The organism is Paenibacillus sp. FSL K6-0276 (genome assembly GCF_037977235.1).
Classification (GTDB): Bacteria; Bacillota; Bacilli; order Paenibacillales; family Paenibacillaceae; genus Paenibacillus_AQ.
Genome location: NZ_CP150276.1, coordinates 4,321,404 through 4,379,074, shown reverse-complemented (window position 1 = coordinate 4,379,074; position 57,671 = coordinate 4,321,404). Strand labels below are relative to the sequence as shown.

Annotated in this window: 56 protein-coding genes and 5 pseudogenes (1 of these 61 only partly in view); 46 read left to right on the top strand and 15 right to left on the bottom strand. The window is 44.4% G+C overall.

What is annotated here, in order from left to right:
• The 7 genes from recN to MHH52_RS20680 form a co-directional block, all read left to right on the top strand.
• A protein-coding gene (gene recN / locus MHH52_RS20710) for a DNA repair protein RecN (RefSeq protein WP_313641105.1) crosses the window boundary here: on the top strand, positions 1 to 709 show its 3' end. Its footprint begins 1,019 nt before the window's first position; the window shows 709 of its 1,728 coding nt (coding positions 1,020–1,728); its start codon lies beyond the left edge, outside the window; the stop codon is at positions 707 to 709.
• Between the two features lie 114 nt (positions 710 to 823).
• Positions 824 to 1,960, top strand: coding sequence for a SpoIVB peptidase (gene spoIVB / locus MHH52_RS20705; RefSeq protein WP_313641104.1), 1,137 nt, complete (start codon positions 824 to 826; stop codon positions 1,958 to 1,960).
• 199 nt (positions 1,961 to 2,159) lie between these two features.
• On the top strand, positions 2,160 to 2,975 hold the full coding sequence (spo0A, locus tag MHH52_RS20700; RefSeq protein WP_042129795.1) for a sporulation transcription factor Spo0A: 816 nt from the start codon (positions 2,160 to 2,162) through the stop codon (positions 2,973 to 2,975).
• An 887-nt stretch (positions 2,976 to 3,862) separates the two neighbouring features.
• The gene (locus tag MHH52_RS20695) at positions 3,863 to 4,099 is read left to right on the top strand and encodes a hypothetical protein (protein WP_340004265.1); all 237 of its coding nucleotides are present in this window, start codon (positions 3,863 to 3,865) and stop codon (positions 4,097 to 4,099) included.
• Positions 4,100 to 4,294, top strand: coding sequence for a hypothetical protein (locus MHH52_RS20690; RefSeq protein WP_340004264.1), 195 nt, complete (start codon positions 4,100 to 4,102; stop codon positions 4,292 to 4,294). It begins immediately after the preceding gene.
• On the top strand, positions 4,248 to 4,508 hold the full coding sequence (locus MHH52_RS20685; RefSeq protein WP_340004263.1) for a phage holin family protein: 261 nt from the start codon (positions 4,248 to 4,250) through the stop codon (positions 4,506 to 4,508). The genes MHH52_RS20690 and MHH52_RS20685 overlap by 47 nt, the downstream gene beginning before the upstream one ends.
• A gap of 348 nt (positions 4,509 to 4,856) precedes the next feature.
• Positions 4,857 to 5,051 carry a hypothetical protein gene (locus MHH52_RS20680; protein WP_313641100.1) on the top strand — a complete coding sequence of 65 codons (195 nt, stop codon included), beginning with the start codon at positions 4,857 to 4,859 and terminating at the stop codon, positions 5,049 to 5,051.
• Positions 5,052 to 5,726: 675 nt separating this feature from the next.
• Here the strand turns inward: MHH52_RS20680 and MHH52_RS20675 are convergent.
• Positions 5,727 to 5,858: a hypothetical protein gene (locus MHH52_RS20675; RefSeq protein ID WP_313641099.1), complete on the bottom strand. Its 132-nt coding sequence runs from the start codon at positions 5,856 to 5,858 to the stop codon at positions 5,727 to 5,729.
• 710 nt (positions 5,859 to 6,568) lie between these two features.
• On the opposite strand from MHH52_RS20675, the gene MHH52_RS20670 reads away from it, so the two are divergent.
• The 5 genes and pseudogenes from MHH52_RS20670 to MHH52_RS20650 all read left to right on the top strand — a co-directional run bounded on the left by MHH52_RS20670 (position 6,569) and on the right by MHH52_RS20650 (position 9,153).
• Positions 6,569 to 7,036 (top strand): hypothetical protein, encoded by a 468-nt coding sequence (locus tag MHH52_RS20670; RefSeq protein ID WP_340004262.1) that lies wholly within the window; start codon positions 6,569 to 6,571, stop codon positions 7,034 to 7,036.
• Positions 7,037 to 7,222: 186 nt separating this feature from the next.
• A pseudogene (locus MHH52_RS20665) lies at positions 7,223 to 7,318 on the top strand (sporulation initiation factor Spo0A C-terminal domain-containing protein); the annotation flags it as partial.
• 640 nt (positions 7,319 to 7,958) lie between these two features.
• Entirely contained in the window at positions 7,959 to 8,357 is a 399-nt protein-coding gene (locus tag MHH52_RS20660; RefSeq protein ID WP_340004261.1) for a helix-turn-helix domain-containing protein, read from the top strand.
• 20 nt (positions 8,358 to 8,377) lie between these two features.
• Positions 8,378 to 8,578 carry a hypothetical protein gene (locus MHH52_RS20655; RefSeq protein WP_340004260.1) on the top strand — a complete coding sequence of 67 codons (201 nt, stop codon included), beginning with the start codon at positions 8,378 to 8,380 and terminating at the stop codon, positions 8,576 to 8,578.
• Between the two features lie 140 nt (positions 8,579 to 8,718).
• Positions 8,719 to 9,153, top strand: coding sequence for a DDE-type integrase/transposase/recombinase (locus MHH52_RS20650; RefSeq protein WP_340004259.1), 435 nt, complete (start codon positions 8,719 to 8,721; stop codon positions 9,151 to 9,153).
• Between the two features lie 75 nt (positions 9,154 to 9,228).
• On the opposite strand, the gene MHH52_RS20645 is transcribed toward MHH52_RS20650, so the two are convergent.
• Entirely contained in the window at positions 9,229 to 10,968 is a 1,740-nt protein-coding gene (locus MHH52_RS20645) for an ATP-binding cassette domain-containing protein (RefSeq protein ID WP_340004258.1), read from the bottom strand.
• A 513-nt stretch (positions 10,969 to 11,481) separates the two neighbouring features.
• Here MHH52_RS20645 and MHH52_RS20640 point away from each other — a divergent pair.
• Positions 11,482 to 11,783, top strand: a pseudogene (locus tag MHH52_RS20640) (IS30 family transposase); the annotation flags it as partial.
• A gap of 97 nt (positions 11,784 to 11,880) precedes the next feature.
• Here MHH52_RS20640 and MHH52_RS20635 read toward each other — a convergent pair.
• Positions 11,881 to 12,357, bottom strand: coding sequence for a hypothetical protein (locus tag MHH52_RS20635; protein WP_340004257.1), 477 nt, complete (start codon positions 12,355 to 12,357; stop codon positions 11,881 to 11,883).
• A gap of 428 nt (positions 12,358 to 12,785) precedes the next feature.
• On the opposite strand from MHH52_RS20635, the gene MHH52_RS20630 reads away from it, so the two are divergent.
• Positions 12,786 to 13,454: a hypothetical protein gene (locus MHH52_RS20630; RefSeq protein ID WP_340004256.1), complete on the top strand. Its 669-nt coding sequence runs from the start codon at positions 12,786 to 12,788 to the stop codon at positions 13,452 to 13,454.
• Positions 13,455 to 13,726: 272 nt separating this feature from the next.
• On the opposite strand, the gene MHH52_RS20625 is transcribed toward MHH52_RS20630, so the two are convergent.
• On the bottom strand, positions 13,727 to 13,978 hold the full coding sequence (locus MHH52_RS20625) for a hypothetical protein (protein WP_340004255.1): 252 nt from the start codon (positions 13,976 to 13,978) through the stop codon (positions 13,727 to 13,729).
• 286 nt (positions 13,979 to 14,264) lie between these two features.
• Between MHH52_RS20625 and MHH52_RS20620 the strand changes: the two genes are divergently transcribed.
• From MHH52_RS20620 to MHH52_RS20600, 5 genes are all read left to right on the top strand, one after another.
• Positions 14,265 to 14,564, top strand: coding sequence for a DUF2089 family protein (locus tag MHH52_RS20620; RefSeq protein ID WP_313641939.1), 300 nt, complete (start codon positions 14,265 to 14,267; stop codon positions 14,562 to 14,564).
• Between the two features lie 4 nt (positions 14,565 to 14,568).
• Entirely contained in the window at positions 14,569 to 14,856 is a 288-nt protein-coding gene (locus MHH52_RS20615) for a hypothetical protein (protein WP_313641940.1), read from the top strand.
• 759 nt (positions 14,857 to 15,615) lie between these two features.
• Positions 15,616 to 15,732, top strand: coding sequence for a cyclic-phosphate processing receiver domain-containing protein (locus tag MHH52_RS20610; protein ID WP_340004254.1), 117 nt, complete (start codon positions 15,616 to 15,618; stop codon positions 15,730 to 15,732).
• Positions 15,728 to 15,916, top strand: coding sequence for a cyclic-phosphate processing receiver domain-containing protein (locus MHH52_RS20605; RefSeq protein WP_340009756.1), 189 nt, complete (start codon positions 15,728 to 15,730; stop codon positions 15,914 to 15,916). The genes MHH52_RS20610 and MHH52_RS20605 overlap by 5 nt, the downstream gene beginning before the upstream one ends.
• Positions 15,917 to 16,130: 214 nt before the next feature.
• Positions 16,131 to 16,526 (top strand): DUF488 family protein, encoded by a 396-nt coding sequence (locus MHH52_RS20600; protein ID WP_340004253.1) that lies wholly within the window; start codon positions 16,131 to 16,133, stop codon positions 16,524 to 16,526.
• A gap of 101 nt (positions 16,527 to 16,627) precedes the next feature.
• Here the strand turns inward: MHH52_RS20600 and hmpA are convergent, their stop codons facing one another.
• Complete coding sequence (gene hmpA / locus MHH52_RS20595) at positions 16,628 to 17,809, bottom strand: NO-inducible flavohemoprotein (protein ID WP_340009754.1); 1,182 nt, start codon at positions 17,807 to 17,809, stop codon at positions 16,628 to 16,630.
• A gap of 145 nt (positions 17,810 to 17,954) precedes the next feature.
• Between hmpA and MHH52_RS20590 the strand changes: the two are divergent.
• A pseudogene (locus MHH52_RS20590) lies at positions 17,955 to 18,380 on the top strand (Rrf2 family transcriptional regulator); the annotation flags it as partial.
• A 16-nt stretch (positions 18,381 to 18,396) separates the two neighbouring features.
• Here MHH52_RS20590 and MHH52_RS20585 read toward each other — a convergent pair.
• Positions 18,397 to 18,816, bottom strand: a complete 420-nt coding sequence (locus MHH52_RS20585) for a hypothetical protein (protein WP_340004252.1) — start codon at positions 18,814 to 18,816, stop codon at positions 18,397 to 18,399.
• Positions 18,817 to 19,206: 390 nt separating this feature from the next.
• Here MHH52_RS20585 and MHH52_RS20580 point away from each other — a divergent pair, with 390 nt between their 5' ends.
• From MHH52_RS20580 to MHH52_RS20525, 12 genes are all read left to right on the top strand, one after another.
• Positions 19,207 to 22,881, top strand: a complete 3,675-nt coding sequence (locus tag MHH52_RS20580) for a nitrate reductase subunit alpha (protein ID WP_340004251.1) — start codon at positions 19,207 to 19,209, stop codon at positions 22,879 to 22,881.
• The gene (gene narH, locus MHH52_RS20575; protein ID WP_340004250.1) at positions 22,871 to 24,442 is read left to right on the top strand and encodes a nitrate reductase subunit beta; all 1,572 of its coding nucleotides are present in this window, start codon (positions 22,871 to 22,873) and stop codon (positions 24,440 to 24,442) included. Before MHH52_RS20580 ends, narH begins: the two co-directional genes overlap by 11 nt.
• Positions 24,435 to 25,001: a nitrate reductase molybdenum cofactor assembly chaperone gene (gene narJ, locus MHH52_RS20570; RefSeq protein ID WP_313639778.1), complete on the top strand. Its 567-nt coding sequence runs from the start codon at positions 24,435 to 24,437 to the stop codon at positions 24,999 to 25,001. Before narH ends, narJ begins: the two co-directional genes overlap by 8 nt.
• The gene (gene narI / locus MHH52_RS20565) at positions 24,998 to 25,684 is read left to right on the top strand and encodes a respiratory nitrate reductase subunit gamma (RefSeq protein WP_340004249.1); all 687 of its coding nucleotides are present in this window, start codon (positions 24,998 to 25,000) and stop codon (positions 25,682 to 25,684) included. The genes narJ and narI overlap by 4 nt, the downstream gene beginning before the upstream one ends.
• 51 nt (positions 25,685 to 25,735) lie before the next feature.
• Complete coding sequence (locus MHH52_RS20560; RefSeq protein ID WP_313639780.1) at positions 25,736 to 26,194, top strand: GAF domain-containing protein; 459 nt, start codon at positions 25,736 to 25,738, stop codon at positions 26,192 to 26,194.
• An 11-nt stretch (positions 26,195 to 26,205) separates the two neighbouring features.
• Positions 26,206 to 27,237 carry a sensor histidine kinase gene (locus tag MHH52_RS20555; RefSeq protein WP_340004248.1) on the top strand — a complete coding sequence of 344 codons (1,032 nt, stop codon included), beginning with the start codon at positions 26,206 to 26,208 and terminating at the stop codon, positions 27,235 to 27,237.
• A 28-nt stretch (positions 27,238 to 27,265) separates the two neighbouring features.
• Positions 27,266 to 27,913: a response regulator transcription factor gene (locus MHH52_RS20550; protein ID WP_340004247.1), complete on the top strand. Its 648-nt coding sequence runs from the start codon at positions 27,266 to 27,268 to the stop codon at positions 27,911 to 27,913.
• 23 nt (positions 27,914 to 27,936) lie between these two features.
• Entirely contained in the window at positions 27,937 to 28,464 is a 528-nt protein-coding gene (locus tag MHH52_RS20545; protein ID WP_340004246.1) for a hemerythrin domain-containing protein, read from the top strand.
• Between the two features lie 251 nt (positions 28,465 to 28,715).
• The gene (locus tag MHH52_RS20540) at positions 28,716 to 30,206 is read left to right on the top strand and encodes an MFS transporter (RefSeq protein WP_313639783.1); all 1,491 of its coding nucleotides are present in this window, start codon (positions 28,716 to 28,718) and stop codon (positions 30,204 to 30,206) included.
• Positions 30,207 to 30,254: 48 nt separating this feature from the next.
• A complete protein-coding gene (gene glp, locus MHH52_RS20535) occupies positions 30,255 to 31,499 on the top strand; it encodes a gephyrin-like molybdotransferase Glp (protein ID WP_340004245.1) in 1,245 nt (414 codons plus the stop codon).
• 25 nt (positions 31,500 to 31,524) lie between these two features.
• On the top strand, positions 31,525 to 32,541 hold the full coding sequence (gene moaA / locus MHH52_RS20530; protein ID WP_340004244.1) for a GTP 3',8-cyclase MoaA: 1,017 nt from the start codon (positions 31,525 to 31,527) through the stop codon (positions 32,539 to 32,541).
• An 8-nt stretch (positions 32,542 to 32,549) separates the two neighbouring features.
• On the top strand, positions 32,550 to 32,777 hold the full coding sequence (locus MHH52_RS20525; protein WP_340004243.1) for a hypothetical protein: 228 nt from the start codon (positions 32,550 to 32,552) through the stop codon (positions 32,775 to 32,777).
• Positions 32,778 to 32,863: 86 nt separating this feature from the next.
• On the opposite strand, the gene MHH52_RS20520 is transcribed toward MHH52_RS20525, so the two are convergent.
• Positions 32,864 to 33,577: a YwiC-like family protein gene (locus tag MHH52_RS20520; RefSeq protein WP_340004242.1), complete on the bottom strand. Its 714-nt coding sequence runs from the start codon at positions 33,575 to 33,577 to the stop codon at positions 32,864 to 32,866.
• Positions 33,578 to 33,769: 192 nt separating this feature from the next.
• Between MHH52_RS20520 and mobB the strand changes: the two genes are divergently transcribed.
• The 5 genes and pseudogenes from mobB to MHH52_RS20495 all read left to right on the top strand — a co-directional run bounded on the left by mobB (position 33,770) and on the right by MHH52_RS20495 (position 37,814).
• Positions 33,770 to 34,441 (top strand): molybdopterin-guanine dinucleotide biosynthesis protein B, encoded by a 672-nt coding sequence (gene mobB / locus MHH52_RS20515; RefSeq protein WP_340009753.1) that lies wholly within the window; start codon positions 33,770 to 33,772, stop codon positions 34,439 to 34,441.
• Positions 34,425 to 34,760: pseudogene (locus tag MHH52_RS20510) on the top strand (NTP transferase domain-containing protein); the annotation flags it as partial. The gene mobB and the pseudogene MHH52_RS20510, both read left to right, overlap by 17 nt.
• A gap of 234 nt (positions 34,761 to 34,994) precedes the next feature.
• A complete protein-coding gene (locus MHH52_RS20505) occupies positions 34,995 to 35,480 on the top strand; it encodes a molybdenum cofactor biosynthesis protein MoaE (RefSeq protein ID WP_313639817.1) in 486 nt (161 codons plus the stop codon).
• A gap of 235 nt (positions 35,481 to 35,715) precedes the next feature.
• A protein-coding gene (locus MHH52_RS20500) for an IS1182 family transposase (protein ID WP_340003511.1) occupies positions 35,716 to 37,076 on the top strand; the annotation gives its coding sequence in 2 pieces (ribosomal slippage) (positions 35,716 to 36,286 and positions 36,286 to 37,076; 1,362 coding nt in all).
• A 461-nt stretch (positions 37,077 to 37,537) separates the two neighbouring features.
• Positions 37,538 to 37,814, top strand: a pseudogene (locus MHH52_RS20495) (MazG nucleotide pyrophosphohydrolase domain-containing protein).
• Between the two features lie 59 nt (positions 37,815 to 37,873).
• Here the strand turns inward: MHH52_RS20495 and MHH52_RS20490 are convergent.
• Complete coding sequence (locus tag MHH52_RS20490; RefSeq protein WP_340004241.1) at positions 37,874 to 38,623, bottom strand: SDR family oxidoreductase; 750 nt, start codon at positions 38,621 to 38,623, stop codon at positions 37,874 to 37,876.
• Positions 38,624 to 38,788: 165 nt separating this feature from the next.
• Between MHH52_RS20490 and MHH52_RS20485 the strand changes: the two genes are divergently transcribed.
• The 4 genes from MHH52_RS20485 to MHH52_RS20470 all read left to right on the top strand — a co-directional run bounded on the left by MHH52_RS20485 (position 38,789) and on the right by MHH52_RS20470 (position 47,930).
• Positions 38,789 to 39,706 (top strand): LysR family transcriptional regulator, encoded by a 918-nt coding sequence (locus MHH52_RS20485; RefSeq protein WP_340004240.1) that lies wholly within the window; start codon positions 38,789 to 38,791, stop codon positions 39,704 to 39,706.
• Positions 39,707 to 39,822: 116 nt separating this feature from the next.
• Positions 39,823 to 46,260 (top strand): phosphodiester glycosidase family protein, encoded by a 6,438-nt coding sequence (locus MHH52_RS20480; RefSeq protein WP_340004239.1) that lies wholly within the window; start codon positions 39,823 to 39,825, stop codon positions 46,258 to 46,260.
• A gap of 580 nt (positions 46,261 to 46,840) precedes the next feature.
• A complete protein-coding gene (locus MHH52_RS20475; RefSeq protein WP_042190416.1) occupies positions 46,841 to 47,500 on the top strand; it encodes a helix-turn-helix transcriptional regulator in 660 nt (219 codons plus the stop codon).
• A 121-nt stretch (positions 47,501 to 47,621) separates the two neighbouring features.
• Positions 47,622 to 47,930: a hypothetical protein gene (locus MHH52_RS20470; RefSeq protein ID WP_042190413.1), complete on the top strand. Its 309-nt coding sequence runs from the start codon at positions 47,622 to 47,624 to the stop codon at positions 47,928 to 47,930.
• A gap of 183 nt (positions 47,931 to 48,113) precedes the next feature.
• Here the strand turns inward: MHH52_RS20470 and sda are convergent, their stop codons facing one another.
• The 5 genes from sda to MHH52_RS20445 form a co-directional block, all read right to left on the bottom strand.
• The gene (sda, locus tag MHH52_RS20465; protein WP_340004238.1) at positions 48,114 to 48,287 is read right to left on the bottom strand and encodes a sporulation histidine kinase inhibitor Sda; all 174 of its coding nucleotides are present in this window, start codon (positions 48,285 to 48,287) and stop codon (positions 48,114 to 48,116) included.
• Positions 48,288 to 48,476: 189 nt separating this feature from the next.
• Positions 48,477 to 48,809, bottom strand: a complete 333-nt coding sequence (locus MHH52_RS20460) for a LytTR family DNA-binding domain-containing protein (RefSeq protein WP_313639789.1) — start codon at positions 48,807 to 48,809, stop codon at positions 48,477 to 48,479.
• A 21-nt stretch (positions 48,810 to 48,830) separates the two neighbouring features.
• Positions 48,831 to 48,950: a cyclic lactone autoinducer peptide gene (locus tag MHH52_RS20455; protein WP_313639790.1), complete on the bottom strand. Its 120-nt coding sequence runs from the start codon at positions 48,948 to 48,950 to the stop codon at positions 48,831 to 48,833.
• The gene (locus MHH52_RS20450) at positions 48,947 to 49,480 is read right to left on the bottom strand and encodes an accessory gene regulator B family protein (protein WP_340004237.1); all 534 of its coding nucleotides are present in this window, start codon (positions 49,478 to 49,480) and stop codon (positions 48,947 to 48,949) included. The genes MHH52_RS20455 and MHH52_RS20450 overlap by 4 nt, the downstream gene beginning before the upstream one ends.
• Positions 49,455 to 50,120: a hypothetical protein gene (locus tag MHH52_RS20445; protein WP_340004236.1), complete on the bottom strand. Its 666-nt coding sequence runs from the start codon at positions 50,118 to 50,120 to the stop codon at positions 49,455 to 49,457. The genes MHH52_RS20450 and MHH52_RS20445 overlap by 26 nt, the downstream gene beginning before the upstream one ends.
• A gap of 135 nt (positions 50,121 to 50,255) precedes the next feature.
• Here MHH52_RS20445 and MHH52_RS20440 point away from each other — a divergent pair, with 135 nt between their 5' ends.
• Positions 50,256 to 50,774 (top strand): DinB family protein, encoded by a 519-nt coding sequence (locus MHH52_RS20440; protein WP_340004235.1) that lies wholly within the window; start codon positions 50,256 to 50,258, stop codon positions 50,772 to 50,774.
• 78 nt (positions 50,775 to 50,852) lie between these two features.
• Here the strand turns inward: MHH52_RS20440 and MHH52_RS20435 are convergent, their stop codons facing one another.
• Positions 50,853 to 51,422: a thymidine kinase gene (locus tag MHH52_RS20435; RefSeq protein ID WP_340004234.1), complete on the bottom strand. Its 570-nt coding sequence runs from the start codon at positions 51,420 to 51,422 to the stop codon at positions 50,853 to 50,855.
• Between the two features lie 111 nt (positions 51,423 to 51,533).
• Here MHH52_RS20435 and MHH52_RS20430 point away from each other — a divergent pair, with 111 nt between their 5' ends.
• From MHH52_RS20430 to MHH52_RS20420, 3 genes are read left to right on the top strand one after another with little or no spacing between them, the layout of a single operon-like run.
• On the top strand, positions 51,534 to 51,791 hold the full coding sequence (locus MHH52_RS20430; protein WP_340004233.1) for a hypothetical protein: 258 nt from the start codon (positions 51,534 to 51,536) through the stop codon (positions 51,789 to 51,791).
• A gap of 17 nt (positions 51,792 to 51,808) precedes the next feature.
• Positions 51,809 to 53,542, top strand: a complete 1,734-nt coding sequence (locus MHH52_RS20425; protein ID WP_340004232.1) for an ABC transporter ATP-binding protein — start codon at positions 51,809 to 51,811, stop codon at positions 53,540 to 53,542.
• A complete protein-coding gene (locus tag MHH52_RS20420; protein ID WP_340004231.1) occupies positions 53,523 to 55,382 on the top strand; it encodes an ABC transporter ATP-binding protein in 1,860 nt (619 codons plus the stop codon). Before MHH52_RS20425 ends, MHH52_RS20420 begins: the two co-directional genes overlap by 20 nt.
• Positions 55,383 to 55,589: 207 nt before the next feature.
• Here the strand turns inward: MHH52_RS20420 and MHH52_RS20415 are convergent, their stop codons facing one another.
• Positions 55,590 to 55,895, bottom strand: a complete 306-nt coding sequence (locus MHH52_RS20415) for a DUF2627 domain-containing protein (protein WP_313639799.1) — start codon at positions 55,893 to 55,895, stop codon at positions 55,590 to 55,592.
• A gap of 167 nt (positions 55,896 to 56,062) precedes the next feature.
• Between MHH52_RS20415 and lpdA the strand changes: the two genes are divergently transcribed.
• A complete protein-coding gene (gene lpdA / locus MHH52_RS20410; protein ID WP_340004230.1) occupies positions 56,063 to 57,484 on the top strand; it encodes a dihydrolipoyl dehydrogenase in 1,422 nt (473 codons plus the stop codon).
• Positions 57,485 to 57,671 lie beyond the last annotated feature (187 nt).

Genomic DNA, 57,671 nt, shown 5'->3' with positions numbered 1-57,671 from the left:
TAAAGACGAATATCTGGAGAAACTCACCACTAAACGCGATGCCCTACTGTCTGTACTGATGGAGGCAGCTAATGAACTAAGTGAAGCACGGAAGCTTTGTGCAGCTGATTTAGCTACTCAAGTGGAGGGTGAGCTTAAAGACCTTCAAATGGAAAGAACCTCGCTGCAGGTTAAATTGGACACGCTGGAGGACCCACGTGGAGTCGAATACAATGATCGGCGTATTCGCCTTACAAGACAAGGGATAGACAGCGCGGAATTCATGATTTCCCCTAACCCTGGCGAACCGCTGAGACCTCTTGGCAAAATTGCCTCGGGTGGTGAGTTGTCGCGTATTATGTTGGCAATGAAGAGTATTTTTGCGCGCCATGATGCGATTCCAGTTCTGATCTTTGATGAGGTGGATACCGGTGTGAGCGGTCGAGCTGCTCAATCCATTGCAGTTAAGCTGTATAAGCTGTCCTCTACGTGTCAGGTGTTTTCCATTACGCACTTACCTCAGGTGGCTTGTATGGCTGACCATCAGTACTTAATCCGCAAAAAGGTTGAGGATGGAAGAACGATGACTGAAGTGGAATCGCTCTCGAATGATGGACGTGTAATGGAGCTGGCCCGAATGCTGGGTGGGGTGGAAATTACCGAAAAAACATTGCACCACTCGCAGGAAATGCTTAATCTGGCTGAGGCCAGCAAGGCTGCAACAAGCTAAGCGGAACAATGATTGACAGTAATAAAAGCCTGGGGGCAAGGTTATCTTATAGGTACGCAATTGGCGACCACCTTTTTCGTCAAGCGAAAGAAGCAAAAGGGAGCGTGACAGCCATTGAAGCCTAACCTCAGGAAGTTAATGCCAGGCCTTTTATTTGCCTTCTTTCTTAGTTTATCGGGCATAACGGGAACCCACCAAAGTTTTGCCGCACCACTGAACGGTGAACCTGCGAAGGTGACTGCGCAAGGAATGAAACCGGAACTAAAGGTGATCCCGGGAGGTCAAACGATCGGAGTGAAAGTGAAATCAGCAGGTGTTCTGGTTGTAGGACATCATCTGATTGAAGTATCCGAGAAATCTAAGGTTTCCCCAGGAGAAATCAGCGGTTTGGTGCCAGGTGATTTGATGATCTCCATTGATGGAGAGAAGTTGGACGAATTATCTAAGGTGGCCAAGCTTGTGGATCGTGCCGGAAAAGCGAATAATCCTCTGACCATTGTCTTTAAACGCGCTGGGAAAGAGCATACAGCCAAGCTAAAACCCGCGTATGATATTAATGACAAAGTATGGAGATTAGGCCTGTACATTCGAGATTCTGCAGCGGGTGTCGGCACGTTAACTTTTTATGCTCCAAAACAAGGTGTATATGGAGCTTTGGGACATGTGATTACGGACATGAATACAGGAACACCTATTGTTGTCGGCAGCGGTCATATTGTTCAGTCCAGTGTAACTTCGATATCTAAAAGCCAGGATGGCGATCCGGGTGAGAAACGAGCACATTTTTTGAAAGAAAGCCAAGTGCTTGGAAATGTTGAGAGCAACACAGACTTTGGCATCTTCGGCAAAATGAGCCGCAATCCCGAGCATAGTCTTTATAAAGAACCCATTCCTGTGGCGATGAGCAATCAAGTCAAGGAAGGTCCTGCTGAGATTCTTACGGTTGTAGATGGGCAGCAGGTTGAGCGATTTAATGTTGAGATCATTCATGTGGCACATCAGCAGACGCCCGCGACTAAGGGAATGGTAATTCGTATTACAGATCCGCGACTTATCGATAAGACAGGCGGTATCGTTCAAGGGATGAGCGGTAGCCCCATTGTTCAGAATGGACGGCTCATCGGTGCAGTCACTCATGTATTTGTAAATGATCCTAAGTCCGGTTACGGTTGCTTTATCGAATGGATGCTTAAGGACTCTGGTGTAACCCTACAGGAGAATAGGTATCCAATAAATCTTAAGGCGGTTTAGCCTTAAGATTTTTTTGTCGAAGGATTACGAAGATCATCGAACTTTGAAATAAAATATTTAATTATAATCCATGCCAGAAAAAAAATAAAGAAAAATAATTTTCGACAGAAGGGAATTCAATGTCCATGTCGAAAATGTTATAAGACAAGAAAAAAATGTTATTTTCGAATAGCAGATATAATTAAGGAGGAAGTAGCCAGTGCAGAATATTGAAGTGTTGTTGGCCGATGATAACAGGGAATTTACGAATTTGCTTTCCGAATACATTTCTGAACAAGAAGATATGACCGTAACGGGTATCGCCTACAATGGTGAAGAAGTGCTTCAAATGCTTAGCGAAGCGCGTAAAGTTCCCGATGTCCTTATTCTTGATATCATCATGCCACATTTAGACGGTCTAGGAGTCTTGGAACGTCTGCGTGATATGGATCTGAATCCTCAACCGAAGATCATCATGCTGACCGCTTTTGGTCAGGAGAACATCACTCAAAGAGCTGTACAGCTTGGTGCATCCTATTATATTTTGAAACCGTTCGATATGGAGGTCCTGGCAAATCGTGTACGTCAGCTTGTCGGAGTCCAAGGCAGCATGAGCTCATCCTCCAACATGTACAACTATTCGTCGACGTCCAGATCGAATGTAGTGCCGCTTACGAAGGGCAAGAACCTTGATGCTAACATTACTTCGATTATCCATGAAATCGGTGTTCCAGCACATATCAAAGGCTATCAGTATCTGCGCGAAGCGATCACCATGGTATATAACAATATCGAGATCCTTGGTGCGATTACGAAAACGCTCTATCCAGCCATTGCAGAGAAATTCAAGACCACCCCTTCACGCGTAGAACGCGCGATTCGTCATGCGATTGAAGTGGCTTGGACCCGTGGCAACATTGATTCCATCAGCCATCTATTCGGCTACACCATTAATATCTCCAAATCTAAGCCTACTAACTCGGAATTTATTGCCATGGTAGCTGATAAGCTGCGGATTGAGCATAAGGTTAGTTGAAAGGGTTAGGGGCAGTAAGTGGTAAGGGATTATGGGATTTTTACGATAATCTCTCTAAAACAATTTTGCCTATAAATATCTTTTTGGGCTGTTTTAGACCAATAAATACTTTCTTGGGTAACGTATAAATTCATTCCTTTATTGGGTGCGAAATAATCCAATGGAGGAATGATTTTTTTATGACTGATTTTGAATTTCAGATTGATAATTTTATGCTTTATTGCTCTTCTCGTAACTTAGCTAAAAAAACTATGAGAAGCTACGAACAGACCTTGAAATTGTTTGGCGTGTACCTACAAGACCAATTTCAGATTGAAGATGTTCAGAAGGTTTAATCAGGTCAAATAAGAAATTACATTAAATACATCCAAGAACGTGGTAAATATTCGGTGGTTAGTGAAGTGAACTCCACTATGAGTAATTTTCCTCAGAATCGTACAGACAATAAAAAGCAAGTTTCTACGGTTACGGTGGCTAATTATGTACGTAATATTAAAGTATTCTTTAACTGGCTTCACTGTATAGATCATGATATAGTCAAGAATCCATGTGAGAAGATTGAAAATTCAAAGATAATCCGCAAAACTAAAAAAACATTGTCTACAGATGATATAAAACGTGTTTTAGGACAATTCGGAATCTCACGCTTCCACGATTATCGCAACTCCGTTATAACGAAAAGCTTATTAGATACCGGTATGTGCATAAGTGAGTGGTTTATCAGTTAAGCTATTAAAGCGGGACGCTTGATTGAAATTAATGAGTCAATTACAGGCATCATAGGAAGATACTTAATCAAGACAGCACTTCATAGTGAGAGTAATGGAATACATAAAGTAACTGTACAATTTGGAAGGTGAGATAATTGGAAGATTGGGGATTGCAGTTTGCAGTTTGCAAAATTATTTAAAGACAGAGACAATAAAACACCAGAAGAAATTGCTGTTGCAAAGGTAATCAATATTATGCCCAATATCAAGCTTTCTCTTGGGACAGATATTATATTTGATGCTGATAATTTGGTAAATTCTTCACGAATATACGAGTTAATTTACATGTTGGCGACGATGTTATTGTTATGCCAACAGCAAGCGGACAGATATATTATTTACTTGATAAAGTAGGTGCTCCAAATATTTCCTGAAGATGGATTAATCAAAGAAGAAATAGAAGCTTTGTCCGCTGTTCCTGCAGCAATGGGCAAGGTTTTTTTATTTGATTTAGTTGCTGAAAAGTATTCATTAGTAAACGGAATGCTGGTTGTAGCAACTTATGAACAGGGGATTAAGCAATGGATTGCATGTCCTAATAACTGCTGAGACTTTCTGGGGTATATTCAAGAAGTTTCTCATGTGTGTAATAGATGTACTCTATCGTGTTGATATGTTGTTGGGGCTTACTGGTGGCTTGGGATTCATGGTGGGCGGTACGTTTTTCTATATTGGCAATGAGTTTTTTAGTTTGGTTGATAATTACGGGCGACTTCAACTTCCATTGCCAAAACAGGTGAAGAAAAATATAGCTACAGGCTAAGGGTGAGGGTAAGGAAGAGTAATAATAACAATAACAAATAAGTGCTTCTTCTAAGATATTTTTTATAAAAACTTATAATCGTCTCTAGTGAATTATTCTCGCGCATAACCTTTTTTACCAAATAAAAGAAAAAACATGCATTAATCATATTAATCTGTGGATACTTTCTAGTTATCCACAGATCCATCCACAGTTTTATCCACAGATGTTTTCATTGTATTTTCTACATGATATATTATAAGAGATATAGATAAAATACCCAGCGATAACAAATTGTTAGAGGTATTAAGTTTTTCAATCAGGTATACACTTTTTACTAAGTACTAATTACTTACGGAGGTGTGTACGATGACTGAGAACAAGGAGGAAGATAAAATGAGTGTAGCCCAAATCAAACCAATTCGACCGACAAAGGCCACTTTTAAAGATGATCGGGAAGCACAGAAATTTGAAAATTATGCGTCACAGATGAAAAAAACGGAAAGTGTTGGCATGGACAAAATGCGCCAAATGATGGAGGATTTTAAGAAAAAGAGAAAGTAGGATTTTCATGCTTACATCTAGATACATTCAGGAAGGCGACCAAAGTCTTCTTGAACAGTTTCAGTGTGATGATGAAGTAACAGTTAGGAAATTTCTCACAGAAGAAGCCTTAAACCTTCATCTACTTAACCTAGCGAGTACCCGACTATACTTCAATGAAGAAGGGAATTTAGTCGGGTACTTCACTTTGTATAACGATATGATGCAAATAGGAAAATCCAAGCGAATAAAACATAAAGTATATGTTCCTTCCTATAAATTTTATCCCGCCGTAAAGCTCCATTATCTCGGAGTCGACTCCCGCTATAGAAAAAATGGTTTTGGTGAATATTTACTTCTTTCTGTATTAGAAATAGTAACTGAAATAGCTAGACTATCAGGTTGCATATTTCTCAGCGTCGAGTCTTTGCCTAATGCAGTGGGCTTCTATAACAAGTACGAATTTCAATACTTAAGCAATAATAAGCCGTTTATTAACATGTTCTTCAAGGTTAATGAACTAACAATTACATAACGTTTTATTGAATAATGGTATGATTTATATTTTGAAAAGTCAATAGCGCAACATTCAAGTCACTTCCCTGCGAAGTGGCTTTTTTGATGTCTAGAAAGGCTCCCCCAAATGCTACCCGTGCCATCTGGAGGAGGAGACAATGAAGGTTATGAAGGCTTGTACTACTTAAGTTTATTTACCTCGCGTTGGATTTGTTTTTCGAGATTCCGTGTCACCTCTTTCTCGAACTTTTTCAGGTCGCTCTTAAGCTGTGCTTTAGAACCCCCGATACGAATCTTTACGGTCTTTGCCATGATATCACCTCCCTATCTATATTTCGTAGTAATCACTTTCGACCTGCACGTGATTGAGCTAAGACAGAACCAGCAAGTGACTTAGCTGTTTTACTAGAAGAACTGCTACGTAAAACTGATGATGCCTTACTCGACATCTTTGACGATGAGACCTTGCTTGTACTTGTTTTCTTAAGTGGATACCACCTCCTTCGTTACCATATATTGTTGTCGTTAGATAAAAATAACCCAAGATGTTGTGTTTGTAAACAGTTTTTTTGAAAACCCGCGCGGGGAGCGGATTCTTCAAAAGTACTCCACAAATGATCCACAGGCTGTCCAGTGGTAATCCACAATTGATCCACAAGCATTAGTAGATTAAGTGTATTTTTAGAAAGGAAAATCATTATGAAACAACAAGGAAACTTTTTTATTACTAGAAAGAAGTGAATTTAAAGATTGGTTAGATAAACAAGACGTGACTCGCAAGATTACTACACTACAGGTACATCATACTAGGAGTCCAAACTATACTACTAGCAAAAATTAAGAGCCATTCAAGTATTTTGAAGGTATGCGTACATCACATTTAACCAATGGCTGGTCTGGAACTGGACAGCATTTTTCTGTTCTTGAAACAGGTCAAGTTGGTGTCTCGCTAGATAGAAGTTTAAACATCACTCCAGCAGGGATTAAAAGGGGCTAATACAGGGGCTATTTGCACTGAGATCGTGGGTAACTTTGATATTGGTGGAGATACCATTTTGGAAACACCGAAACAATCTGTAATTCATCTATATGCTTGTTTAGCTAATAAGTTTGATTTATCTGTTGATACTGAACACGTTGTTTATCATCACTGGTATTCATCAGAAGGTGTTGAAATTGTTGATTTTAAAACTGGTAAGAGTATAGGTAAACTCTCTCCAAGCAAGTCATGTCCGGGAACTAACTTTTGGGGAGATGGGAATACGGTTGCTGCGGCCAATAAGAGATTTATTCCAGATGTCAAAGCAGAATTGGAGAGATTGAGAAAAGCAGTGGTAACTACGCCAATTAAAGAGACTATAAAGGATGATGATCAAGTGGAAAAAGTAAAAGATGTTCTTACCAAGGATAACAGTGTACATAATGGATTTATGAAAGATAATGAGAACTTCGTTCCGGTTAGTGTACTGAGGGAATTGGGCATAAGGTAACGTGGGATAATAACACTAAGAAATTGTATATTAGTTAATAAGGTGTGATGCGAAAAAGCATTGCACCTTTTTTTCTTTTATATAATAAAATATGGAAAACCATTTTGCGTACTAATGTTCAACTGTAAGATAATAAAGTGATTGGATAACTACATAGCCAAGAAGAAAAATTACTTACCCCATAAGGGCTACACCATTAATATCTCCAAATCTAAGCCTACTAACTCGGAATTTATTGCCATGGTAGCGGATAAGCTGCGGATGGAGCATACGGTTAGTTGAAAGGGTAAGGAGTAGTGCGGGGGAAGGGATTGTGGGTGTTGGAAGGTGTTTACAGGTAACGTAAGGATACCGATAAATATCCGAAGTGGTGTGTTTTAAACCGATAAATGTTTTTGAGAAAGCTATTAATTACCGCTGTTTATTGGGTTCCCAAAATCCAATGAAGGGCGGTTTTTTGTTGTGACGGACTTCGAGTTTCAAGTAAACAATTTCATGTTATTTTGTTCCTCCAAGAATCTTTCTCGCAAAACAATGGCAAGCTATTAACAAGCGTTAAAGCCTTTTGGTCATTAAAAGATCAGTTCAAAATTGAGGAAGTTACAAAGGTCCATACTGGACATATCCGTATGTTGAAAAGGAAATACCGAAGAACTCGTTGAGCAACGTGGAGAGCCCGAAAATCGAAAGGGAAATAAAAAAACTTACATGGTTATTTGCTCACCCAGAAAAATCCTCAACAGATTGTTATGGCCAAAAATGTTTTGAGAGAGATTATTAATAATAAGTGAACTACTGTCCACGGCAAGAGCTATCAAGAAATCAATGCAGTAAAAAGCTACTGGAATCTGATATGCTCCCATCATAGTAGACAGTAGAAAAAACAAAAACTTCTACTGCTACAATGATGGGAGTTTTTCTAATGTCTAAAAGAAGTCCAGCATCTTTAAAAGTAAAATTACATGTCGTACGGCTGTGCCTTGAGCACAAGTCAAATCCAAACTATGAGGCAAAACAGCTAGGTCTTAGTTCGCACACGGTTAGAGAATGGATTAGGAAATATAAGGCAGATGGTTTGGACGGGTTGAAGGAATCGAAAACATGGAATACATACTCAAAGGAATTGAAAATAGCTGCTGTTAACGAGGTGTTGTCTGGTCACTCCTCCGTTGAAGAGGCGATAAACAAGCATCATATTTCAAGCAGAAGTGTCTTGAAGAAATGGATTTCCAAGTATACTAATGAGATAGAATTAAAGCCTACACATAATGGAAACTTCGCAAAAAAGTTGGCGGAGATCGAGCGACGAAATACACGCTAACCCTCGTTCGACAAGTAAACTTGTATCAAGCGATTCAAGAACTGAACAAAGAAAAAGGTCACGCAATTACGAAGTTGTGTGCGTTAGCTGGGGTTGCTCGATCTGCCTATTACAAGTGGTTAAAATGGAAACCCTCTAGCATGGAACTTGAAATCCGTGCCTTAGCCAAAGAAGTGAAGCTTCGTTATGACAAGCGAAAAGGGATACTTGGCTATCGTTAAATGCGCACGCAATTAAATCGAAAGCTCAAAAAGAAGTACAACAAAAAGCGCTATTACCGAATCATGTGCGCTCTTGGGCTCAGGGCGGTCATTCGCAGAAAACGGGCAAGTTATGTGAAAGCTGTGTAGTTGAAAATGTAATGAACCGTAACTTTGATGCCAATTCTCCTACTTCAAAATGGTGTACAGATGTGACAGAACTGAAGTATGGGAATGGGCGCAAAGCCTATTTGAGCGCCATTATTGATGTATATGATAATTCCATTGTCTCATGGGTATTAAGCCCTTCCAACAACAATAAACTCGTGATGGATACGCTGAAAAGAGCTTACGCGAAGAATCCGAGCGATTTTGGGTTACCTACAAGTCAGAAAGCTATTATCTTACAAAGTATGACACCTATGAAGATGTCCTCACAGAGGTTAGCAAATATATTCACTACTACAATAATTACCGCTACACAGAATGTTTGGATGGATTGTCTTCTAACGAATACCGACGAGCTGCATAACGAAGATACCTCAGCTCTGGTAATACGAGCTGAGGTATCTAAACTAACTATTTTTGTTTTTTAGACTGTCTACTTGACAGGGAGCACTTCATTCATCAGTGTCTTTTTTGTTGATACTTTTCAATCAGAGGGTTGTGATTTAAAGCAACTTAATCAGCTCTTCTAGCTCATCAACCAATACTTTTGCAAGTTCAAAATCAGTATCTTTTAAAGCCAATTCTATTTTCATTTCAACTGATTTTTTCTTTTGTTCAGTTTCTAAATAGTCTCTATCAAAATGACTAGCATAAATCATCTTTCTAAATTTTCGCATACTCATTTTTCTAATCGTCTTATCGTCAATGATTAAAACATAATCCATACCATTTACCACAGAATAGAAATCATGAGAAATCATGAGAATTGCACCTTTATAGTCTTCAATGGCTTTCTCCAGTGCTATTTGTGTATAGGTGTCTAAATGGCTTGTCGGTTCATCAAGAAGCATTACGTTTGCTTTACTGGCAGAAACTTTAGCCAATTGAAGCATGTTTTTTTCTCCACCAGATAAAGATTCTATCTTTTGATTAACGATTTCTCCTTCAAAGCCATAGTTTGAAATATACGATCTTATCTCTTCATAAGTTTTAAACCCGGCATCGATGAATTCTTCTAGTATTGTATTAGAATCCTTTAGCACTTCGCCTTGAAGCTGAGATAAATAAGCCACTTTAACATCAGCATTTATTTCAATTGAATCATGATTATTTTTAAAGATTTCTCGGAGTAAAGTCGTTTTCCCTGTACCGTTTGAACCGATAAGGGCTACTTTATCCGTAGATTTCATCTCAAAGTTAACATTTTCTAAAAGCAACTCATCAAAGGCAACACTATAATTATTGACATTTAAAACAACGGTGTCTTCAATTTCATTATCAATACCGAAACTGATATTCGGTTGCTTAATATCTACGAATGGCGCTTTAATTCTACGCGCTTCCAATCTTTCTTGAAATTTAACTCTAGCTTTTAGAGCTTTCCCTCTAGATGCTTCTGAATTATAAGTTGCGATAGCTCTAAGATTATTGATGATGTTCTCGTTTCTCTCAATTTCTTCATTCTCAGCGACTGTGAGTTCTTGTAACTCAATTTTTGTTTGAAGCAATGAGAAGTTGTAATCAATATATCGCCCATCAAACTCTTGGATCTCCATGTTTTCAAGGTGTATAATTTTGTTGAAGCAATGATTCAATAGATATCGGTTGTGTGTAACAACTAGCAGTATTCCTTTGTGAGAATTAATAAGATTTTTAAGCGCATTTAGGTTTTCAAAGTCTAAAAATACATCTGGTTCGTCCATAATCATTAAGTCTGGACTACTAAGCATTTCCTTCATCACTTGAATAAGTTTGAATTCCCCGCCACTCAGGTCGGATACCCTAAGATCTTTTAGCTTCATGAGGTTTGCCAGATTTAGTTTCTTATTAATGTTGCTTTCAAAATCATCCCCACCCATTGAATCAAAGGCGTCTAAAGCTAATTGATACTTTTCTAGTAACGAATCAATATCCGATGATGTTTCCATTTCGGTGCAAATAGCTGTTATTTCATTTTGTATCTTAATAAATTCTTCTCCTATATATTCAAAAACGGTTATTTCTTTAGTTTTGTTTGGTTGTGAGAACTGACTTACATACCCAATTCTGCAAGTTGAGTCTATCTCTAACATGCCATCAAACAAATATCTTTCTGGATCCATCAGTATATCGATCAGTGTACTTTTCCCACTGCCGCTTGTTCCTATAAAAGCGCAGTGTTGTGCCTCTTCAAGCGTAAATGAAATGTTTTTATATAGTTCTTTTTGCGGAAATGAGAAGGATAAGTTATCAACTTTTATCATATTATTACCTTTCTTTATAACTAAATTTGTGACTATTATTAGATGTATTGAAGAGCATAGCTTTTGAGTTTACCGTTGACAGACTAACACTTTTTACAACCAACATCAATCATTTCACATTAAAATTGTTCGTGAAATCGAAAAATACAATTTAGAACAATATGATCACGCCTACCCAGATGGCATCTTATAGCTCGATTACAGCTGGACAGAAGTAAAAGAAACAGTTGCTTGAACAACTCATAAGGCACATATTTTGTCCTCACTCAAAGTGCAAAGTAAGAAAGGTGAAATTACTAGAAAATCGAGAAATGGGTAGCCTCTAGTTATATCTAGTCTTTCAATAGCAATACTATAGAATTAAATAGAATTTTAGGAGGACGTTATATGAGTCGGGTATTGATATTGTTGTATAGGTGGAAAAGGAACCGTGACCAAGCTGAAAATAAGCAAGCTATCGAATAGGTTGCGAATACTTATAGAATATCGCCTAGGTAAGTCTCTGAATTAAATTTCGGACACTGGGAACTGGATACCGTTGTATCCAGCCGAGGAAAGAGCCGAGCCTGTGCTGAAACATTCATCGAACGCAAGACACGGATGTATCTAGCCCAAAAATGCCAGACCGTACAGCTCATTCGATGGAGATCGCTTTCGGTGTGATCGCTGGTCAGTACCCTCAATCAACCTTTCTCATGGAAACGGCAGATCAAGGGAAAGAATTCGCCTGCTATGGTGCCCTAGAAACCTTTCATGGACTGGATGTCTACTTTGCTGATCCTTATTCCTCCTGGCAACGAGGATCTAATGAAAATCTGCTCATGAATCTTTCATGGATCATGTGTCGCACTTAGCTTGACAATCCGATAATGACTACAATCAGCTTCATAAGTGTTAATATTCACTTGAACCCTATTTTTTGCACACATTCGCATTTAAAACATTTCTGCATTTTCTAATTTTTTGTTTGATTTGCCGATTTTCAAAAAAATAAATTTCTGTACCTGACCAAATAAAAACCCAACACACAATGCTTAAAACTCCTCCAATATAGGCATAAGTACTTGAAAGATTCAAGAATATCACCCCGACAATAATACCAAGCATAAATAAAACAATAGCCTTTTTGGCATTTTTAGCATATGTATATTCCTCTTCGTTCAAGATGTTAGAAAAAGTGTTATATGTGGCAGCCTGCAATGAATTTTCGTCAAAATCATTCTGACCTAAAAAAAATAAGTCTACGTTTTTTATTCTGCCACTATGTAGCTTTGACAGAATAAAATCTACAAGATCAGAGCTTAGGTGAACATCATCTAAGCTATAATATCTTGAAAAAGGAGTATCCGTTTCATCTAAATAGATACTTATACTTAATTCATCTTTCATATTAACCATCCTTTAACTCCAATGTAGTAGTTGAAAGCCAACCTTTTATCAGTATGGTCAAGATAGTAACAATTCTTACGAAAACAGCGATATTAAAAAAGACAATTAACGAAGTACTTAACTAAATCTCTTGAAGTCTGCTGATCTACGGGAAGATTTCATGTACAAGCAAGCTACAAGAGTTTATGAACTGCTCGTTACGCCTTGAAATTAACTGGTTCACCCGCCACAATTGATTAATGAAATAACGTAATAATTATCGTCTATGACATTACTTCGAAACCACCTGCAACGATTGAGTGGGAATAGGATAATATAATTGATGACGTTAATTGCTTGTGACTCCTTGGTGGACAAGAGTTTCTGGCGTTGACGGCAAGTACATTGATGTTTGTATATACCTTCATTTCTTGAAAGGAGAGATTCATATGAATCGAATCTACTTTAAGGACAATCCATGGCCGAACAGTCACAGTATTAAAGAATTTGAATGGGAAGCTCGACTGGAACCCGATAGCGGCATCTGGTTTGACCTTCACTTGAAGTCTGAAGACTATGATGCGGATGATATTGTCGAGGAAGAAGAGGAAGAGGAAGAGGATGACAGACCCGATTGGTATCATAAAATCGTGTGGAATAACTATCATGCGGTTACATTGTCCTCTACGTTTTGGGGGCATAAGGGGCTGTTGGTCGGCACGGAAGCTAACCATCTTGATTTTACCAAGCTTGCACATACTACGTTTGAAGTAGATACGCTTCCACTGCAAGATGAACGTGATTATGAAGATGGAGCCTTCGGCATTTATTTACTCGGTCACGACGCAGCGGCGGATCATCGTATTCATTTTGAAAAAAACACCGGCTCCATTGACTTCACGGTGCGTTGGTCTGGCAAAATCGCGCTTATGTATGCCGGACAGGAGGAATTCAAGTATGATTTTGACGCCACGATAACAAATGTTACATTTAGCGGTATTAAGCTTCCTGAAGGCTATAGTCCTGAGAAAAGACGTCTTCTGTTAGCTTCCTTTGTATCAGACGTGGATCTGTTTGTGTGGTCCCACGAACGAGAAAGGTTCGTACTAAGGTCTTAGTTATCAACGGCTTCTCAGGTTGTTGCCATGTTGCCATACTGATGGGTGCACACCGCCTTTCTCCATTCCACCCAAATCAACGAGTTTATCGAGGATTTTATACTTTCTGTTTAAGCTTATTCATTGCGTTATTATATTTCGCAACTCTCTGGTAATCTTCCTCGGAGGGATTCGTAATTCGTGATAGATCACTATTATCTTCTAGATCAAGAAGCTTTACGGTACTGGCTAATGTGTTAGGTTGTATACGGTCAATAAATTCATCATATGTTTCATGCTGCCGTCTTGTAAGGCAATCTAGACGCTTCAACAATCTCTTCCTCAAATCCTTCATATCTTAATTTTTCGAATGTCATGTCCGTATCCTCAATGACATCATGAAGCACTGCTACAATTCTCATCCTATCTGTACTCGCTTTTGTTAGCAACCGAAGTGGGTGAAGTATGTACGGGTTATTTCCTTTGTCTAGTTGTCCGTCATGAGCCTGTGCTGCGATCAGAATGGCCTTTGTTAAGTCTGACATCGAATCCCTCCGAACAGAAGTTTTGTTATATTGTAGGCAAATTTGGCTTTATTGCACAAATCCATTATAGCAAGTCGAGCCCCCTATACCCATTTCTCCCTGCTCACAAACGTTTAGATTTACACATCACAAGACCGTTTGACGATAGTTGTCCGGACGGTTTTTCATTTTGTTTACCATCACCCTCCCTATAATAAATAAAAGTTAAACTTATTTAAGTATTGACTTTAATTTTATTGAATATATAATGAATATTATTAAAGTTACATCAAGGGGAGGTAGCGAAATGGACAAGGATCAAATTCCGCAATGGGTAACGTCGTTGGAGAATGAGGATCTGGCTTTTAGTAAAAATTTCATCCTGCATTCGGGTTCTCTCAAGGAAATCGCCAAAATATATGACGTATCCTATCCAACGGTTCGTTTGAGGCTCGATAAGTTAATCCAAAAAATTAACATCAGCGATCAGCAAGAGAATGAACCGTTTACGGTCTTTATCAGCAAGCTGGCTGTCGATTCCAAAATCGACTTAGATACAGCCAAACAAATCATTGAATATTATAAAAATGAAAAGCGGGGGGAATAGCATCATGTGGATCAAGGTTATCATGTGGATCGTTCTGATTGGGTTAGTGATTCTAGGGAGTTATGTATCCAGCAGAAGTTCTTGGGTTTGGGGAGGAATTATCCCAGCCGTTGTATTAATTAGTTCTATCGTTGTATTTATCGAGTTGGACTTATCTATTACATACAGAAGAATCTCTCCGTATGCCATGTACTTGCTTATTCACCTCATCATATGGGTTGAGGGAAGAACGGCTTATCGAAAGAGACAGCAAAAAGAGCTTGAGAAAATGAGTGCTATAGATATTCGTTAAAATGAAACGGAATTATCGACATAATCGAGTGCTAAGTGTGAAAAATTTACAAGTGCGGGAATTCTTAATGATGGTACTTTTCGGTCATTGCCTGATTTAAAGACATGAAATAGAAGAGATTTTTTCGTCAATTTGCTGCATAGAAGACGTTATAAGATTATCCATCATCTCTCCAACGGCACGTGGCTTGTTCCGTACGGAGTATACAGGCAGTACCCTTCGTGAACATCTAGGACTGGCACGTCCGTGTATCCGTCATTTCCAGAAGCGTAGAGTGGCTGAAACAGCGGCTAGTAAATAGGTCGGATTCACTCCTTTATTGGGTTTGGAAAACCAATGAAGGAGTATTTTTTTATGAAAGAATAATGTGAATAGTAAAAAATCATCCTATAAATCAAAAGTACCTCGTTTGAATGTAGTTGATGGAAAGGCTAAAATTGACTCTGATAACCGTCTCCAACAAAAATGGTTTGAGGAATTTAAGAAATAATAGATGAATTTAAAAGGCGGACAGGTTTTTTGGTATGAGGTGGATTATCCAAAAACAGGAAAAACTGAAATAAGACCAGTCGCAATAGTGGAAATTAACTAAACCCAATCGATTTAAAAAACGTTAAGAAAAAAATAATGGAATTCCTCGATTCAGGGGATGGATTTTGGTAATTATACATAATTTTTTGAAGACACTTGTTCATCGAAGTGTTTTTTTTACCATAAAGCTGGAGGATACTGTTCCCTAAATAAGGACTTCATGAAGAAATGAGGTTCGATATGATAAATGTTTATCTTGATGACTTACGAGACTGTCCAGAAGGGTTTACCTTGGCAAGAACATTTGAAGACGCCGAGGGAATTGAACTAAAGAACGGGTATTGATTTTGTAAAATACTTTTGTGAGCATGGTTTAAGGGCAAATAAGATCTATCATCATACGGATAATCCTGTAGGCAGAAGGAATATGTACGAGACCTTATTGGCTGCTCAACGCAGAGGTTTTATAAATGAAGATATAGAAATTTACTATTATCCCGTAACCGTTAATAAATATAGTGGAGATTGATAAGAGGATTCTTTATTATGGAATGAATCTATTAGTACGAAACAATAAAAAAGTACCTGCAATTCTGTGAGGCAATCCATAGACAATACTCAAAACTTTGATAATCTTCCACACTTTACAACTGACGCAGAAAGATTATTTGAGGCTTTTCACACTTTCGATACAGCAATTGGACAACGGTCCGTTCCAGTATGGATACCAGGAGGGAGACTACATGTTGGAGCATTCCTACCGCAATTTAGATGAACATCAGTACTCTATATGTCTGAAGCGGATTTATGAGCCGGCGGCTCCGGAGGACGGGTACCGGATACTGGTAGACAGGCTGTGGGCGCGCGGAATTACGAAACCGCAGGCTGCAATAGACGAGTGGATGAAGGAGATTGCTCCAAGCCCGGAGCTGCGCAAATGGTTCGGCCACATGCCGGAGCGTTTTGCGGCATTCAGTGACCGTTATTTTCGGGAACTGGAGGAAGATCCGGCGCGCGGGAGACTTGCAGCGACAATCAGTGAACGGGTGCTCAAACAGGATGTTACGCTGGTAAATGCCGCGAAAGACCCAATACATAATCATGCGAATGTATTATATAAATGGCTGCTTTCCCGTTAAAAAGCACACAGACCTCCCCCAAATCGTTAAGGATTTGGAAGGCGGCCCGTGTGCTTTTTTTTCAAAATAAAATCAGATGCTGGGTGATTAGACTCACAAATCTAATTGTTGTTCAATTGGAGTGCCGGTCCGAAAAACTCGTAATGAATTTGCTCTTCTTTCATCCCGAGCCTGCGCAGTTCGCCAATCATCGCTTCCATAAAAGGAACGGGTCCGCAAACATAGGCATCACCGGTAATATCTACATAAGCCTTCAAGATTTCGCCTGTAATGACGCCATCCGGACCGCCGGAGTAGAAGATTCTGGTCTTATTGCTGCTCATTGCCGCTGCATGCTTCTCAACATCCTGACGGAAAGCGGCGAGCGTTTCGTTTCGGGCAGAGTGAAGGAATACCGTCGGGCGGTCCGGTGTTACAGCAGCAACAGTCTCGAGCATACTCATCATGGGGGTAATGCCTACACCGCCGGAGATGAAGGCTACAGGTGTCGTTTTGGTAACATCAAGCAGAAATTCGCCTGCCGGAGCACTGACTTCAACGCTATCTCCTTCGTTCACCCGGTTATGAAGATATACCGAAACAACACCATTCGGGTCATTAGTCTCTTCACGTTTCACGGAAATGCGGAATTCATCTGCTTTGGGAGCTTGAGACAGGCTGTATTGGCGGATCATCGTATACTTCTCTCCAGGAATCAGGACACGGACAGAGATATACTGGCCTGGTTTGTAATCCGGTACATTGGAACCGTCTGCCGGCTTCAGATAGAACGATGTAATGCTGCCGCTCTCTTCTGTTTTACGTACAACGGTAAACGGTTTAAAGAAATTCCAGCCGTTGTCTTGTTCGCGTGCTTCCTTATACATGCTGTCTTCGACACCGATAAACGCGTCTGCGATGACAGCGTATGCTTCTTCCCAAGCACTGAGAATCTCATCCGTAGCCGCATCGCCCAGCACTTCCTTGATTGCCTTCAGCAGAAATTCCCCGACAATCGGGTAATGCTCTGGCTTGATGCCGAGGCTGACATGTTTGTGTGCGATCTGGACTACCGCAGGAAGAATATTCTCAAGGTTATCTATATGGACTGCCGCTGCGTAGACCGCATTGGCCAGTGCCACCTGCTGACGGCCTTGCGCTTGGTTGGCATGGTTAAATACATTCAGCAATTCCGGGTGGGCTTCGAACAAATTACGGTAAAATACCGTTGTAATAGTTGTGCCGTGTTCTGCCAGGACTGGTGCTGTGGATTTGACAATGTTACGTGATTGTTGTGATAAAATAAAGATCATCCCCTCTCAATTAGTACAAAATTAATATATACTCATTTTAAGTTAAAAGATATATTTAAAATACCACTTTAACAAAATGGACAATATATATAATATTATTTGTAATAAATATCACTTACTATGCATGGGGGTAAATATGAGGCTAACGTTATACACTGATTATTCCTTACGAATCCTCATCTATCTTGGCGCGAAAAAGCGGGAAGAGCTGACAACCATACAGGATATTTCGAATGCCTATGCTATCTCCAAAAATCATCTGATGAAGGTCTCACATGAATTAGGAAAGGCAGGTTATATTGAAACGGTCAGAGGGCGCGGGGGAGGTATACGGCTTGCGCTTGAGCCTGAGAAGATAAATATCGGGGAGGTCGTGCGCCGGATGGAAGACGATTTCTATCTTGTCGAATGTTATAATCCTTCAGGCGGCAACTGTCCGATCTCCCCAATGTGCGGACTTAAAGGCGTGCTTGGCAAAGCCTTGCAAGCCTACCTGCAGGTGCTGGGCGAATACACGCTGCAGGATTTACTGATTAACAAGGATGATTTGCGTGCCATCCTGCAGGAGAGAAGCGGGGTTACGCCTCCTCAAACAGAAGACGTTCTTCATCCCGGCTATGAATCGCGTTCACTACCAGTAGCGCGTGGAACTGGTGAAGCACCTCCGGAGTGAGGCCTTCTTCAGCAAGCAATGCTTTGACATCTTTTACTATAATCCGCAATACTTCATGATCACGTGTAAGCCGGAGAACAGCGTCTTGCAGACTAGGATTCTTCCCGGCCATTTCCTGGTAGAATCCGTCTTCTTCCGCGTCGGCGTGGCTGATGATCCGCGTCTCCCAGTACTCAATTAAGTGATCTGCGGCCTGATGCGCCACTTCGAATTCCTTCGCTTCCAGCAGTTCTTCCATTTCTTCCGTCTTGGCTGCAGCGCCGGAGAGCCCGCCCTGATGAATGGCATGATGGGCGTGCAATTGGCGCAGTGAGGGTCCTGGCATGTTGCTTCATCCTCCCGTTTTTTTTGAAAATATAAGAATTTATATGTTTCACATGATAAATAATCCTTCTATTTCTCGCTGAAACGGTACCGTCCTTAAAAGAGGACGGCAAAGCCGTTTCCACTTGTCAGTATAGCACACAGATCTATAGTGAGATTCCCGCTAAGGTATTCCCTGGACGATAAAGAGGGAAGTCCCTAATGGGATTCCCTGCCTGCAAGATACACGGCAAGAACACAGCTTTTCTCCTCAGCGGGAGAGGCTTTTTGCTTTTTATTCAGATCAAGGGAATTCCCGAGGTTCAATAGGTGTTTCCCTAATGGGAAGCACGGCCGGGTAGATCCATAATGGTATTAATTGAATAAATTTTGAAAGGAGTGTTCTTGATCGATGAAGAAGAAATTCGGCCTTAACTTTTTTAAACCGGTTGAAAGCTATTCCGGGAACTGGTCCATTCTTGAAGAGAAAAACAGAGATTGGGAGAATATGTACCGTCAGCGCTGGTCTCACGATAAAGTAGTGCGCACCACTCACGGAGTCAACTGTACAGGCTCCTGCAGCTGGAAGGTGTTTGTGAAGAACGGAATCATTACCTGGGAGAACCAGCAGATCGACTATCCTTCCTGCGGGCCGGATATGCCGGAATTTGAACCGCGCGGGTGTCCCCGCGGAGCTACATTCTCATGGTACGAATACAGTCCTTTGCGCGTGAAATACCCTTATATCAGAGGGAAGCTGTGGCGGCTGTGGCAAACGGCGTTGAAGGAGCATGACAATTACATCGACGCCTGGGCCAGTATTGTTGAAGACCCCGAGAAGGCGAGCCAGTACAAGAAGGCGCGCGGTAAAGGCGGCCATATACGTGTGGCCTGGGACGACGCGCTGCGGCTCATCTCGGCGCAGCTGATCTATACGATCCGAAAATACGGTCCCGACCGTATCGCCGGCTTCACCCCGATTCCGGCCATGTCCATGGTCAGCTACGCATCGGGGGCGCGGTTCATATCACTACTAGGCGGTCAAATGCTGAGTTTCTATGACTGGTATGCCGATCTTCCTCCGGCTTCGCCGCAAATTTGGGGCGAGCAGACGGATGTGCCGGAATCTTCGGATTGGTACAACGCCGGTTACCTGATGATGTGGGGCTCTAACGTACCGCTAACACGGACGCCGGATGCCCACTTTATGACTGAAGTACGCTATAAGGGAACCAAAGTCGTGTCGGTCGCACCGGATCTCGCAGAGAACGTCAAATTCGCCGACAACTGGCTGGCCCCAAATCCAGGGTCGGATGCTGCGCTTGCCCAGGCCATGACACATGTTATCCTGCAGGAGTTCTACCAGGAACGTCAGGAGCCGATGTTCCTGAATTATGCGAAGCAATATACAGATATGCCATTCCTGATTCTGCTTGACCCCCATGAGGATGCCCTTAAGGGTGGACGTTTCTTGCGGGCGAGTGATCTTGGGGATACCTCCCAGCACTCGGACTGGAAACCGGTAATCTTCGACGAGGCGGCTGGTGAGATGATGGTTCCGAACGGAACCATGGGGCAGCGCTGGGAGGAGGGCAAGAAATGGAATCTGATCCTCGAGCGGGAAGACGGAAGTAAAGTGCAGCCCGCCCTGACCATCGAAGGCCACGGGGAAGAGTGGACGGAAATCGTGTTCCCGTACTTCGATAGTGCCGGCAACGGCACCTTCAGACGGATGATTCCGGCCCGGAAAATACGGCTCGCTGACGGTACAGAACGGTATGCCGCCACAGTCTATGATCTGATGATGAGCCAGTATGGCGTCACACGTACAGAAAGCCCGCTTAATGCCAAAGGGTATGAGGATGAATCCTCTCATTATACCCCGGCATGGCAAGAGAAAATTACGACGGTGAAGGCGAGTGTCGTCGTTCAGATTGCCCGCGAATTTGCCCAGAATTCGCTAGACACGGGCGGGCGCTCCATGATCATCATGGGCGCAGGGATCAACCACTGGTTCAACAGTGATACCATCTATCGTTCCATTCTGAATCTGGTGGTGCTGACCGCTTCCCAAGGTGTCAACGGCGGCGGCTGGGCGCATTATGTCGGCCAGGAGAAATGCCGTCCGATCGAAGGCTGGTCAACGGTTGCTTTTGCCAAGGACTGGCAGGGTCCGGCACGTCAGCAGAACGCGACTTCGTTTTTCTACTTTGCAACAGAGCAATGGCGTTATGAGGAGAGCGGGACCGACTCACTGAAATCGCCGACTGGCGGGGAAGTAGCTTACCAGCATCCGGCTGACTATAACGTACTGGCGGCACGTCTCGGATGGCTGCCATCCTTCCCACAATTCAATAAGAACAGTCTTCTGTTCGCCGAGGAAGCCGCGCAGCAAGGCAAGAAGACTAACAGCGAGATTATCAGTCACACCGTGGAAGAGATTATATCGCGGAAGACACGTTTTGCCGTGGAAGATCCCGGCGCACCGGAGAACTTCCCCCGTTCATTGTTTATCTGGCGCTCGAACCTGATTTCAAGCTCTGCCAAAGGGCAGGAATACTTCATGAAGCATTTGCTCGGAGCTTCCGACGGTCTGCTGGCCGAGCCGAATGAAGAACAGAAACCTGAAGAGATTATCTGGCGGGAGGATGTCGAAGGCAAGCTCGATCTCATGGTTGCCCTGGATTTCCGGATGACCACAACACCGCTCTATGCAGATGTCGTGCTGCCGGCCGCAACCTGGTATGAGAAGACAGACCTGTCGTCAACCGACATGCACCCGTTTGTTCATCCGTTCAATCCGGCAGTTAATCCGCTGTGGGAATCCCGTTCGGACTGGGATATTTACCGCCAGCTGGCAGAGGTATTCTCCGAAATGGCAAAATCGCATCTGCCTGGCGTCTATAAAGATGTTGTGATGTCACCGCTCGGCCATGATTCGGTAAGCGAGATCTCACAGCCGATGGGTCTTGTCAAAGACTGGACCAAAGGCGAAGTCCCGGCTATCCCGGGCAAAACAATGCCGAATTTCACTGTTGTAGAGCGGGATTATACCAAAATTCATGACAAATACATTTCACTTGGACCGAATCTCGCAATCGGTAAGGCAGGCGCGCACGGCATCAGCTTCTCTGTTGCTGAAGAATATGAGGAATTGAAGAAGCTCAGCGGTGTTTATTTCGATGAAACGATCAAAAACGGACTGCCGAAGCTGCAGACTGCCCGTCAGGCCGCAGATACGATTCTACACCTGTCTTCGGCTACCAACGGCCGCTTATCCCAGAAGGCTTACGCTGCGGCAGAGAAGGATTCAGGTGTAGAGCTCCGGGATATTTCGGCGGACCGGGCAGCGGAAAAGATTACGTTCCAGAGCATCACCGCACAGCCGCGGGAAGTCATTCCGACACCGGTATTCAGCGGTTCAAACAAGCAGGGACGGCGCTATTCACCATTCACCACAAACATTGAACGCCTCGTTCCGTTCCGGACGTTGACCGGAAGACAGCATTTCTACATTGACCATGAAATCTTCCAGCAGTTCGGCGAAGCGCTGCCGGTCTACAAGCCGACGCTGCCTCCGATGGTCTTCGGGCCGCGCGACAAGGAAGTGAAGGGCGGACAGGATGCACTGGTTCTGAGATATCTGACACCGCACGGGAAATGGAATATCCACTCGACCTATCAGGATAACCAGCACATGCTGACGTTGTTCCGCGGAGGTCCAACCGTGTGGATCAATAATGAGGATGCTGCGGCACATCACATTGCCGATAATGACTGGCTCGAAGTCTATAACCGTAACGGTGTCGTAACTGCACGCGCGGTTGTCAGTCACCGGATGCCGAGAGGCACCATGTTTATGTACCATGCCCAGGACAAGCACATTCAGGTCCCGGGTTCCGAGATTACGGATACGCGCGGCGGAAGCCACAATGCGCCTACCCGGATTCATCTGAAGCCTACCCAGATGGTCGGCGGATACGCACAGCTCAGCTACGGTTTCAACTACTATGGTCCGATCGGCAACCAGCGTGATGTCTACGTAGCCGTCCGCAAAATGAAGGAGGTCAACTGGCTTGAAAATTAAAGCGCAAGTTGCAATGGTAATGAATCTGGATAAATGCATCGGCTGCCACACCTGCAGCGTGACCTGCAAGACGACCTGGACGAACCGCAAGGGTGCGGAATATATGTGGTTCAATAACGTGGAAACGAAGCCGGGGATCGGTTATCCGAAACGCTGGGAAGACCAGGAGCTCTACAAGGGCGGCTGGCAGCTGCGCAAGGGGAAGCTGGAGCTGAAATCCGGCAACAAGCTGTCCAAGATCGCACTCGGCAAAATCTTCTACAACCCCGACATGCCGGAGATGAAGGATTATTATGAGCCGTGGACTTACAATTATGAGCATCTGACGAATGCAGGAGAACAAAAGCATTCTCCGGTGGCGCGGGCTCATTCTGCTGTAACAGGCGAGAAGATGGATCTGGAATGGGGACCGAACTGGGAGGATGATCTGGCGGGAGCACACGTAACCGGCCCGCTGGACCCGAATATCCAGAAGATCGAGGAAGAAATTAAATTCAACTTCGAGAAATCGTTTATGATCTATCTGCCGCGCCTCTGTGAACACTGCCTGAATCCAAGCTGTGTCGCCTCCTGTCCTTCAGGTGCGATGTACAAGCGGGATGAAGACGGCATTGTCCTGGTTGACCAGGAAGCCTGCCGTGGCTGGAGATATTGTATGACAGGCTGTCCGTATAAAAAAGTGTATTTCAACTGGCAGACCAACAAAGCGGAGAAGTGTACCTTCTGTTTCCCGCGCGTGGAAGCAGGGCTGCCTACGGTATGCTCCGAGACCTGTACCGGCCGGATCCGCTATCTCGGGGTTCTGCTGTATGACGCCGACAAGGTTCTTGATGCCGCGTCCACCCCGGATGAGAAGGATTTGTACAAGGCACAATGTGGTCTGTTCATGAATCCGCATGATCCGGAAGTCATTGCCCAGGCGAGAAAAGACGGCATATCTGAGGATTGGCTGGAGGCAGCCCAGAACTCACCGGTCTATAAGTTGGCGATCGAGCACAAGCTTGCCTTCCCGCTTCATCCGGAATACCGTACGCTGCCTATGGTCTGGTATGTACCGCCGCTTAGCCCGATCATGAATTATTTTGAAGGCAAAGATTCGCTGAAAAATCCTGATATGATCTTTCCGGCCATCGAAGAGATGCGCACACCAATCCAGTATCTGGCGAACATGCTGACCGCAGGCGATACGCAGACCGTCAAAGAAGCCCTGCAGCGGATGGCGATGATGCGCTCCTATATGCGTGCTAAGTCCTCAGGCCAGGAGTTCGACCGCAGCCGTCTTGAACGCATCGGTATGACCGCACAGCAGACAGAGGAAATGTACCGGCTGCTCGCGATTGCCAAATATGAAGACCGGTTCGTCATCCCGACCTCCCACAAGGAGCAGCACATGAACCCTTACCGTGCCCAAGGCTCGGCCGGTTACGGAAATGCGATGGGCGATATGGGCTCGGGCTCGGGCTGTGACGGCTGCGGACCGGCCAGCTCTATCGGTGACACGATGAAGACCGGCAAGGAAATGTATGAAGAGAATTTCTACGGGGGGATTTGGCGTGATTGATCTGACCAAACTGCATGATTACAAGCAATCCTTCGGTTATTTTGCCCTGCAGCTCATGTACCCGGAAAAGCTGGATTTTCATCCTGCTTTTCTGGAAGAGGCGTTTGACAGCGATCATCCGGGTTATGCTCATGTGCATACCTATTGGAAGCGGATGCAGAGCTTCAGTCTGGATGAGATCCAGGAGAGCTATGCCGCCACTTTTGATTTTCAGAAGGACTGTGCTCTATATATGACCTATTTCAAATTTGAGGAGGCCAAGGAACGGGGGCAAATGCTCGCCAAGCTGAAGCTTCTGTACGAAATGTTCGGTCTGGAAATGCCGGAAGGTGAACTGCCTGATTATTTACCGCTTATGTGTGAATTTCTATATGCCGCGCAGTGGCTGGAAGTCCCGGGAGCGCCGGAGAATTTCCGGATGCTGATAGCGATTCTTGAAGATGGTACGTATCATCTGCTCAAGGCCTTGGAACGAAACGAAAGTCCCTATTTCCATCTGGTCAAGGGATTGCGCGAAACATTCAAAGCTTGTGCTGAACAGGAGGCCCTGAGTCAATGAATATGCTGGGTCAGTTTTTATGGGTCATTTTCCCCTACATGTGTATGGTGGTCTTTATCGGCGGCCATATTTTTCGTTACCGTAAGGATCAGTTTAACTGGACGGCCAAATCCAGTGAATTTATTGAAAAGAAACAACTGAAATTCGGTAGCATTCTGTTCCATCTCGGAATTATGCCGGTTATCCTGGGCCATATCGGCGGGCTCGCTGTTCCGAAATCATGGCTGGAGGCCATCGGCGTAAGTGATCATCTCTACCACATCGGCGCGGTATACATCGGGGGAATCTTCGGTGCAGCCACACTGCTCGGGATGCTGATTCTGACTTCGCGGCGCTTTACGCTTAAGAATGTCCGCCGGCTCAGCAGTGCATCAGACCTGATAGTCAACTCACTCCTCCTGTTTATCGTGTTTATGGGGATGTACTCCACCATTGTAACGAATGCCGTACAGCCTGAGTTTGACTACCGCGATACGATTTCAGTCTGGTTCCGCGGCCTGTTCATGTTCCGTCCTGACCCGTCACTGATGAGTGATGTGCCGTTTTCCTTCAAGCTTCACATTCTGTCAGGGTTTGCGATCTTTGCCTTTTGGCCGTTCACCCGGCTGGTCCATGTATGGAGTGTTCCGTTGAATTATATAGGCAGAAGTTATATCCTATACAGAAGAAATAAATCCAATTAACGGAAAGAGCCGGGTGAATTTCTTTCCCTGTTCAAATGAGGAGAGAAAACGATGATAAATAAGGTGGATTACCAAATTGAGCTTGACCAGATCCGCGCAGCTCTAGGCTATGACTTCATGTCGCTGGCTCTTGTTGAACCGGCGGAATATGACTATGTCATCCGGTGGAAATACGCCTCAGGGAACACAAATAACCGTTACAAACGTATTGTACTTCAATCTGGCAGAGGGATTGCAGGGATCGTGTTCAAGACCGGCAAACCGTTCTTAATCCCTTCTGTGCAGAAAGATGTGAAGCCTGATACCTTGTTTAATTATCCCATTACTAAGATGGAGAATTTGAACAGCATTGGTGCAGTACCGGTGTGGAATGATGCCCGCGTCGCAGGCGTGCTTCTGGGCGGTTTCAGGGGTGAACGGCAGGTAACCGCTGAAATGCTGAGAGACCTGGATAGGGCAGCTCGTAAGGGCATTGGAGACTTGAACGGGAAGGAATTGTTGCTCAGTTGATGACACCCGGAATGGATCTGCGGAGCCTGCTCATGACGAAGCTGTTTGAGAACAGCTCGGAGGCGATGTTCTTTTTTGACCGGCAAGGGAAAGCCTTGGCGATGAATCCAGCTGCCGAGAACATCGTTGACAAGGATATTCTGAAGCAGTTGTATCAGGGAAATCCGGAGGCACTATGCGGGACCTGCCGGGGATACACGAGTGAGACGGAGCTCCGCACATGCCTTAATTGTTACTTTCATACACCGGACTCAGAGGAGTTTACCTCTTATCAAGTCTATCTGGAGACGAAAGATAAGGGGATTGTCCCTTATGCAGCCACCTTTCACACGATAGATGACGAGAATGGCATCAGAGTGTTTATGCTTAGGGATCTGACCAGACAGTTCACGACACAAGAGAAGTTCTACCAGAACAAGATGATGAAGCATATCATTGAGGCCCAGGAGAATGAACGCAAGCGGATTTCCCGTGAACTGCATGACAGCGTTGCCCAGGAGCTGATGAGTGCCGTGATCGATCTGCGTGTGCTGAAATATATGACAGCTGATGATCAGCTGCTGAAGAAGATGAAGCAGACCGAAGTATCCATGACTAGGCTTCTGAATGATATCCGCAACCTTTCAGTGGAGCTCAGGCCGGCTGCACTTGATGATTTCGGGCTGGAGGCCGCATTCCGGTCACACTTCAAGCGGATGGAACAAAGCTATGGCCTTACAATTGAATATGAGTCCCAGCTTTTAGAGAAACGGTATGAGAGTGAGATTGAAACCGTCATGTACCGTGTGTGCCAGGAAGCTGTGTTGAACGCCCTGAAATATGCCCAGGTAGACAGCGTCAAAGTATCACTTACAGAAACCGACGGTGTGCTGCGGCTTCTGATTGAGGATGAGGGAGCCGGCTTTAATCAGGGTGACGAGCCCGCTGGAACCGGACTTGGCCTTTTTGGCATGCAGGAACGGGCGGAGCTGGTGGGCGGCACCTTTAGCGTAGATTCAGAGATAGGCAGGGGCACGACAATCATTTTACAGGTACCTGTATGATTTGCCCGAAGAAAGGAATGAGCTTCTGATGAAGATTGTCATTGCAGACGACCATGCGATCGTACGCAGCGGATTCTCCATGATTCTCAATTTTCAGGATGACATTGAAGTGATCGGAGCGGCGGCAGACGGCAGGGAAGCTTATACAATGGTAGCCAGATTCCGTCCGGATATTCTGATTATGGATTTAAGCATGCCTCCGGGAGAAAGTGGGCTGGTGGCGACCGGAAAGATTAAAGAGGATTATCCCGATACCAAAATCCTGATTCTGACGATGCATGACGATGATGAATACCTCTTCCATGTACTGAAGAACGGGGCCTCCGGTTATGTTCTCAAGAGCGCGCCGGACGAGGAGCTTCTGCTGGCCATCCGGACCATTTATGAAGGCGGTACCTATATTCATCCCAAGATGGCAACCTCGCTGGTCCGTGAGTTCATCAAGCAGGATAAAACCGCCGGTACAGAGGACCTGTTTGAGCTATTGTCCAAGCGGGAGCTGGAGATTCTGCCGCTCATCGCCAAGGGATACGGGAACAAGGAAATCGCGGAAAAGCTGTTCATTTCGGTAAAAACGGTGGAAGCCCACAAAGCGAAAATTATGGAGAAATTAAACCTTAAAAGCCGGCCGGAGCTGGTCGAATATGCTTTAAGGAAAAAAATGCTGGATTTCTGACCGGCAAATGGAGGTATAGCAGGATGCCGGAATATGCAGGGCTCAAGTTTACGATGCCCGCCATGCGCATTCTTGAGAATGAACACCGCTATTTATCTTTTCTGATGGAAGAATGGCATGCCCTTGTACTCTGGTTTGAACAGGAGCAGCCCGCTCTGGAAGAAGCCAGGACACAGCTTCATAAGTTGCGTAAGGCGATTCTAGAGTTTACTGGTCCGTTGAAGAAGCATACTGTGAAGGAAGAAACGCATTTTTTCCCGCTGCTGGGCAGTTATATCGGTTTTGAACAAGGGCCGCTGGCCGGCATCCAGGAGGAGCACCGCGAGATTGACGGATATATAGGGCATTTCCTGCATCACACAGAGGGCAATACAGATCTGATGCCGCTTGAGGATATCCTTGCAGCTGTTAAGGATGCAGGGGAGGCTTTTGAGGTATTGACAGTACACTTTGTCAAAGAAGAGACGGTTATTTATCCGATGGCCGAGAATCAGCTGAGTGCGAAAGACAAAGAACGGTTAAGCCGACAACTGAATACGCTCATTACGTGACAATGAACTGGCTGCTCCTACTTGGAGCGGCTTTTTTTATAGGAGTAAATAAGTTATTGGGGTCCCCGGAAAGTACCTGAGTAATCATCGAAGATAAGGCCCCGCTGTGCGGGGTTATTTTATTTTCAGGGTTTCCCCTGTCAGGGAAAGGGGACTCCCCTATATCTGAGCCGGGGGATGGGCGGATACAATGAGTACAGGAAGTATCGGTATGAATAATCAAGAGAATAAACGGCGAAAAGGTGAGTCGAATGATTAAAAAAATGCAATTGCCGCTACAAACATTAAACTTGATTACCGGATTCATGGTGTGGGTGATCATCTCTTCCCTGATGCCCTTTATTTCCGAGGATATCAGCATTCCTCCGGGGCGGCTGGCGATGGTCACGGCAATTCCGGTGGTGCTCGGCTCTATTCTAAGGATTCCTTTAGGCTATTATGCAAACATTTTGGGAGCACGCATTATTTTTATGTGCAGCTTTATCCTACTTTTGTTTCCGGTCTACTTCATCAGTGAAGCCTCCTCGGTTACTCATTTAATTATCGGAGGCTTGTTCCTAGGAATCGGCGGAGCCGTATTTTCGGTAGGTGTAACCTCTCTGCCGAAGTATTTCCCCAAAGATAAGCATGGTCTGGTCAACGGAATCTACGGGATCGGGAATATCGGAACAGCTGTCACTACCTTCTCGGCTCCGATGGTGGCAGCACAGATTGGCTGGGCACCTGCGGTTAAAATGTATCTGATTCTGTTACTGGTGTTTATCGCATTAAACTTCTTCTTCGGTGACCGTCATGAGCCTAAGCTCAAAACACCGATTATCGAACAGATCAAGGGCGTATCCAAGAATGAAAAGCTCTGGCTGTTCTCCTTGTTCTATTTCATTACCTTTGGTTCCTTCGTGGCCTTCACCATTTACCTGCCGAACTTTCTAGTTTCGAATTTCGGTCTGGAAAAAGTGGATGCCGGGATGCGTACAGCCGGCTTCATTGCCGTTGCGACCTTCTTCCGTCCGATAGGCGGCTGGCTTGCCGACAAGTTCCAGCCTTTGTTCCTGCTCACCGGCACATTCAGTATTTATACGGTTGCAGCAATCATCCTGGCATTTATGCCTGACATGGGCTTATATACAGTGGGTTGCCTTGCTATTGCGTTCAGTGCGGGAATCGGTAACGGAGTCATATTCAAATTAGTCCCGCTGTACTTCAATAAGCAGGCGGGTGTCGCCAACGGGATCGTATCGATGATGGGCGGCCTGGGCGGCTTTTTCCCTCCGATTATGCTGTCGGTGATTTATTCGGCTACAGGGCAATATTCCATCGGGTTCATGCTGCTCTCCCAGGTGGCGCTGGCCAGCCTAGTGCTGGTAGTGTGGCTCTATTTTCAGGACCGGCTTGCGCTTACCTCTGAAGTGTTCAATTCTACCGGACAAGGGATTCTGGTTACTGATGTTTCCGGTCTGATTAAAACCGTCAATCCGGCATTCACGAAGCTCACCGGCTATACCGAAGACGAAGTTCTCGGCAGACAGCCCAGCATTCTGAAGTCAGGCCGCCAATCCAAGGAGTTCTACCGCTTAATGTGGAGCGAGGTCAGGGAGAAGGGGATGTGGCAGGGTGAAATTTGGAACAAGCGCAAGAACGGGGAAGAGTATTTGCAGTGGCTGAATATCAGTGCTGTGAAGGATGAGACCGGTGAAGATGTCCGGTATGTAGGCACATTCAGTGATATTACGCAGAAATAACCGGATGAACCGTTTTTTAGTCCGGCACCAAGTTAGGAGCAGATGAAGGTGGAGAATACCAGAACTCCGGTTACCGTTGCAGAAGCTGTATTCCGGGTAATTGAAAGAGTATGCCGCACAGGTACAGAGAGTGTCCCGCTTGCCGAAAGCTATGGACGTATCCTGGCAGAACCGCTGACGGCAACCCATGATGTTCCGCATTTTACCCGATCACCCTATGACGGATATGCAATCGCTTCGGCAGATTCTGCCGATGCTTCCGGTAACAACAGGATCAGCTTCACTGTTGTAGATCATATCGGCGCTGGGGAAGTATCACAGGTTGCAATTGGAGCATGCGAAGCGGTCCGTCTGATGACGGGGGCGGCGCTGCCGGCAGGAGCGGATGCGGTAGTGATGTTTGAACAAGCCTCGGCAGCAGGTCATACGTTTACAATCCGCAAAGCGTTTGCGCCGCAGGAGAATCTGTCTTTGCAGGGGGAAGATATGCGGTCAGGAGAAATGATCGTTCCGGCAGGCAGCTTCATTCATCCCGGTATTGTAGCGCTGCTGGCTACATTCGGTTATGGGTTTGTTCAAGCAGGAAAGCGGCCGGTTGTAGGGATTTTGTCTACGGGAACCGAACTGCTGGATGTGACGGCTCCGCTTGCCCCCGGTAAAATCCGCAACAGTAACGGGCCGATGATTGCAGCCCAGCTCGCCCGTATGGGTATCCCTTACCGGATGTACGATACAGCCGCAGACCAACTAGAAGCATGTCTGATGACGGTACGGAAGGCGCTGACAGAAACAGACTGCCTGATTACAACGGGCGGTGTATCTGTCGGTGACTATGACTACCTGCCGGAAATTTATAAGCGGCTCGGGGCTGATGTGCTATTTAACAAGGTGGCGATGCGTCCGGGCAGTGTGACCACAGTCGCGGTTACTGGGGATACCTATTTGTTCGGATTATCAGGCAATCCGTCTGCCTGCTTCACGGGATTCGAGCTGTTTGTTAGGCCCGCCCTGCTCAAAATGATGGGGGCAGATAAAATTTATCTGCCGCGCACGACGGCGGTACTGGCAGAGGACTTCTCGAAGGCCAATCCGTTCACCCGGTTTATCCGGGCTGTTCACGACCGGACCTCGGTGCGTCCCGCAGGCTTCAATAAATCTAATGCAGTATCCTCCATTGCAAGGGGGAATTCACTGATTGTACTGCCGGGCGGGACAAGAGGGTATACCGCTGGCGATCCTGTTGATGTACTGCTGCTCGGCGTCGAAGAAGGTACGAATGAGTGGGTACTGTAAGCCTACCGGAAGGGAGATAAGAGTCATGAATGCACATCCACTACAGGATCAACTGCGACGACCTATCCATGATTTGCGGATTTCGGTAACAGACCGGTGCAATTTCCGCTGTTCCTACTGCATGCCGAAGGAAGTGTTCGGTGATGATTATGCATTCCTCCCCGCAAGCGAGCTGCTAACCTTTGAAGAAATCTGCCGGCTGACGAAGCTGTTCGTATCCCTTGGAGTAAGTAAAATCCGGTTGACCGGAGGCGAGCCGCTCATGCGGCGGAATCTGCCTGAGCTTGTTGCAGGAATCCTCGCCATCGGCGGTGTAAAAGATATGGGACTGACGACGAACGGGGTACTGCTTGGTGGGCAGGCAGCGCCACTGTATGCTGCGGGACTTCGCAGACTGAACGTCAGCCTGGATGCTCTGGACCCTGAGCGGTTTGGAAGAATGAACGGACGGGGCTTTAAGTCTGGATTAATTATGCAACATATTGATCATGCCGTAGAAGCCGGATTTGAGGTCAAAGTAAACATGGTGGTACAAAGAGGTGTGAATGAATCGGAGATTGTGCCGATGGCAGCCTATTTCAAGGATAAGAATATAACGATGCGGTTCATCGAGTTTATGGATGCCGGCAACGATAACGGCTGGAGCTATGAGAAGGTCGTAACCAAACGGGAAATACTGGAGCGCCTCCAAGGCTCATTTGAACTGGAAGCACAGGACCACAATTATTTTGGCGAGGTAGCCAAAAGGTACCGGTACAAGGGTAGCTGCACAGAGATCGGTTTTATTACTTCCGTATCTGAATCGTTCTGCTCCTCCTGTACACGTGCCCGGCTGTCTTCCGACGGCAAATTGTACACTTGTCTGTTCGCATCAGACGGATTTGATCTCAGGGCAATGCTCCGCAGCGGGGCGAGTGACCAAAGCCTGCTGCAAGCCATTAGGGACATATGGGAGCAGCGGACAGACCGTTACTCCGATGAGCGGACAGAACAGACCGTGAAGAACAGAACAAAGATCGGCATGTCCTATATTGGAGGTTAAAGGGCAGAATGCAATTTCAGCTGTTGATCGAGCCGGATTGCAGATCATTTTTGGCTGACTCAAAATTGCCCGAGCCTACATGGCGGCGGATTTCACCTTCTGTCAGCTCCCCGCAAGCAGAGCAAATTATTGAACTTGCACTGCAGACGGAGGGCCTTGTGGTCATGGAATTCGATACTACCGAGGAGAGTAATGTGTACCATTTGTGCCGCCGGGATCGAGCAATCAGGATATGATCGTAGAATAGACTAACACAGCAACAAGGAAGCTCCTCTACCCGGATTACCGGCAGAAGAGCTTCCTGGTTTTTTACAACTGTATACTAGAAGTACAACACGAGCACAGACACATATAACATGACGGAGAAGCCGATTTCGATGATTCCAGTACGTTTTGCTGTGAAGCCCGTCCTTGGTAGGACGGCTGCCCGCACAAGCAGGATGAGCAGCGGAACAAGCAGAGATGGAAACAGGAACAGCCCGGCTGCTGCAACCAGCAGGTGATACAGTACAGATCCGTAATAGAAGCTAATATTATTTCGTTCACGAATGACGGTTTTGACATACAAAGCGGTTCCGACAAAGTACAGGACAGCCAGCAGGAACAGCTCGGTCGCTGTCCGCCAGCTTTCTCCCTGACCGACATAGTAGACCGGATAAATGATCAGGCAAAATGCCAAAATGGCCGAGATGTCATTGAGCAGGGCACGTTCATTTTTAGCTTTTGCATAATAGAGATTTACAGCGAACAAAGGCACGAGCGGCAGAACAAACCATAACAGTGCAGGTTCGGTTATCACTAAATAGACGATTATAGGCAGCAGCAGAATTCCATATACCTTCAAGGGCTTTTCATAGCGCTCAAATTTCCCTGTCTTCACCCCCTGCAGCAAAGGAAAGCTGAACAAATAGATCAGAAGCCAGCAAACAAACAGCGGAATATGTATAGGTTGCCCCCGGGATGCGGCTACCCCGAACAGAAAGGGAAGGACGAGCATCGCCCAGGCGCCGTGCTGGTTAGGGATATACTTCTTCATAGTAAACATGACCTCCTACCCTTAGATATCATGGCATGTGAAGATGCCAGGCACCTTAACTATACTTTTTTTATGGAGGGACCTAGGTGATTTGAAGCACAAGGTATGCGCCTGCCGGCCGGTAATCTGAGTATGCTTAACAGTGCTATAATCTAATAGTTCTTTTTAAGAAGAGGAGTAAACATCGTGACTATGGAATCTCATCATGCAGCAGTACAGGGTCCGGTTCCTGTACTACAAATCGTCGGGTACAAGAATAGCGGGAAAACAACACTTGCCTGCCGTTTAATTCGCGCTCTATCCACTCAAGGTATACGTGTCGGGTCTGCTAAACATGATGCTCACCATTTTCAATTAGATGATCCGGGCACAGACAGTAGCAGGCATCTGCTGCACGGTGCGATTGAAACTGTACTTACATCGTCTGAGGCTACAAGAATAATGCGGAAGTCCGAGACTTCATTAGAAGAAATCGTACAGTCTATGTATGGTAAGGTTGATCTGCTGATCGCTGAAGGGTTCAAATCTGCAGATTACCCCAAAATTGCTTTGATCCGCAATGTAGATGAAATGATAACCCTACGAAGTCAAGCAACGAATATTTATCTGTGGTTAGGCTGGGAAGAGGACGCGAATATGAATAGTGTAACGTCTCCGGTAAGCAAGAATACTCCCCCTGTACTACCTTTAAGGGATCAAGCTCTTATTGATCAGGAGGTCCTCAACCTGGCTTTGTCGCTGCTTCAATCTAATCTGGGAATCCTTGACATGGGAGAAGGAGGTTCCCTTACAGGAGGTGCACATTGTGCTGACTGGAATAATACTGGCAGGTGGACGGAATTCCCGGATGAAGGGTCAGAATAAAGCGCTCCTGACCTATCACGGGGAGCATTTTATTGTTAGACAGGTGAAGGGAATGCGTACCCTTTGCTCCAAGATCATTGTTGTTACGAACGATGCATCCCCGTATGAGGATTGTCTTCCATCCGGTCTCAGTTATATACCGGACATCTATGCAGGGCATGGACCCTTAAGCGGGTTTCATGCCGCTTTTGCCATGGTGGAAACGGATTATGCTTGGGTTGTCGGATGCGATAGCCCTAATATTTCTGCACCTGCAGCTTCGTGGATGCTCACCCGGTTCAAGGAAGGCGACTATGATGCTGTTCTTCCCATCATTAACGGAAAGCATCAGATGCTCCATGGGGTATATCGGCCGCACCTGATCTTGCCAAGTATCATTGAAAGACTGGAAACACGACAGTATCGGCTATCAGGATTATTAGATTCGATGCATTGGTTAGGGGTAGATAAGGACGATCTCGCTAGTGCTGGTATACATGAGGATTTCACTGCAGATGTAGATACACCTGAGCAATATAAGGATTTGCTGCATCTATCGAAAGGGAGTGATCACATGGGCAGTTCATTATTTGAAATTACTGACGGACCGATCACACCAGCAGAGGTATCTGATAAAGTCCTGCGAAGAGAAGCCGGAGCGATTACCTTATTCCTAGGCACTGTACGGGAGTTCACGCAAGGTAAGCGGACATTATATCTTGAATATGAAGCTTATCCGCTCATGGCCGTAGCGCAATTGGAACGAATCGGGCAGGAAGTGAACGAGCGTTGGCCGAATACTATGGTTGCTGTTACCCATAGGATAGGAAAACTTGAAATCACTGATATCGCCGTTGTGATCGCTGTATCCTCGCCGCACCGTAAGGCCGCTTACGAAGCGAATGAATATGTGATTGACCGGATTAAAGAAATCGTACCTATTTGGAAAAAAGAAATGGGCGAAGATGGCGAAGCATGGATTGGCGATCAACTGAATCAATTAACCTATCCGGAAGGCCGTCCATTATTTCCGGATATTCCTGCAGAAGATACGAAGTAGAGGCGACTATTAACGAAGTAGGAGAGGAGTTCTACATGCTAGAGCCGATAATTCGGGATCTGAAGAACTTTCGGATTGTCGGCCTGTATGCATTCAGGGAGCCACCGATAACGGTGACTCCCTCAGGCTGTCGAGAAAGTCTCGACAGCCTTCTTTATGTCTTAATAATTTCACACGACACCGCGTTAATGTTGTATAATATAGGTAACTATTTATAGAACGGATGGTGATTTGTATGTTGCGTTCCAACCGAGAAAAACAACAAGCGTACGAGTTTGTCTCTATCGAAGATTTAGTTCCTCAAGATCATTTGCTACGAAAAGTAGATAAGTATATTGATTTTTCCTTTATCGATGAAAAAGTTAGGCCGTTGTACTGCGCAGATAACGGACGTCCTGCTGTTGATCCAGTTATCTTATTTAAGATGATTTTTCTTGGATACTTTTACGGCATTCGTTCCGAACGTCAATTGGAGCGAGAGATCCAAACCAATTTGGCGTACCGCTGGTTTTTAGGACTGGGATTAACCGACAAGGTTCCAGACCATACGACTATTAGTTGGAACCGGCGAACCCGATTTAAAGATACGAACATTTTTCAGGACATTTTCGATGAGATTGTTCTTCAGGCTATTTCGCACCGGATGGTCGGTGGACGGGTTCTCGTGACCGACTCAACCCATGTAAAAGCAAATGCGAATAAACACCAGTACACCAAACAACAAGTACTGCAGAACACCAAAGATTACGTGAATGAACTCAACGCTGCTGTGGCCGAAGACCGGAAAGAGCATGGAAAAAAGCCCTGAAACCAAGAGAGGAAGTGAACGAGGAGAAAGAGATTAAAGTGAGCAAGACCGACCCAGATAGTGGATATATGATCCGGGATGGCAAACCGGAGGGCTTCTTTTATCTAGATCACCGTACCGTAGATACCAAATACAATCTCATTACCGATGTACATGTAACGCCCGGCAATGTTCATGATTCCGTGCCATATTTGTCGCGTTTAGACCGTCAGCAAGAACGTTTTGGATTTAAGATTGAAGCCGTTGCGCTCGATTCAGGTTACTTAACCACACCGATTTGTCGAGGATTACAAAGCCGAAAGATTTTTGCGGTGATTGCACACCGGAGATTTCATCCCAAGCAAGGATTGTTTCCGAAATGGAAGTTCACCTTTGATGCCGAGCGAAATTTGTATGTTTGTCCAGCCAGTCATGAACTGAATTACCGGACCACAGACCGAAAGGGTTACCGGCAGTATGCTTCTGATCCGGACCATTGTAAGAGTTGCCCATTGCTGGACCAATGCACTCAGTCCCGAAATCACCGAAAGGTGGTGACCCGGCACGTCTGGGAGGACAGCAAGGAATGGGTGCGGAATAACCGACTCAGTAAGTCGGGCAAGCAACTGTACCGCAAACGAAAAGAGACGATTGAGCGAAGCTTCGCGGATGCTAAAGAGCTCCATGGGTTTCGCTATTGCCGGTTGCGCGGACTTCCGAATGTCAGAGAACAGGCACTGATGACGGCAGCCGTGCAGAACATGAAGAAGATGGCGATCCACCTGGATCGCCTGGAACAGAGGGGGTAACCCCCTCCCTTTTCCGATTCTACTTATGCCAGAACCTAAAAAGAAACCCGCGGTCGTAAAATGACCTGGGTTTCTCGACACTCTGAGGGAGCCACCGATAACGGTGACTCCCTGTTTTTTATTCTAGAAGCACTTATAGCGGTGCAGAGACAGAATGCTGATCCCGCAAGGTTTAGTTTCCGATTAAGCCTGATGAGTTTTATTTATCTGTTGTCAATTTGGAAGGGGACCAGGAATCGATAGATAAACCGGATCAATACAGTTACAACCTTCCAAGTAAGCCAGGGTACTATGTATATAAATTATCTGCTGTATGGGAACAAAGGAATACTGCAGCGTATTATTTTGGTATTCAAATAGACGACTGAAATAGCAAAGAACATAAATTAGTACTGCTCAAATTGCCTCTTATTGTATAATAAAAATCAATTCAAGATACCCGAAAAGCGAGGCGTAACGAAATGAATGCATCTGAGTTTCAACAGTATGTAAAGAAGTTCAGTGAAATCAAAGGTTTTGACACTAGTAGCATTGTACTTAATGACTGAAGTGGGGGAGTTGTCCAAAGAAGTATTATCCGTATCCTTCGACCCAGATGCGGAGAAAAAAGAAAACTTGGGATATGAGATGTACGACGTGGTGTGGAATATCTTTGATCTGGCCAATAAGCTGGATATTGATCTGGATCAGGCTTTTAAACGTAAGCTGGAAATCAATGAACAGAGAACATGGGAGTAGCATAAAAAAATCCAAGGTCATCCCGCTCGGGAAGCCTTGGATTTTTTCATCCATAATTGTTATTTAAACGAAGCATAACCTTCATCCGCCATTACAACACTACCGTTAATTGCGCTTGCTTTTGGTAAGGAGAGCAAATATACAGTATCTGCAACTTGTTCAGGTAGCGTTAATTTGTTACCCATTACTTTGCTCTTCATTTCGTCGACCATTCCTTGGTCTTTATATCCTTGGATGATCGGTGTATCTACAGCCCCTGGAGCAACGGCGAGTACGCGGATGCCATGAACAGACATTTCAAGTGCTGCGGATTTGGTCATCATAATGACCGCACCTTTGGAAGCATGGTAAGCGAATGTGCCTGGGGAAGCTAAGAATCCAAATACAGAAGCTGTATTGATGATGACCCCTTTGATGCCGAGCTCACGCATTTTTTTACCAGCTGCGATAATACCATGGGCAACACCATGCTGATTGACATTAATGACACTATGATAATCCTTAAGATTTTGGTCTAGTACAGGAGTGACGCGGCCGATTCCGGCATTGTTGAACATAACGTCAATTCTTCCATAAGTTGCGACGGTTTTCTCAACCAGTGCTTCTACCTCTTCATATTTGGAAACATCGGTTTTGACGAAAATGGCTTCGCCGCCATCCTTGATAATCTGTGCTACGGTTTCTTCACCTAATTGTTGGTTGAAATCGGCAACGACTACCTGATCACCCTTACTAGCAAATTTAAAAGCGGTTTGTTTCCCGATTCCACTGGCTCCACCTGTTATTACGGCTACTCTTTTTTCTGTCATCTGAGACTCCTCCTCGAGAAATATAGTTATACTAGAAATATAGGTTTATATATTAAAAAAAGGTTACTTGCTAACTTATTTACATTGTAACACTTGTCTAAATTAATTAAAATTTAAGTAAATTTAATAACTGTTAAGTAAATATTAACTTAGGGAGTGATTCAATTGAATTTAGAGCAATGCGAGAATATCGTAGAAGTCGCAAAGATTGGTTCATTAACCAAAGCAGCTCAGAATCGTCACATAACCCTATCCGCAATAAGCCAGTCCATTACACTGTTAGAAGCAGAGCTGGGAGTCACTTTGTTCATCCGTTCGCGAGGACAAAAAGCGGTTCCCACTGCAGAAGGACATGCGATTATTAGTAAGGCAAATGAAGTATTAATGAAAGTAAATGAATTAAAAGCTGAAGCACAGATCTACAGCGATACGCTAAGTGGTCATTTGAAGATTGCTACGATTCCGGGACCCATGCATCTAATAGTGAAGGTTATATCCGGCTTCAAGGTAGATTTTCCAAATGTGAAAATAGAGATTTTTGAAAAGGGACCTAAAGAGATTCTAGATAATGTGCTTCAGGATGAAATGGACATTGGACTGATGGTCTCGCCAGAGGGCATGCCAAAGAAACATAAAGGGGTCGTGTTTAAACGATTAATGGAAGGAAAGATTGTTGTGGGTGTTCATCTCCATTCACCATTAGCTTTAAATACAATGATTACACCTGATCAGTTAGTAGGTCAGACGTTGGTTTTATACGATGATCATTATATACAGGACTTTGTGGAGCGTTATTTACAGGGGTATGGGCCAATGAATATCCTTTTTGTAAGCAACAACACTCGGGCCATTGAGAATGCAGTTGCAGCAGGATTAGCGATCACGATTGGTATGGATTATTCTTTTCTAAAAACATTTGAGGATTCTCAGCAGATTATGAAGACGATTGAGTTACGATCTCCTGATAACAATACGAAATATCCAGGTTCTATTGTTTCAGCTTCCAAACAAGTATCGAAAACCGCCCGAAGATTCATCAGCAGGCTTAAACATGAATTTGATGAAGGGATAAGAAGAAGTTAACAATACGCCTTGGTAGATTTTATCTTACCTTTACGCTTCCTAGTTAATATGAACCCTATGATGTTGTCCATTTCAGATCGTAATAAGGACAGCCAAGTGGGGAGGATATCAGCAAAGTGAGAAGGTATTTAAAGCAAATTAATGTAGCAGTTATCTTTGTTCTGATGATTTCATTATTACAACCGGGAGCGTTTGTTCGCGCTTCCATATCTGATTTACCTGCGTCAGACTATGGCACTGTCATTGATGTCCGCAAGACAGAGCTTGCACCTGGGGCGATGTATACCTGGATGGATCTTCAGAATGAGCGTGGTTTGCAAAAAATTCATGCCGTCGAGTTTAATCCGCAAAATTCAAATTTGGAGCTGCGGGCTGGAACTAAGGATGGAAAGGTTTACGGTATGAAGGGTGTTACAGAAATGGCATCTTATGCGGATGCACCCGGAAACCGTGTAATAGCAGGGGTTAACGGTGATTTCTATGAAATCTCCGGTTTTGCAACAGGTGTTCCTAACGGATTGTTTATGGATGATGGTGTGATCTTGAACAGTTCTATTTCAGCTTTTACTTTCGGGTTAAAAGAAGATGGAAGCTCCATATATGGTGTACCCAAACTAACCAAGAATATTACCATAAACGGAAAAACGACTAATCTAACCAGTATTAACCGTTATCGGAATACGAATGATCTCGTTCTCTACACGGAAAATTATAATACATCAACAAAATCGACCAATGAGGGCGATGAGGTTGTACTAGATATCGTCGAAGGAGAAGTAAAGAGCGGACAGACCTTGAAGCTAAGGGTTTCTGAAATTCGTAATAATCAGGGGAATTCACCACTGGCAAAAGGAAAAGTAATTCTGTCTGCCAACGGAACATCACGTTCTGTTCTCCAAGGATTATCGGTGGGCGATATGGTTACCGCGAATTTTGCGCTGAGTGGGGAATGGAATGAGGTCAGGGTAGCCATTGGTGGCGAAGGACCGCTGGTAAAGGACGGCGTAGTTCAACAAGGTGTGGGTCCTTTAGGATTTCATCCACGTACAGCTATTGGTACAAAAGCGGACGGAAGTCTCGTTCTATTCGAAGTGGATGGAAGATCTCCGGGCTTTAGTGAAGGTGTGGATACCGAGGAGCTTGGCAACATTCTGAAGGATATGGGTGTAGTGAACGCTATGAATCTAGATGGTGGCGGTTCTTCTACTTTTGTTGCCAGAATGCCAGGTACTACCGGCGTCAAAATGATGAATCAAGGCTCTGATGGCTACGAACGTAAAACTGGTAACGGTTTACTAGTTGTTAATACAGCCCCTGAGCAATCTGCAGCTTCTAAGCTGGTTGTGCATCCGAATGCGGAACGTATTTTGCAAGGATCCAGCTTTGTATTTAAAGCGGCAGGAGTGGACGAGAACGGCCATCCGGCTCCTTATTCGAGTACGCTGAATTGGCAGGTGGACTCAAGTCTTGGAAACATTGACGGAAACGGAGTCTTCACTGCAGGAACCTCAGCCGGGACTGGAAAGGTGACTGTAGAAGCTGGACCTGTCAAAGGCAGCGGTGAAATTGAAGTGGTGGATAAGCTTACAGAGCTTAAGTTTCCTGATGAGATCAAAACTTATACCTCAGGTGCAACTGCGCAATTGACTATAAAGGCTCTTCGAAATGGACAGGTGATTCAAGCTGACAACCACAGCTTCAACTGGCGAGTTGAGGGCGAGATCGGAACTGTGGACGAGAATGGTCTGTTTCAGGCGACGAGTGAGAACGGTAAGAACGGTAAGATTTTTGCCAATTACGGGGACGTTGAGACTTCTTTTGAAGTAAATGTGGGGTTACCGCCTGTAATACTGGAGGATTTTGAAAATGGTATTGATAAATATATAGCCTCCAGCGCAGCAGCTAACAGTGTGGCGATTCAGGAAGTGACGGATCAGGATTTTGTCCGCAGTGGGGATAAAGCCTTGAAGCTGGAATATGATTTTGTCAATAAAACAGGCACATCGGGTGCTTATTTAGCCGCAAGCTCAGCCGCCAATCGAATTCTGATTCCAGGGTATCCTGAGAAAATCAGTATGTGGATCTACGGAGATGGCAAAAAGCACTGGCTGCGGGGACAGATTCGTGATGGCAATAATGCGGCAGTGCCTGTAGATTTTACCGATCAGGTGAATGGTGTGAGCTGGACGGGATGGAAATACGTCGAAGTATCCGTTCCTAAGGGGAAAACTACACCTTTAACGATGGATATGCCTGTTCGCTATATGGAGACAAGCAATCTTAACAAGACCGCGGGTGCTATTTATGTGGATGATATTCGTGCTATCTACGGGCCGATAACCGAGGATAGAACACCTCCTGTGATTAAAGATGCTTATCCTGGCGTGAACGAAATTGTCAAAACAGCTACGCCGACCCTTTCCGTCAATGGTGAGGACGATGGTTATGATCCGGTGGCGCATCCGGGAACGACCTTAATCGATCCGGAGAAAACACGTGTGTATGTGGACGAACAATTAGTGGAGCATGGCTTTTATCCTCCAAAGGGTCAAATCACTTATAAGTCAAAGGTTCCACTTACAGAAGGCCGTCATAAAGTAAAAGTTGCCATTCGTGATTTGAGCGGTAATCAGACGATAAAAGAATGGTATTTTACAGTGAATTTGGGCTCTCCGTTCTATGTGTATAAAACACCTGATGTAGTATATGCCGGCAACACCTACACTTTGGACGTAACGGCAGAGAAGGCGAGCAAGCTGAAGGAAGGAAATCTTACGTTTGCTTTTAATCCGGCTGCTATTAAAGATTTGAAGGTAATTCGGGGAAATAAGGTAACAGAAGCTCAAATGGATTCGATCATTGATCCAGCTTTGGGCACTGTGCGTCTTAACCTAACCAGTATCCATTCCTCCAATCTAGGAGATACGGATCTAATCGGGCAAATTCAATATACGGTTCGAAATGATTATGTGGGTCTCTTTACTCAGGAGCAGCTCGCTGGAGATATAAGCAAACCTTTTGTAATTGAAAATACATCCGGATCTGTAACTTCTACGGAGGGTGCCGGGGTTCCTATTTCTTTTATTGGAGCGGCTGTCGAATCCGTGGTGAAAACACAGTTAATGCTCACTTGGAACCATTATGATCTAGCGAAGGGCTTTGATGCGTCTTTTTCGGTAAAAGATCTGAGTGGAAGTGGCGTTAAAGGAGCAAAGTTGTTGTTCAATGGTGAAGAGGTACAAGGAGCTACTTCAGGCTCAAATGGAACACTTACAACTGACTTCGTCACTTCAGCAGAAGGAACATTTAAATTACAGGCGGTGAGCGGAAATACTTATAGTCCTGTAATGACATTCAAAGTTGCTCCGTATGACGGTACTGCTGCTCCGCGTAATGTTAACATTACGATGGGCCAGGATCCAGCGACTTCCCGCCAGTTCACTTGGCAGACAGAACCGCTAACCGTGGATACTGTAGTCGAAGTTGTGAAAAAAGCAGAGTTCACAAGCTTTCAAGCCTCGAATGTAATGGAAATTACTGGCAGTAGCTCAATCTACAATACCAACAATGACGGAACGATGCGGGTCCATAAAGCCGAGGCACCTGGGCTTACCCCTGGAACGGAATATGTATATCGTGTGGGTGATGGCGAGTCTAATGTAAGTGAGCAAGGAACGTTCGTTACAAGTGGGGCGGAGAGCTCTTCTACGAAGTTCCTGTTTATCGGGGATTCCCAAGCAGACTCTAAAGCTGGTTTTGATCTTTGGAAAAATACGATTCAGGCAGCCTTCGCCTACATGCCAGATGCGGAGATGCTGGTTCACGCTGGAGATATGGTGGATAAAGGCTTTGAACAAGAGCAGTGGAACTGGTGGTTCGATGCAGCTCAGAAGCAGATCATGAACACCACGCTTGTCCCGATTATTGGGAACCATGAAGTGATGGGAACCAATGGAAATGGGGATTACCTGGCACAATTCAATAATCCGCAAAATGGCGCTGCGAGCGTAAAAGGTACGAATTATTCTTTTGATATTCAGGATACGCACTTTGTGGTTATGAATACAGAGCATTCAGGTGCTCCGTTCGCGGAACAAGCAGAGTGGCTGGATCAGGATCTTTCTGCTACAGATAAAAAGTGGAAGGTGATTTTCTTCCATCAAGGACCATACGGCAGCATCTATTCGAATGAGCAGGTGCAAGCAAAGTGGGTGCCGGTGTTTGATAAGCATAATGTGGATCTGGTTATGAATGGTCATGATCATATCTATTTGCGAACTTTTCCGATGAAGGATGGCAAGCAGGTAGCTGAGGGCGAGGGCGCTCGATATGTTATTGGAGGTTCCTCAGGTCCTAAGTTCTATGCGCTGACGCCACGTTTCTGGCAAGAAAAAATATACGACGAAGATGAGCAAATCTATACTGCTGTTGAGATTGAGAAGAACGAGATTACGGTTACCGCAAGAACGGTAGACGGTATTGAAATTGACCGTTTAGTAATCGGGAAATTTGTTCCGAAATCTATTGCACTGGATCAAACGGCTGTTGAGCTTGAGCCTGGTGCTAGTCTTCAATTGCATGCCAAGGTGGGGCCGGATGAGGCTAATCATCTGAAAAAGCTTTGGTCCATCGTTCCTGAGACGGCAGAATCAGTAGTTACTGTAGATGACAATGGCTTGGTTACTGCATTGAAGCCAGGGACAGCTAAGGTAAGAGTTACAGTGGCAGGTTACTCGAATATTTTTGCAGAAAGTACGATAACTGTAGATGCGCTGCAATCTATTAAACTTCAGGGCAATAGACAGCTTAAACCAGAAGAAGTCGACAAGACAGTAACAGAAGCTGTCTACGCATCCGGTAAACGTATCCCAATATTGGATGGACTTCATTATTCCAGCTCGAAAGAGCATATTGCTACGATCAATGAACAGGGCTTGATTCAGGCTCATCAGGAAGGCTCTACTGTGATCTCTGTAACCTATAGAGAGTTCGCCTCGGAATATAACCTTGTCGTAACTAATGATGAGGCTCCTATTCTTACAGAAATAACGATAAATGGGCCGGATTCGCTGGAACAAGGAAGTAAAGGCTCCGTTGTTGTTCAGGCGGTATATAGTGACGGCAGCAAGCAAGAATTGGTAGAGGGCGTAAGCTATGATACTTCCAATCATTCCATTGCAATGATTAGTGAGAACGGCGAACTTCATGCATTGAGTGCAGGTACAACAAAAGTCAACGCTGTTTATAACGGTTTGAGCACTGAATATGTTTTGACGGTGACCGAACGATCGCCGGGTACGACGCCAACACCAAATCCCGAGCCAACACCGACACCGACTCCAGAACCAACACCAACGCCGGGCGGCTGGGTGCCGGGACCTCCGGTGTTACCGACGCCAACAGCTACATCAACACCGTCGGCATCAGCACAAGCGGGTGTTGTAACGATAACAGCCTCTCAACTGTCAGAGAACAAGAATGCTCAAGGTGAAGTTGTGGTTTCTGTTGACGGAGCGGTTACGGAATTGCTTTTACCAGGAAATGCGATTGAACTGCTTGGACGTGCACCACTCAGAGTGGTGATGGAGGATTTAACGGTTACAATACCTGCGGAAGTGCTGGCTGAATTAAGTAAGTTAGTCTCAGCTGAAGCCATTGCAAAGAGTACGATTTCAATACGGTTGAACACCGTAGCTGGTAATACAACAGTTGATCTGTTGAATCGTGCAGGTACACTTGCAGGCGCACAATTGAGGGCAAAAAGTGATCTGCGGGAATGGTCGCTCAGCATGATCACAGAAAATGGCCAGTCCTTCTCGTTAAGACAGTTTGCAGTGCCGCTCACGATTTCATATAAGGTCGGTACGAATGTAGATCGAAGCTTGCTAGGTATTTATTTTATGGATGATGCTGGCAAGTTGGAGTATATGAGCAGTACATGGATGAATGGTTATCTATCTGCTACCGTCAGTCATTTTAGTAAATATGTTTTATTAGAATATGACAAAACTTTCAATGACCTGAAGTCGAATCACTGGGTATACCTTGCTGTGAAGCAGCTTGCGGCAAAACAGCTTGTACAAGGTGTAGCTGCGGATCGTTTTGATCCAAACCGTGCGGTTACACGTGCTGAGTTTACAGCTATGTTAGTCCGCGCGCTTGGCTTGAATGGGCAAGCAGAAATTGCATTCGCTGATGTGCCTGCTGACAAATGGTATGCAGAAGCTGTGGGGTTAGCGAAACAAGCTGGAATTGTTAATGGTGAGACTGCTTCACAGTTTGAACCGGATGCCAAGATCTCTCGTCAAGAGATGGCTGCGATGCTGGCTCGTGCATATGCTTATGCTATGAGCAGCGTATCTGTAGCTAGTCCTAACGGTTCAGCATTTACCGATATTGGCACTGCACCGCAGTGGGCTCAAGAGGCTATCAGTGAGGTGTACAGCCTTGGATTGATGCAAGGACGTGCTGATGGGCAATTTGCACCGAAGCAAAATGGTACTCGTGCCGAAAGCGCACAGATGATTCTTAACCTGCTGAGTGTTATGGAGTAATAATTGTGGCCAGTCTCAGGTTGTTGGAGACTGGCTGTTTTTTTGAGAAATTGGTTTAGCTCGATATAAGCACAGAATTGTACAAAGGATAGGGGAAATGGAGAGTGCGAAGGTAAGGTCGCCTGAGTTTACAGCTGCTTTTATCTGAAAAAGTTTGTTTTGACATGATACTCTAGATGATTTGGATATTTACGGACTCCATAGCTCTTATTGTCATACTTTTGCTCTGAATCGCAGTATATTTAAATGAATAGTTGCATCTGAGTCCGATAGCTGAGCGAAATGGCAGAAATCAGCTTTATATGGTCTCCTCGGTCCGATACGTCAGAATTAGAGGTAAGTAAAGTGAATCAGGAAGCCGAAGGTAAAGAGGCAGGACACGGATAGTAAAACTGAGGTAAGCATAATCCAAATCCTTACAGAACGGTGCCATGTCTTCTCCGATCTTTTGTAAAGATAGGGTTATATTGGGTGTTGAGTGTTGAGAATTACCCTTCAGAAGCAAGTAAATACAAGGAATAATTGTTATAAGCCAACACAAATTGTTATGTTGTGTTATGATAGTAGGGAGGTGACTCCCATGAATGATTTTGAGAACTATCCCGATGAGCTGGGTAATTTCATTCGGCACATCAGAAAGACGAGAGGGTTAACCTTAAGAGGACTGGAAGAAAAGAGCGGCATAAGTTATTCACAGCTTAGCAAAATCGAACGTGGAGAGAGCATTCCGCTTAAGGACAATCTGGACAAGATCATTGAAGCGCTTGGAACAGATCTGAAGAATCGGATGTATCATTTGGCAGATTATATGCCAGATATTGAATATATCAAGACCTTGAAGCATGGTTATGAACTACCACAGCTTAAACAGTCTCAAGACTACATTTATGAGACAGCCTTTAACAAGCTTAAGGAATTCAGGGCAAAGGAAGGTAAAGAAACATCTTACGTTTCCTTTGATTCTAATGAAGTCATAGTTTATGAAACCGAATATGGGGCAGGAATGGTAATAGAGAAGATTGAGAAATACAATCTTACCGATGTCCTAAACGATAAGTTTGAGGGTTGCCTCGACTCCTTAAGAAAGAGCCCTCGGAAAGGGCGTCAAGCCTTTCTATTTGGTGAGTGGCTACGGGAGTGCGTTTATGAGCTGAAGGAAGAAGAACAGGATCAGGTCATACAAGCGCTCAAAGAATTTACTCAGTTTAAAGTACAACAAATAAAGGGTGCTTATAAATAATGTATGCCTTTCGTAAATGATCTCAAAAATGAATAATGTTGCCCTTTCTTGCAGCCATCTATTCATCTTGATCCATAAACTAACAACTAAAAATGGTTTGACAGAAAAGGGGATATTAATAATGAAAATTAACATGAAGTTTACCAGCAAGGGAAAAGTCGCTATAGAGAATTTTAATAACGAGGAATTGCTGGAGATCTTCGCACGATACATCAAGACATTATCCAAAAAATATGATATCGAAGTTGATGTTCCTCTTGAAGAGAATCAAAACATTGTTGGTGATGGTGCTGTAATCGCGACTGCACAAAATGTGAAATGTGATGTAGAAACATTTTTCAAAGAGCTGGGTAGAGATATTAAAGTTCCACTTAAGAAAAGACTTGGCGGCAAATTGGAGAATGTATTTAAAACGGAAATTACGGAGTAGGAAATTACTTTATTTCAGGGAGTAGTACTTGCTTCATACAAAGAAGGTAGGGCCCTTAGAGGCTCTACCTTCTTTATGTTGATGAAGTTAACATTAAGACAATCTAGAGAACACTCGCAGTAGAAGCCATGGGAGAATATATAATTGCGACATATTAAGTGAATTAATTAGGGTAGGGGGATGTTATACTTTTTCAGAATGTATGAGATCTCTACTGTCCAAGATTTCTTTAACAATCTCAATGAAATCTGGTAAAGCTTGTGCCTCAACCGCTAGCGCATAGATGTTAAGTAATTCTTCATCAGAAATCGATTCAAGAGATGAGGGTCGTGGTGAGGGATGAAAATAGTAATTCATTTGGTTCCTCCATCATAATTATGTTTTTTATTACATGTTTATCTATATGGTATCATTTGGAATACAATCCGTCTCCTGTCATTCATCCTACGAATTTCTCTTTACATCTGAGGGTAATTATGGCATAATGCCTTTTTTTGAGGGTATTAAAAAATAATCCCGACATGTTGAGAACATGTCGGGATCTTTTTAATCAGAGTCTTTCTTAAGAGAAGATAAGTATTTTTTTAGGCGAGGTTCATTGGACTCCGATACAGTTGTAAACTGCTCACCATGATTAAAACAAACGATTTTTCGTTCGGAATCATAGCCTTCGATGTTGTTAATGTTGACGACATTGCTGCGGTCAAGGCGTTTAAATCCCTTACCCTCATACGCTGTGAAAAGATCGGAAAGAGTGGTGGGGAGAACAAATTCGCCTTCTTTCGTATGGACGAATATTGTATTCTTATAATTCGAGAAATACAATATTTCTTCCTCCAGAATATCACAAGAGGAACCGTCTTTCTGTAAGACACGCATCTTTTCCCCATCCTTGTTTAATTACTTACGCAATTCTTTTGGAATTTCTGGGCTGTGAATGTAAGGCTTGATTATTGTTGCAAAGACAAGAGCGGATATGCCAAGCGCACCAGAAGCAACACGAGCAAGAGTTTTCTTCATCTACTGAACCTCCCTTGTAACGGAATGATTACTGTTAAGGACTGAATGAAAAAAGCCAGTCCGATGACAGACGAGTTAATCCAAAAATTCGAGAGTACTAACATGATGGATAACAGTTTCAATCCCAGGTACCGGTCTTTGGAGAGTTGTGCGTTTCGATCTGGATTCGGAGCAAATAAAACCATTGAAATTAGAGTGAATAGATTAATCCAGATCAAATAACTATGTGTAAGGAATGTAAGATGAGGGATTAACGAACATATAAAAATGGATGTGATATTACAAGCTCTTGCGGTCTTCAAGTGGGCTCCGCCAGAACACATCCGTAGCAATCCAAAACTTAATAGTGCGATCAATGTTCCCATGAATTGCCCTGTAAAGCCCCCTATAAGAAGAGAAACTGTAATAATGAATAAAGTATTCAAAATAATGCTTAGCGCATACTGCATCACTTCTATGGAATGAGTTTGCTCAGGGTTTGTTTTTTTTATGGCCGAAACGATTCTAAATGCTAAATGATTCATAGTCATTTCTGTCCTTCTTACAGGATAAGTACAAATACCCCCATAATATTACCCCATAACAAATAGGGATTAGGAGAAAATAGTCTGACCGAAAAAAGAATGAAACTGAAGTTATAATAAATAGAGCAGGAAGATTCATAGCAAATAGTATTTTCTCGCTTGAGCTTGGCTTTATTTTTATATCGGGTTTATCGGGTACAAAATCAAATCCTTTGCGTTTTCGACTCACATATACACCAATACCTATGGCTGCTAGAGCTGATAAAACTTGAAGTGCAAATATATTAAGAGAAACAGAATTGGAAGAGTCTAAAGGCAGTTTGATTATAAAGTTTAGGAAATAATAAAGAGTGGTTTGAATCACGGAATAAGCTTGATAAGCCATCCCGGTCAGTATGGAGGCATAGAAGGGATGGATTCGGAATAATAGCCACATAAAGAGTAACATTAGCGCATATTGTGAGAAAATATCCAATTGAAATAGGTTGTAGTTAGTCCGAAGAGAATAGGAGAAAAAACCCATTACAAAACTTCCGAACACCATCTCCTTATGATAAAGATCAATTTTGAAGATTTTAAAAGCTAAAAAGAAAATGGCATAGGTTTCTAGTCCTGAAAAAACCATGAAGAAAATAAAATCTAGCATGCCGACACTCCCGATGACTAGTTTAACAAATCTTAATATTGCAAGTATCATACATTATTAACTAAAATACAACTACCAGCACGTGACTTTTCTCCATATTTTTCAAAAATAATTCAATATGTGAGGTGTTTCTGTATGGATCAACGTCCAGAGAGTAATGAGTATTTGAATGAGCTGTCAAAGTATATCTCTTTAGTACCGACAGAAGGGGATATTAGGACTATTTTTAGAGAGCAGACGGCGGAGATTTGTACTTTTATTTCGAACCTTACGGAAGAACAAGGAGAGCATCGGTACGCTCCTGACAAATGGAGTATTAAGCAAATGGTCGGCCATCTAGCGGATACTGGAAGAATTATGTCTTATCGTTTGTTGCGCGTTGCAAGAGGAGATACGACTCCGCTGGCGGGCTTTGAGGAAAAGGACTATGTACTTACCGCAAATTTCGATGTGCACACTTTAGAAAAACTGCTGGCTCATTACAAGCTTGTTCGAGAGTCGACGCAAGCCCTTTTAGACACCCTGCCGCAAGAAGCATGGACTCGTAGGGGAACTGTTAACGATGGAACCATCTCCGCGAGAGCAGTGGCCTGCGTAATGATTGGGCATGATCTTCATCATTTGAATATTCTTAAAGAAAGATACCTTGTTTAAGCAAGGAACATTTCTTTATTTTTAAAAAAAAAGCATTTCAGAGGCCCACGCGGCTTCGGAATGCTTTTTTATACACGGTTACAGTGGAGGATTCTTGTGACATTTACGGCAAACTGGATAGTAGGCTTCGTTGCCGCCGATTTGGATTTGCTTGCCGCTGTATACAGGCTTACCATTTTCTACTCTTAGAGCCATCGTAGCTTTGCGCTCGCAGAACCAGCAGATCGTCTTCATTTCCTCAATTTTATCAGCGTAAATCAGCATATATTTGCTGCCTTCAAATAGCTGGTTCTGAAAATCATTTTTAAGTCCAAACGCCATAACTGGAATGCCTAGTTCATCAACGATCCGTACGAGCTGGAGAATACAGTCCTTACTTAGAAATTGACATTCATCAATAAGTACACAGTGTGGTTTGGGTTGGTTGCTGCTGATGATGTTATAAATATTGGTATTTTCGTCAACGGGTATTGCTTGTTTTCGCAGCCCGATGCGGGAGGATATAAAACCAACTTCGTCCCGATCGTCTATGGATGGAGTGAAAATGAGGACAGATTTCCCTTGCTCTTCATAATTATGTGCAACCTTGAGTATTTCAATTGATTTACCACTGTTCATTGCTCCGTATTTGAAAAACAATTGTGCCACTTCCATCTATCCTTTCGTAGTTAGCCAATAATTTGATCGTAAAAACGCGACCTTATTAGAGTATCATATTCGAGACATCTGTATCCAGTGAAAACATTGCGATAGAATTGGATGTGGTATGATAAAAAGAATCAAGAGATTGGAAAGGAAGTAATTAGTGTGACTGAAAAAATAGACGAATACAAGGAACGGTTAGCCCTGATTCAGCAGAATGGAAATCTATCTAGCGAGGCTGAGACTTTGCTGGAAGAAATGATGGCAGATTTGGTGGAAATGAATCGAAGCAATAAAGCGATGCGGCGGGCGATTATGAAAACTGGGCAGGCCTCCACGATGTCGACTCGTTTAAGGGATGCACTGTACGAATAGAAAAAGAGGGTATGCAAATGAGTTTGATTTTCTCTTTTCTCAAAAAATATAAGGTCGCTGCAATTGCTGCCCTAGTGATGATGTTCATTGAACTAGCGGTGGAATTGTCACAGCCTTTACTCATTTCCAAAATTATTGACCAAGGCATTAAAGAACAAAATTCCTCTGTAGTATGGCTCTGGGGCGGTGTATTGATCGGCAGTGCGGTAGTCGCGTTCATAGCCGGGGTACTTAGTTCTTTTTTTGCTGCCCATGCAAGTCAGAGCTTTGCTTTCGATCTAAGAGATAAGCTATATGAAAAGGTACAATCCTTTACATATGAGGTATTCAATCGGTTTGCTACCTCGTCGCTAATCACGCGTCTGACCGGCGATGTATCTCAGCTGCAGGACACTATATTTATGAGCCTTCGCTTTATGACACGGGTGCCACTGGTTGTGATGGGCAGTGTGATTATGGCACTGGTCGTCCATGTGAAGCTGGGATTATTTCTGACTGTAGCTCTACCTTTGTTGATGCTCTTCCTATACTTCATCATGAGAAAAGCTTCTTTGTTATTTCGCAAAGTACAAAATCGGCTAGACGGTGTGAATGGTGTAATTCAGGAGAATCTTACGGGTATTCGCCTAATCCGAGTGTTCGTGCGCATGGTGCATGAAATTGGGCGCTTCACGGTATTTAGCGGGGATTTGATGAGATCTACGGTATCTGCGCTACGTTTGACGGAGACGACGATGCCATTTGTTATACTTATTGTGAATGCAGCGATCATGTCGATCCTATGGTTTGGACGGATTGAGATTGCCAACGGGGATGCCACTTTAGGAGAAACCGTAGCAGTTATTAATTACTCTTTACGAACCATTGGAGCGTTGTCTGCTATATCTGGCCTTGTTGTAACATTTTCCCGTGCACGTGCCTCATCTCAGCGTATTACAGAAGTGATGGAAGCGGGAGCTGGGATTCGTGAAGGGGGGACTTTACAAGGTGAGCCAATTCAGGGCAATGTTAAATTTGAAGGCGTTTGCTTCAAATACCCTAACAGTGATATCTCTGTCCTAGAGGACATTACTTTTGAAGTTTCTGCTGGTGAGCGAGTAGCGATTATGGGAGCAACCGGATCAGGGAAGTCTTCTCTTGTCGGTCTAATCCCACGTTTATATGAAGAGACAGATGGCAGTATTTTTATTGACGGTGAAAAGAGTACCGATATCGATATTTCCAGACTGCGACGAGCGATTGGTTATGTACCTCAGGAATTGCAGCTTTTCAGCGGATCTATTCGCGATAATATCGCATGGGGCAATGAACACGCCACGCTGGCGCAAATCGAGCAAGCGGCAGCTGCCGCACAAATTCACGCAACAGTGATGGATTTGCCCAAAAGTTATGACACGATGCTGGGTCAGCGAGGGGTTAATCTGTCTGGTGGGCAAAAGCAGCGATTAACGATTGCTCGGGCGCTTGTGAGAAAACCAGCAATTTTGATCCTTGATGACAGCACCAGTGCGCTTGATGCGGTTACGGAAGGGCGTCTGCTGGAGGCACTGAAAGACATATCCTGCACAACCTTCCTGATTACCCAAAAAATCAGCTCAACGGCATCTGCCGATCTGATTCTGCTGCTGGACGAAGGGCGCTTAATCGGTAAAGGCTCGCATAAGGAACTAATGGCAAGCTCTGAGCTGTATCGAAGAATTTATGAATCACAGGTAGAGGAGGCGAAGCAGCATGTTCAAAGCATTACTTGAACCCTTTCGTCACCCTAAACCCGTAATTGAGCTTGGGGCAGGAAGAAGCCTTGGTTCAGCTGCTGGAGGGAAGCCAAAAGCAAAGGCGAAGGACTGGGCTGGCACACTGTTGCGGATATGGAGCTATCTTGCCGAGCGTAAAGCTAAGCTCTTTCTCGTCCTGTTAATGGTTGTCTTTAGCTCAGCATTAGCGTTGCTCGGACCCTATATGATTGGTAGAGCGGTGGATGATTATCTGGAAAGTACCGGTGGCCGCTCATGGGTTATTTTTCTGACCAGCCTCGCCTGTGTGTACATTTTTTATTCTCTGACTTCTTGGCTGCAAAATATATGGATGATCGAAATTGCTCAGGAAACTGTATTTCGGATGCGTACGGAGCTATTCTCCCATCTGCATCGTTTGCCTATCTCGTTTTTTAACCGGAGACAGCAGGGCGAAATAATGAGTCGTCTTACCAATGATATTGAGAACGTTAGCTCTACGCTGAATAGCTCGGCTATTCAGATCTTTTCCAGTGTTTTGACGTTGCTTGGAACGGTTGGTGTAATGCTGTGGCTCAGTCCTCTTCTGACACTGCTCACGTTCCTGGTCGTGCCCTTGATGTTATTTGGTATGCGCTGGATTACACGACGTACGGGTCCACTTTTTAAAGAACGTCAACGCAATGTAGGTGAGTTAAACGGTTATATTGAAGAGACGTTATCCGGACAACGGATAATCAAGGCTTTTTCACAAGAGGAGCGGGTCATCACTGGTTTTCATGAGCGCAACGAGCGAATCATGCTCTCTGGATATTGGGCACAGTCCATTTCTGGGTTCATTCCTAAGCTGATGAATGGACTTAATAATCTGAGCTTTGCTATTGTTGCTGGAGTCGGTGGTTTGCTAGCAATTCGCGGGGCGATTACGGTCGGAGTGATTATCGTATTTGTTGAATACACGCGTCAATTTACTCGTCCGCTTAATGATTTAGCGAATCAGTGGAATACGCTGCTGTCGGCGGTTGCGGGAGCGGAAAGAGTATTTGAAGTGCTGGACGGAGAGACTGAGGCGAAAGATGAAGGTGCAGCCACTTCGCTGGATAAAGTTGAGGGTGCAGTGAAGTTCGAAAAAGTATCTTTTTCATACGATGGAGGTTCTAACACGCTGCACAATATTAGCTTTGAAGCGAAGCCTGGCGAGATGATCGCCTTGGTAGGACCTACCGGTGCCGGCAAAACAACACTAATAGGGCTGTTATCCCGTTTCTATGATTCTAATCAGGGAAGGATTACGCTGGATGGCTTAGATGTCACTTCGATTCGGCGTGAAAGCCTGAGGAGCCATATGGCGTTTGTATTGCAGGATTCCTTTTTGTTTAAAGGCAGCATCCGCGATAATATTCGTTACGGGAGACTGGATGCTTCCGATGAAGAGGTCGAAGCGGCGGCCAAACTGGCTAACGCTCATTCTTTTATTATCCGAATGCCTGAGGGATATGATCGGATGCTCTCAGTAGATGGAAGCGGCATAAGCCAAGGACAGAAGCAACTGCTCTCTATTGCGAGGGCTATTCTTGCCAACCCATCCATACTTGTCCTTGATGAAGCAACTAGCAGTATAGATACAGTTACTGAAATCAAGATCCAGGAGGGACTTCAGGCGCTGATGAAGGGACGGACCAGCTTCGTTATTGCCCATAGATTAGGTACTATCCGCGCAGCTGACCGAATTCTTGTTCTTCAAGGGGGCAGATTATTGCAGCAGGGCTCTCATGAGGCGTTGTTGAAGCAAGGAGGCCTGTACAGTGAGTTGGTGCAGGGCGGCCGGAGAGAGGCGCTTGATAAAGCTGAGCATTAAACTGTGCATAAAAAGGCGAGAGTTTTCAAGGAGTCGCAAGTTGCGTCCGTGAAAACTCTCGCCTTTATATATTGTTTGGGTATCCAACATGCATATGAAGTGAGTCGTCAGATCGTTTGATTGCAGAATGTGCAATAGATTTCGATTCAATCTTCCGTTCTATATTCCTATAGTCAGAATTAATTAGCTACTTTTAAGTTTTGCTTCTTAGGAGATCGTTTCCTGCGCTGCGGCCTGTTTCGCTTTTTGTTTCTCCTTGAACCGAGGACCAACATAATTGCGTTTGCGGTCTCTTGCTAGAATCCAACCGCCAAGGAAGGTCATACCGGCTGCAAAGAGCAACAATCCACCGCCGAAATGTAGCCAGGCGAAATCTGGAACGACAGTATCGTCGCCATGCATGGATATGTAATTAAAAATATCATCCTTCATCATTAGAAAGCCCTTCATTGCAATTAAACCCGGAAACACAAGAATAAGGATGGCAATGAAGCGTGAAATTAACAGTTTCATAAGTGTCTCCTACCCCTCTTAGCCCTTTAGATTCATCCATATGATAACGCTTTAGTAAGAAAAAGTCCATTTGGATATGACGTTTATAAGTTTTGTAATACTCTGAAAAGAGAGTACAATATACATTGTAAAATGAACTTACGTGTAATGACTGGAGGATACATATCATGACAATTTCATGTGACGTGGCCATACTTGGCGGAGGAACCGGGGGATATGTGGCAGCCATTCGCGCTGCACAGCTTGGAAAGTCCGTCGTCGTCATCGAAATGGACAAACTGGGAGGAACCTGCCTGCACCGTGGCTGCATTCCTAGCAAATCGCTGCTCCGAAGTGCAGAAGTATATGCTGAAATCAATGAGAGCGAGAGCTATGGCATTGAGACAAGCGGTGTACAGCTTGTATTCCCTAAAGTACAAAAGCGCAAGGAAGCGGTAGTTGAACAACTTCATCAGGGCGTACAATATTTGATGCGCAAAAATAAAATACAAGTTATAAAAGGCAAGGGGCGCGTGACAGGTCCCTCTATTTTTTCCCCGCGTAGCGGTGCTGTAGCTGTGGAACTAGACGACGGTGAAATGGAAACAGTAGTCTCTAGCCATCTTATTATTGCTACAGGATCTCGTCCGCGTGTATTACCTGGTCTGGAACCAGACGGGAAAGTTATTCTTAGCAGTGATGAAGCACTCACACTCGACGAGTTACCCTCTTCCATCATTATTGTTGGGGGCGGAGTCATTGGGGTGGAATGGGCTTCTATGCTAGCTGATTTCGGAGTGCAGGTTACGGTAGTTGAAGCTGCTGGTCAGTTACTGCCTCAAGAGGATGAAGAGGTAGCTAAAGAACTGCAACGCTTATTGAAAAAACGTGGTGTTAAAGTACTGACTGAAACTACAGTGGATGCTGCAACCTGCAAGGTAACGGAGGATGGAATTTCGATCGATGCCCGTAAGGGAGAGCAAACCCAAAGTCTATCCACAGAAAAGCTGCTTGTATCCGTAGGTAGAGTAGCAAATATCGAGAATATTGGTCTGGAAAATACAGATATTCGCTTTGATAAAGGAATTATCGCTGTAAATGCTAGTATGCAGACGGCTGAACCGCATATTTATGCGATTGGCGACTGTATCGGTGGACTTCAACTAGCTCATGCGGCCAGCCATGAAGGCATTATGGCGGTTAATCATCTATCTGGTGAGAAACTACATCCTTATCATGCACATCTTGTACCGCGTTGTGTCTATACACGTCCTGAAGTAGCGAGTGTGGGTCACACTGAGAAGGAAGCTAAAGCATTGGGACATGATGTAGTGACTGGTAAATTCCCCTTTTCAGCCATTGGCAAGGCGATTGTATACGGCCAGAAGGATGGGTTTGTTAAAGTTGTAGCGGACCGAAGCACCGGAGATATTCTCGGTGTGCAGATGATTGGTCCTCATGTTACGGATCTAATCGGGGAAGCAGCACTGGCTCAACTCCTGGATGCAACACCTTGGGAGATTGGCGAGGCTATTCATGCTCACCCTACACTTTCGGAGATCATTGGAGAAGCAATGTTAGCTGTAGATGGAAGATCTATCGGGATTTAGTTTTTCTTAAAATATAAGAAAGTATAAGTTGCATGCTATATCCTTATATTTCTCGCTTAAACGCATACCGTCCTTATAGGGACGCCGAAGGCGTTTATACTTGGCATTTCTTTTTGGGTGGAAAGGGATTATAATAAACTCAAGCCAAGTCTTAGTACCAGGTTTTAAGATCAGGATACAATTGGTC

Bases quoted from the DNA above. Each gene is read 5' to 3' on its own strand.
- MHH52_RS20445 (WP_340004236.1), bottom strand. From the start codon at position 50,120: ATGCTAGATTTTATTTTCTTCATGGTTTTTTCAGGACTAGAAACCTAT.
- MHH52_RS20430 (WP_340004233.1), top strand. From the start codon at position 51,534: ATGTGGTATGATAAAAAGAATCAAGAGATTGGAAAGGAAGTAATTAGT.
- MHH52_RS20545 (WP_340004246.1), top strand. From the start codon at position 27,937: ATGCCGGAATATGCAGGGCTCAAGTTTACGATGCCCGCCATGCGCATT.
- MHH52_RS20550 (WP_340004247.1), top strand. From the start codon at position 27,266: ATGAAGATTGTCATTGCAGACGACCATGCGATCGTACGCAGCGGATTC.
- MHH52_RS20610 (WP_340004254.1), top strand. From the start codon at position 15,616: ATGAGGTTCGATATGATAAATGTTTATCTTGATGACTTACGAGACTGT.
- MHH52_RS20520 (WP_340004242.1), bottom strand. From the start codon at position 33,577: ATGAAGAAGTATATCCCTAACCAGCACGGCGCCTGGGCGATGCTCGTC.
- moaA (WP_340004244.1), top strand. From the start codon at position 31,525: ATGAATGCACATCCACTACAGGATCAACTGCGACGACCTATCCATGAT.
- MHH52_RS20450 (WP_340004237.1), bottom strand. From the start codon at position 49,480: ATGACTATGAATCATTTAGCATTTAGAATCGTTTCGGCCATAAAAAAA.
- mobB (WP_340009753.1), top strand. From the start codon at position 33,770: ATGGAATCTCATCATGCAGCAGTACAGGGTCCGGTTCCTGTACTACAA.
- MHH52_RS20650 (WP_340004259.1), top strand. From the start codon at position 8,719: ATGAACCGTAACTTTGATGCCAATTCTCCTACTTCAAAATGGTGTACA.
- MHH52_RS20460 (WP_313639789.1), bottom strand. From the start codon at position 48,809: ATGCGTGTCTTACAGAAAGACGGTTCCTCTTGTGATATTCTGGAGGAA.
- MHH52_RS20580 (WP_340004251.1), top strand. From the start codon at position 19,207: ATGAAGAAGAAATTCGGCCTTAACTTTTTTAAACCGGTTGAAAGCTAT.
- MHH52_RS20440 (WP_340004235.1), top strand. From the start codon at position 50,256: ATGGATCAACGTCCAGAGAGTAATGAGTATTTGAATGAGCTGTCAAAG.
- MHH52_RS20415 (WP_313639799.1), bottom strand. From the start codon at position 55,895: ATGAAACTGTTAATTTCACGCTTCATTGCCATCCTTATTCTTGTGTTT.
- MHH52_RS20635 (WP_340004257.1), bottom strand. From the start codon at position 12,357: ATGAAAGATGAATTAAGTATAAGTATCTATTTAGATGAAACGGATACT.
- sda (WP_340004238.1), bottom strand. From the start codon at position 48,287: ATGAATTACTATTTTCATCCCTCACCACGACCCTCATCTCTTGAATCG.
- MHH52_RS20505 (WP_313639817.1), top strand. From the start codon at position 34,995: ATGGGCAGTTCATTATTTGAAATTACTGACGGACCGATCACACCAGCA.
- MHH52_RS20645 (WP_340004258.1), bottom strand. From the start codon at position 10,968: ATGATAAAAGTTGATAACTTATCCTTCTCATTTCCGCAAAAAGAACTA.
- narI (WP_340004249.1), top strand. From the start codon at position 24,998: ATGAATATGCTGGGTCAGTTTTTATGGGTCATTTTCCCCTACATGTGT.
- MHH52_RS20680 (WP_313641100.1), top strand. From the start codon at position 4,857: ATGACTGAGAACAAGGAGGAAGATAAAATGAGTGTAGCCCAAATCAAA.
- MHH52_RS20620 (WP_313641939.1), top strand. From the start codon at position 14,265: ATGGACAAGGATCAAATTCCGCAATGGGTAACGTCGTTGGAGAATGAG.
- MHH52_RS20660 (WP_340004261.1), top strand. From the start codon at position 7,959: ATGTCTAAAAGAAGTCCAGCATCTTTAAAAGTAAAATTACATGTCGTA.
- MHH52_RS20685 (WP_340004263.1), top strand. From the start codon at position 4,248: ATGAACAGGGGATTAAGCAATGGATTGCATGTCCTAATAACTGCTGAG.
- MHH52_RS20455 (WP_313639790.1), bottom strand. From the start codon at position 48,950: ATGAAGAAAACTCTTGCTCGTGTTGCTTCTGGTGCGCTTGGCATATCC.
- MHH52_RS20675 (WP_313641099.1), bottom strand. From the start codon at position 5,858: ATGGCAAAGACCGTAAAGATTCGTATCGGGGGTTCTAAAGCACAGCTT.
- MHH52_RS20625 (WP_340004255.1), bottom strand. From the start codon at position 13,978: ATGTCAGACTTAACAAAGGCCATTCTGATCGCAGCACAGGCTCATGAC.
- lpdA (WP_340004230.1), top strand. From the start codon at position 56,063: ATGACAATTTCATGTGACGTGGCCATACTTGGCGGAGGAACCGGGGGA.
- MHH52_RS20560 (WP_313639780.1), top strand. From the start codon at position 25,736: ATGATAAATAAGGTGGATTACCAAATTGAGCTTGACCAGATCCGCGCA.
- MHH52_RS20600 (WP_340004253.1), top strand. From the start codon at position 16,131: ATGTTGGAGCATTCCTACCGCAATTTAGATGAACATCAGTACTCTATA.
- MHH52_RS20490 (WP_340004241.1), bottom strand. From the start codon at position 38,623: ATGACAGAAAAAAGAGTAGCCGTAATAACAGGTGGAGCCAGTGGAATC.
- MHH52_RS20540 (WP_313639783.1), top strand. From the start codon at position 28,716: ATGATTAAAAAAATGCAATTGCCGCTACAAACATTAAACTTGATTACC.
- MHH52_RS20585 (WP_340004252.1), bottom strand. From the start codon at position 18,816: ATGCCAGGACCCTCACTGCGCCAATTGCACGCCCATCATGCCATTCAT.
- MHH52_RS20525 (WP_340004243.1), top strand. From the start codon at position 32,550: ATGCAATTTCAGCTGTTGATCGAGCCGGATTGCAGATCATTTTTGGCT.
- MHH52_RS20615 (WP_313641940.1), top strand. From the start codon at position 14,569: ATGTGGATCAAGGTTATCATGTGGATCGTTCTGATTGGGTTAGTGATT.
- MHH52_RS20420 (WP_340004231.1), top strand. From the start codon at position 53,523: ATGTTCAAAGCATTACTTGAACCCTTTCGTCACCCTAAACCCGTAATT.
- MHH52_RS20630 (WP_340004256.1), top strand. From the start codon at position 12,786: ATGAATCGAATCTACTTTAAGGACAATCCATGGCCGAACAGTCACAGT.
- MHH52_RS20470 (WP_042190413.1), top strand. From the start codon at position 47,622: ATGAAAATTAACATGAAGTTTACCAGCAAGGGAAAAGTCGCTATAGAG.
- MHH52_RS20425 (WP_340004232.1), top strand. From the start codon at position 51,809: ATGAGTTTGATTTTCTCTTTTCTCAAAAAATATAAGGTCGCTGCAATT.
- MHH52_RS20475 (WP_042190416.1), top strand. From the start codon at position 46,841: ATGAATGATTTTGAGAACTATCCCGATGAGCTGGGTAATTTCATTCGG.
- MHH52_RS20555 (WP_340004248.1), top strand. From the start codon at position 26,206: ATGGATCTGCGGAGCCTGCTCATGACGAAGCTGTTTGAGAACAGCTCG.